This is a genomic window from Streptomyces sp. NPDC056296, assembly GCF_042268605.1.
Classification (GTDB): Bacteria; Actinomycetota; Actinomycetes; order Streptomycetales; family Streptomycetaceae; genus Streptomyces.
Genome location: NZ_JBHJRX010000041.1, coordinates 1 through 56,119 on the forward strand (window position 1 = coordinate 1; position 56,119 = coordinate 56,119).

A 56,119-nucleotide genomic window follows, 5' to 3' on the forward strand; every position below is an offset into this window, starting at 1 on the left:
CGGCGGCGCGGCGGTTCCCTGTCGGACACTTCCGTCACCTGCCGGGAGTCGGGGTCGGGGTGGTGGTCGCCGTCGTCGTGGGGGCCGCGGCTGTGGCGGACGTGGCCGCGGTGCTGGGAGTGGGGGCCGGGTCGGACGGCTCGGTGCCGGTGGCGGACTCGCTGCCCGTGCTGCCCGTGGGTGCGGTCAGTGCCTCGGGGGCGAGGACCAGCGGGGCGGAGGCGGCGGTGGGCGCGGGGCTGGGCGAGCCCTTGACGGTGCCGTCGGGGGCGAGGAAGGCGGGATCGCCGCCGGGCACCATGCCCAGCTCGCGGGCGCGGCGCTGAAGGGCGCGGGGAGCGGAGTAGGCGTCGATGTCCCGCTGGAGCGCCTGCTCCTCGTCGGTGAGCTCCTTCGTCCGCTGTTTCAGGTCGTCCAGCTGGAACGAGCCCTCACTCAGGGCGGAGTTCAGCACCAGGAGCCCGATGAGGCCGCCGCCCAGGAGGACGACCACGAGGAGGACGAAGGGCGCCCGGGCCGCCTGGCCGCGTGGGCCGCCCGGCGGGAGCAGCTGGGCGAGCCGGGCCGCCCTGCCCTTCAGTTCGGGTTTCCTACTCACTCGCCCTCCCCTCGGCCCGGGTGGACCGTCCGCACCCGCGCCTGGCCTGCCTCGCTCGCTTCACCCGATGGACTCCCTGATGCGCTGGGCTCCGCGCAGCCGTGCCGGTGCCGCCCGCCGGTTCTCGGCGATCTCCTCCTCGGTGGGAAGTTCGGCACCGCGCGTGAGCAGCTTGAGCCGTGGCGCGTAGCGTTCGGGGACCACCGGCAGTCCGGGCGGCGCGGTGTTGGCCGCGCCGGCCGCGAACACCTGCTTGACCAGCCGGTCCTCCAGCGAGTGGTACGACAGCACGGCGATCCGGCCGCCCACGGCGAGGGCCTCGACGGCGGCCGGGATCGCCCGCTCCAGGACGGACAGCTCGCCGTTGACCTCGATGCGCAGGGCCTGGAAGGTGCGCTTGGCCGGGTTGCCGCCGGTGCGCTTGGCGGCCTGCGGCAGCGCGGCGCGGATCAGCTCCACGAGCCGGGCGCTGTTGCTGAACGGCTCCTTCTCGCGCTCGCGCACGACCGCGGAGACGATCCGCTTGGCCTGCTTCTCCTCGCCGTAGGCCCGCAGGATGCGGACGAGTTCGCCCGGCGGGTACGTGTTGAGGACCTCGGCGGCGCTCATGCCGGTCGTCTGGTCCATGCGCATGTCGAGCGGGGCGTCCTGGGCGTAGGCGAAGCCGCGGTCCGCCTCGTCGAGCTGCATGGAGGAGACGCCGAGGTCGAACAGCACGCCCTGGACGCGCGGGACGCCGAGCCGGTCGAGTACGTCGGGCAGCTCGTCGTAGACGGCGTGCACCAGGGTGGCGCGCTCGCCGTACGGCGCGAGCCGCTCACCGGACAGGCGCAGGGCCTCCTTGTCCCGGTCGAGGGCGACGAGCCGGGCCTCGGGGAAGCGTTCGAGGAGCGCCTCGCTGTGCCCGCCGAGTCCCAGCGTGCAGTCGACGACCACGGCACCCGGCTCCTCGAGGGCGGGCGCCAGCAGGTCCAGGCACCGCTGGAGCATCACCGGGACGTGTCGACTCTGGCTCAAGTGGGGCGGCCTCTCAGGTCCGGCACGGCGTCACGCACCGCCGGGTCCCCTCCCGCTCGCTCGTGAAGGGGAGGCCTGCCGGCGCCGGAAGCGTCGGCCGGCCAGGAGCGGGAGGAGGCCGAGCCGTACGTACGCGCCGCGCACGTGGGGAGATCTGGCGGGACGTCGCCCAGCTCTCCGGGGATTTCAGTCCAGCAGGGAGAGCCTCGCCTCCCGCTTCGCGTCACTTTAGTCCACCCTGTCGCCCGGTCAATCAACCGGCCTGCGCGTCGCGGAGGCCGGCGGGCACGAATCGGCGCGGGGCGCTACTTCACTCGTGCGGAGGCACCCGTAAGGGTCTGTGGAGTGGCTCACAACAGAATGCGATGGCCATCTTTGTCCCGCTTCACAGCGAGCCCGGCACAAAGGTGGCCAGTAACGTCATGGTTATGACGACTTCTGCATCGATTCCCGCGGACTCCGGGTGCGGCACGACGGGCAACGGCACCACCGTCGACGGGCTCGTCGAGGCGAACGCGCGCTACGCCGCCGAGTTCGCCGACGCCGAACTGGCGGGCCGCCCCGCTCTCCGGACCGCCGTCGTGGCCTGCATGGACGCGCGCCTGGACGTGACCGCCGCGCTCGGCCTGCGCAACGGCGACTGCCACGTCATCCGCAACGCGGGCGGTGCCGTCACCGACGACGTGATCCGCTCCCTCACCATCAGCCAGCGGGCGCTCGGCACCCGCAGCGTGGTCCTCGTCCACCACACGGCGTGCGGCATGGAGACCCTCACCGAGGAGTTCCGGCACGAGCTGGAGCTGGAGGTCGGTCAGCGCCCCGTCTGGGCGGTGGAGTCCTTCCGGGACGTCGACCAGGACGTACGGCAGTCCGTCGAGCGGGTCCGGACCTCGCCCTTCCTGCCGCACACGGACGACGTGCGCGGCTTCGTCTACGACGTGAAGACGGGCCGGCTCCGTGAGGTCGACCCCGTCTGATCCGGCCGCCCGCCCCGATGATCCCGCCCTGGTGATCCCGTCACGCAAGCACCGCAAAGGCCGTAAGGCCCGACATATCGCGGCCAGTTGTCCACAGGCGAGTGACACGAATCGGTAACGGCAGCAAGAATGCGGGAAGTGGTGTCGTGCGGAACTTTTTCCGCACGGTGTCCGTGATTCGGGGTGGGCCGGTCCGCGGTGTGTGGCCGTCCCGGCAAGTTGGGGTACCCCCGCTTCTCAGGGAGCGGGGGAAAGGCCGAGGAGGGCCGGGTGACGACCTATGACGATCAGGCGAGCCATGGGGGCGCCCCCGCGCGAGCGTATTCGAGCGTGGGGGACGATCTGACCGCTGTGGTCGAGCGGGTACGCGGTTCGGTGGAGAGCGTGATCGAGGGGAAACCCGAGGTCGTACGGCTCTCGCTGACCGTGCTGCTCGCCGAGGGCCATCTGCTGATCGAAGACGTCCCGGGGGTCGGCAAGACCATGCTGGCCAAGGCGCTGGCGCGGTCCATCGACTGTTCCGTGCGCCGGATCCAGTTCACGCCGGACCTGCTGCCCTCGGACATCACCGGCGTGTCCATCTGGGACCAGCAGCGCCGGGACTTCGAGTTCAAGCCCGGCGCGATCTTCGCGCAGGTGGTGATCGGCGACGAGATCAACCGCGCCTCTCCGAAGACGCAGTCCGCGCTGCTCGAGTCGATGGAGGAGCGCCAGGTCACCATCGACGGCCAGACCTACGAGCTGCCCAGCCCCTTCATGGTGGTGGCGACGCAGAACCCGGTCGAGATGGAGGGCACCTACCCGCTGCCGGAGGCCCAGCGCGACCGCTTCATGGCGCGGGTCTCCATCGGCTATCCCAGTCCGGACGCCGAGCTGCAGATGCTCGACGTGCACGGCGGGGTGAACCCGCTGGACGACCTGCAGCCGGTGGCGCACGCGCACGAGATCCTGAAGCTGGTCGAGGCGGTCCGGGGCGTCCACGTCGCCGACCCGGTCCGGCGGTACGCCGTGGACCTGGTCGCCGCCACGCGCACCCACCCGGACCTCAGACTCGGCGCCTCGCCGCGCGCCACGCTGCATCTGCTGCGCGCGGCGAAGGCGTCCGCCGCCCTGAGCGGCCGGGAGTACGCGCTGCCGGACGACGTGCAGGCCCTCGCGGTCGCCGTCCTGGCCCACCGCCTGCTGCCCACCGCCCAGGCCCAGCTCAACCGCCGCACCGCCGAGCAGGTCGTCCAGGAGATCCTGCAGCGCACACCGGTGCCCGCGGCGCCCCAGCAGCAGACGGGCTTCGGCGTGAGCCGCGGCGCGCCGGCGTATCCCCAGCAACCGCCCCGGAGGCTGTGATGGACGCCGGGGGGACGGACCGGTCGGACGCCGACCGGGGCGAGGGCGGCGGCTTCCGCACCGCCCTGACCGGTCTGACCACCCGCGGACGGTCCTTCCTGGCCGCCGGCATCGCCGCCGCGGTCTGCGCCTACGTGCTCGGGCAGAGCGACCTGCTCCGCGTCGGACTGCTGCTGAGCGTGCTGCCGCTGGTCTGCGCGACCCTGCTCTACCGCACGCGCTACCGAGTGGCGGGCAGCCGCCGGCTCTCCCCCGGGCGGGTGCCTGCGGGCAGCGAGGCCCGGGTGCACCTGCGCATCGACAACGTCTCACGGCTCCCCACCGGTCTGCTGATGCTCCAGGACCGAGTGCCCTACGTGCTCGGACCGCGCCCCCGCTTCGTCCTCGACCGGGTGGAGCCGGGCGGTCGCCGCGAGGTGTCCTATCGGGTCCGCTCGGACCTGCGCGGCCGCTATCCGCTGGGCCCGCTCCAACTGCGCCTGACCGACCCGTTCGGGCTGTGCGAGCTGACCCGCTCCTTCTCGACGTACGACACCCTGACCGTGATCCCGCGCGTGGAGGCGCTGCCGCCGGTGCGGCTGAGCGGCGAGGCACGAGGGTACGGCGAGGGGCGGCAGCGCTCTCTCGCGCTGGCGGGCGACGACGACGTGATCCCGCGCGGGTACCGCTACGGCGACGACCTGCGGCGCGTGCACTGGCGCTCCACCGCGCGCTACGGCGAGCTGATGGTGCGCCGCGAGGAGCAGCCGCAGCGCGCCCGCTGCACGGTGCTTCTGGACACCCGGGTCGTGGCCTACGAGGGCGCCGGCCCGGACTCGGCCTTCGAGTGGGCGGTGTCGGGCGCCGCGTCCGTGCTGGTGCACATGCTGGAGCGGGGCTTCTCCGTCCGGCTGCTCACCGACAGCGGCGACTCGGTGCCCAGCGAGGGCTCCGACGGCTTCGCGGGCGCGAGCCAGGGCACGGCCGACGCGGCCGGGCTGATGATGGACACCCTCGCGGTGATCGACCACTCCGACGGCACGGGTCTGTCCCGGGCGTACGACGTGTTGCGCGGCGGGAACGAGGGGCTGCTGGTGGCGTTCTTCGGCGACCTGGACGAGGAGCAGGCCACGGTGGCCGCCAAGATGCGGCAGCGCAGCGGCGGTGCCGTCGCCTTCGTCCTGGACAGCGAGACCTGGGCACGGGAACCGGCCGACGTGCCCGGTCCGTTGGACAGGAGCGAGGAACGGCTGCGGATGCTGCGCGAGGCGGGCTGGACCGCCGTGACCGTGCCGCGGGGCACCACCCTGGAGGAGATGTGGCGCCTGACGGACCACGAACGCACCGGCCTCGCGACGGCGACCGGCGGGGAGGGCACGCGATGAGCCGGAAAGCACGGCCGACGCGGGACACAGGGGAGACGGCCATGCCCCGACGACACACGCGACAGGCGGACCACGAACACACCCGCCCCGCGACGGCGACCGGCGGGGAGGGCACGCGATGAGCCGGAAAGCACGGCCGACGCGGGACACAGGGGAGACCGCCATGCCCCGACGACACACGCGACAGGCGGACCACGAACACACCCGCCCCGCGACGGCGACCGGCGGGGAGGGCACGCGATGAACCGGAAAGCACGGCCGGCGCGGGACACAGGGGAGACGGCCATGCCCCGACGACACACGCGACAGGCGGACCACGAACACACCCGCCCCGCGACGGCGAGCGGCGGGGAGGGCACGCGATGAGCCGGAAAGCACGGCCGACGCGGGACACAGGGGGGACGGCCGTGCCCCGACGACACACGCAGCGGGCGGAGCACGGATACACCCGCCCCGCGGCGGCCACGGGCCGGGAGGGCACGCGATGAGCGGGCGGGCGCGGCTGGCGCTGTGTGCGTGGGCGGCGACGCTGATGGCGGCGTGCGCGCTGCTGCCCCTGGTCGACCCGGCCACGTGGATCCTGCAGGCCGCGTTCCTGCTGGCGGTCCAGTCCGCGGTGGGCGCGGCGGCGCGCCGGGTGCCGCTGGCCCGGCCGCTGACCATCGCCGCGCAGGCCCTGGTCACGCTGGCGCTCCTGACCCTGGTCTTCGCCCGGCAGCACGCCCTCGCCGGGCTGATTCCCGGCCCGCAGGCCTTCCAGCACTTCGCCGACCTGCTGCAACAGGGCGGCGACGACATCGCGCGGTACGCGATCCCGGCGCCGCTGGAGTCCGACGGCATCCGGCTGATGCTGGTCGGCGGCGTCCTGGTGATCGGCCTGCTGGTAGACACCCTCGCGGTGACCTTCCGCAGCGCCGCCCCGGCCGGGCTGCCGCTGCTCGCGCTGTACTCGGTGGCCGCCGGCCTGTCCGAGGGCGGCACCGACTGGCTGTGGTTCCTGATCGCGGCGGCCGGCTATCTGATGCTGCTCCTGGCAGAAGGGCGTGACCGGCTCTCGCAGTGGGGCCGGGTCTTCGGCGGCGCGCCACGCACCCCGGGCGGGGAGCAGGCGGGCGTGGTCGCCCCCGTCCGCACGGGGCGGCGCATCGGCGCGTTCGCGCTGGGCATCGCCCTGGTGGTGCCGCTCGCCCTGCCCGCGATGAACGGCGGGCTGCTGGACAGCGCCGGGACGGGCGTCGGCTCCGGGACCGGGGGCGGCGGCACGATCTCCGCGGTGAACCCTCTGGTCTCCCTGCGCGACAGTCTCAACGTCGACGAGAACCGACAGGTCCTCTCCGTCGAGACCGATACCGACGACATCTCCAACCTGTACCTGCGCATCGTGTCCCTGGACGACTTCGACGGCACCACCTGGAAGCCGTCCAAGCGGAACATCACCGCCGTGCCGGACGGCACGTTCCCCACGCCGATCGGCCTCGGCCCCGACACCAGGCGCACGCAGACCCGCACCACCATCACGGCCGCGGACTGGTACGCCCAGGACTGGCTGCCGATGCCGTACCCACCGAGCGGCGTGCGGATCGCCGGCAACTGGCGCTATGAACCCGTCGGCATGACACTGGTCGGCGACCACGGGCAGAACACGCGCGGGCTCACGTACGAGGTGCGGAGCCTGAACGTGCAGCCGACGGCGGACCAGCTCGCCGCCGCACCGCAGCCGTCCACGGCGCTGAAGCGGGAGTACACCGAGCTGCCGGACTCGCTGCCCGATGTCGTCTCCCGGGTCGCCCGCCAGGTGACCGCCGGTGCGGCGAACCCCTACGAGCAGGCGGTCAAGCTCCAGGAGTACTTCGCGATCAACGGCGGTTTCGAGTACGACACCCAGGTCAAGGTGGGCAGCGGCTCGCAGGCGATCGCCCGCTTCCTCGAGGACAAGCAGGGCTTCTGCGTCCACTTCTCCTTCGCCATGGCGGCGATGGCCCGCTCGCTGGGCATACCGGCCAGGGTGGCGGTCGGCTTCGCGCCGGGCTCCCCGCAGGCCGACGGCTCGGTCTCGGTGGGGTTGCGGGACGCGCACGCCTGGCCCGAGGTGTACTTCGAGGGCGTGGGCTGGACCCGCTTCGAGCCGACGCCGACCCGTGGCTCGACCCCGTCGTACACCGTGACGGAGACGCCGGGCAGTTCGGTGCCGGACCCCGCGCTGCCGTCCCGGAACCCGCAGGCGGAGCCGTCGGCGGCGCCCTCGGAGAGCGAGAGCTGCTCGGCCCAGGACAAGAAGCTGGACGCCTGCGCCAGCGAGTCCGCAGCGGCCGTGCCGGTCACCGGCGGAAACGGGCCGAAGTGGTACGCGGTGCTGGGCTGGGCCGCGGGTGGGCTCGCGGTGCTGCTGGTCCCGTTGGCGCCGATGCTGTGGCGGCTGCGTACCCGGACGGTACGGCTGGGGGCGCACGGCCGCAGCGAGGCGGACGCGGGCCCGCACACTCTGGCGGTCTGGCAGGAGCTGACCGATACGGCATGGGACTTCGGGATCACGCCGGAGGAGTCGCAGACCCCGCGCAAGGCGGCGGCCCGGATCGTCCGGCTCGGGCAGCTCGATCCGACGGCCGCTGCGGCGGTGCACCGGGTGGCGGACGCGGTGGAGCAGGTTCTCTACGCACCGCGGCCCCGCCTGACAGCGGGTCTCACGGAGGACGTCCACCGGGCGAGCGCCGGTCTGCGGGCCACCGTCAGCCGCGGCACACGACTGCGCGCACTGTTCGCCCCGCGTTCGACCGTACGGGTGGCCTGGGCGGTGTCGGCCCGGTGGACTGCCCTGAAACAGCGGGCAGCGGCGGCCCGGCCGACGCTGCGGAAGGCGTCGGGGCAGCGAGGCTGAACCGACTGGCTGCGCGGAGACACGGCCTGGGCGGGAGCGCCCTGGTCGGTCCCGGGGGGCCCTGACCGATTCCGGGGATCCCTGGCCGATTCCGGGGCCCCGGGCCGGTCCCAGGGTGATCCCGGGCCGGTCCCGGGGTGATCCGGGCCGATCCCAGGCCGATCCCGGGTCGGTCCCGGGGTGATCCCGGGGTGATCCCGGGGTGATCCCGGGGTGATCCCGGGGTGATCCCGGGGTGATCCCGGGGTGATCCCGGGGTGATCCCGGGGTGATCCGGGCCGATCCCAGGCCGATCCCAGGCCGATCCCCGGCCGACCCCGGGCCCGCCCAGGTCAGGACCCCAGGTGACCTGCTGTGCCCCAGCGACCGATCGGCCTTGCCTCCGGTGCGGGTGGATCAGGCCACGCCCCGGGCGCGGCGTACATGGGTAAGCGTGAGGGGGTGACCACCCGGTCGGTGGTCACCCCCTCACGCAGATGTCCTGGTGAGCGGCGGCTCGGGCGCTACTGGCCGCCCTGCTGCTCATCCCTGCGCCGTTGCCAGCGCTCGTCGATGCGGTCCATCATGGAGCGCTTCTGCCGTTGCTGACGGCGCGCCTGCGGTCCGGCAGCTGCGGCCGGCTGCTCGCCCGGCTTGGGCGCCTTTCGCCAGCCGGTCACGGCGAGGACCGCGCAGCCCAGCATGACGAGGAAGCCCACCACACTGAGCCAGACCTGCTGGGCGACCATACCGGCCATGAGGAGCGCAATACCTACGAGGAAGCCCGCGACCGCCTGGTAGACCCGTCGCCGGGTGTACGTACGCAGCCCGCTTCCCTCGAGCGCTGTCGCGAACTTGGGATCTTCGGCGTACAGCGCTCGCTCCATCTGCTCGAGCATGCGCTGCTCGTGCTCCGAGAGCGGCACGGAGTCCTCCTCATCGTGCAGTCGCCGGGGCGACCCGGGGGGGTCCCTTCAGGATAGGCAGGGAATCGCCCCCGTGAAACCCGCCCCTCTACGCCAATTGGCCAACCGGTCTCCGTCATGGCCGTGCCGGCTCGCTGAAGTTCACATTCCCCAGCGGCCGACCCGTCATGCCGGGCGGTCTCCCTCGATCATACGGCGACTGGCCCCCGTTCGGGGGGCCTGTGGCGTACTCCATCTGCAGTCGCGTCCCTGATCAGGGCCTTACCCCACCAGTTGGCTCAGGCCTCTTGGGCCCCTCGTGTCTCACCGAGCACGTGAAGCTGTGTGGCCACGGAGTGGAACGCGGCGAGTTCGGCCGCCGCGGCCTCCAGCTTCAGCAGCGCGTCCATGGCACCTGGCTCCGTGTCGACCAGCACCCCGGGAACGAGGTCGGCGAAGACCCGCACGCCGTGCACGGCGCCGATCCGGAGCCCCGCGGCCTCGACCAGTCCGGTGAGCTGTTCGGCGGTGAACCGGCGGGGCACGGGGTCACCCGTGCCCCAGCGGCCGTCCGGGTCGTCGAGGGCCTGCCGGGCCTCCGTGAAGTGGCCGGCGAGGGCGCGCGCGAGCACGGCCCCGCCGAGCCCCGCGGCGAGCAGGCTGAGGACGCCCTCGGTGCGCAGGGCGGCCACCACGTTGCGGATGCCCTCCGCGGGGTCGTCCACGTACTCCAGGACGCCGTGGCACAGCACCGCGTCGTAGCCGCCGCGCTCGACCACGTCGAAGAGGCCGTGGGCGTCGCCCTGGACGCCTCGCACCCGGTCGGCGACGTCGGCCTCGGCGGCTCGGCGCTCCAGGGCGAACAGGGCGTTGGGGCTCGGGTCGACGACGGTGACGCGGTGGCCGAGGCGGGCCACGGGCACCGCGAAGTTGCCGCTGCCGCCCCCGGTGTCCAGGACGTCCAGCGCCTGGCGGCCCGTGGCCTTGACCCGGCGGTCCAGGGCGTCCTGGAGGACGTCCCAGACCACGGCGGTACGAAGGGCGGCTCGGGAACGCGAGGGCTCGGAGCGCGGCGACGCCGTTTGCGGGCGGGGTTGGGAGACGGGCGGGCGCATCGGGTCCGACACGGCAGTTGACTCCTCGGCGCGGCACCGCCTCGGGCACGGGCGGAGCGAACGGGCTGCCGCCCCGGCCCGGGTGCGGGAAGGGGCAGGCTTCAGGCGCCTCCCACCCTATTGCCTCCGGTACGCCGACCGGTCACCCCGTGCCACCGGCCCCCGGAGGTGCCCTGCGTGGTCTCCACCCGAAGGCGCCCGTGCGCCTCCGCCCGGAGAGGCACCGCGCACCCCAACCCGGAGGCGCTCCGCGCGGTCTCCGCCCGAAGGCGCCCCGCGCACCCCAGCCCGGAGGCGCTCCGCGCGGTCTCTCCCCCCGGAGACGCACCACGCCCCCGCGCCCAAAGGCGCCCCGCACGGTCACCGCCCGGAGATGTCCGGCGCACTCCCGCCCCCGAGGTGCACCACGCGCCCCGGCTCGGCGGTGCACCGTGAACCCTCGGCCGGAGGTGCCCGGCGGGCCGGGGCCGTCGGAGCGCTCATCCAGCGTCCGGCAGTTCGCGGCCCGCGCGGTCACCGCCCGACCGCTCCCTGCCCGGACGGTCGAAGCCCGGACGGTCGAAGCCAAGGCGCCCGGAATCGGGACGCCCGGAGTCGGAGCGCACGGAGTCGGAGCGACCGGGCGCGTAGTGGCCCGAGTCGGAGCGACCAGGCGCGTAGTGGCCGGAATCGGAGCGGACGGGCGCCGGAGGGCCGGAATCGGAGCGACCAGGCGCGTAGTGGCCGGGGTCGGAGCGGAGGGGCGCCGGGAGGCCGGAATCGGGGCGACCGGGCGCCGGAGGGCCGGAATCGGAGCGGACGGGCGCGTAGTGGCCGGGGTCGGAGCGGACGGGCGCCGGGCCGTCGGGGTCGATGTGGTCCGGGTTCGGGTGGTCCGTGTCGGGGCGGGGCTGGGGCAGGACCGGCTGGAGGACCAGCATCCGCTCCACGAGGCGCAGGAACATCGCCACGTCGCGTATCAGGTCGTCGGCGTCCCGGCGGTTGGCCGCGCCCTCGATGCCCGCCTCGGCCCGTGCCCGGCGCCGGGCACCCGAGGCGAACAGCGCGCTCCAGTCGGAGAGCTCGGGCGCGATCTCCGGGAGCACTTCCCAGGCGCTGCGGATACGGGCCCGGGCCCGCGGGGTAGTCTCGGGGCGGCCTCGCGCGGCGAGCACCGCGGCGGCGGTGCGCAGGGCGGCCAGATGGGCCGTCGCGTAGCGCTCGTTCGGTGTCTCGAGGACGGTGGCCTCCTCCAGTCCGGCCCTGGCCTGGGCGAGCAGGTCGAGGGCGGCGGGCGGGGCGGTTGTCCGGCGGAGCACGGGGTGCACGTCGCTCGCCGGGCCGGTCAGTGAGGGTGCAGGGCCGGCTGCGCGGCGCCGCCGGGCGGCGGCTGCGGACGAGTGGGCCATGACGATCCTCCTGTCGTCTCCGTGACGGCACGCTCTGCTACGAGGTGCCGTATGTGCCCATAGTGAGGTATGCCACTGACAATCCATTCTGACCTGCACTTTTGCTTCGATCGTAGGTTCGGGTCGGACCGGGAGTGGAGCCGCGCACCCTGCGGTGACACCCCCGGGCGGAGTGCTGTGACAATCGGGACATGGAAAGCAGCAGCGCCACCTCGCAGGGCAGCAGCCGCCGCGAAGCCACCCGGCAGAAGCTCTACGAGGCGGCCGTCACCCTCATCGCCGAGCAGGGCTTCTCCGCCACCACCGTGGACGAGATCGCCGAACGCGCCGGGGTCGCGAAGGGCACGGTCTACTACAACTTCGCCAGCAAGTCCGTCCTCTTCGAGGAGCTGCTGCGCCATGGTGTCGGCCTCCTCACCGTGTCGCTGCGGGAGGCGTCGGAGCGGACGGCGCGGGAGGGACGCGGCCGGGTTGACGCCCTGGACGCGATGATCCGCGCGGGGCTCGTCTTCATCGACCGCTACCCGGCCTTCACCCAGCTGTACGTGGCCGAGCTGTGGCGTACCAACCGGGCCTGGCAGTCCACGCTGCTGGTGGTCCGGCAGGAGGCCGTCGCGGTCGTGGAGGGCGTGCTGCGCGAGGGCGTGGCGAGCGGTGAGTTCAGCGACGAGATCGACGTGCCGCTGACCGCCGCCGCACTGGTCGGCATGGTCCTGGTGGCCGCGCTGGACTGGAAGTCGTTCCAGCCGGAACGCTCACTCGACGACGTGCACGCGGCCCTGTCGCGGCTGCTTCAGGGACGCGTGAGCGGCCGCCCCTGAGACGCCGGCCGCACACGGTCCGCCGACCGGGCGCAATCCACCGGTGGGGCACGAAGGGCGCCGGTCCGTGGTGGCCGCGTCCCCCGCGGGCCACCGTCGGACCGGCGCCTTCTCCTGCTCCCCCGTACGTCCCCCCGTTGGAACCCCCGTTCTCGGTCGTTCCCCCGGGCTCCCCCGTGCCTCGCTCCCGCCGACCGCGGCCGGCGGAAGGAGCGGATCGCGGGCCCGGCTCCGTTCCGGCGCCCCGTGTCGCCGGTTCCGGAGCCGTGCCCCTCTCCGTGCCTCCACTCTCTCGTTCACGCAGGCAGGGGCCCATCCGCGCCCGTACTCATCTGGGCGGCTAGGTACGGATACTCAGTGGTGCGCATCCCGGCTCACGGCGGCGCGCTCCCGGCCGGTCACCCGCGCGTCCGTCGCGGTACTCAGGCCGACCCGGTCGCCGACCGTTCCCGCAGGTGTACGGCCCGGCGGCCCCTGGGGCCGGATTGTCGGTGGTGGCGGATAAAGTCCCTGGCATGGCACGGATTGCGGTGATCGGCGCCGGGATGGGCGCGATGGCGGCCGCCGCCCGGCTGGCCGTCGCGGGCCACCGGGTGGCGGTGTACGAGCGGACCCGGACGTACGGCGGAGCCCTGGGCCGCGTCGAGCGGGACGGTTTCTCCTTCGACACCGGGCCCGGTCTGCTGCCGTTGCCCGCGGTCTGGCGCGATCTGTTCGTCAAGACCGGCAAGGAGCCGCTGGAATCCTGTGTCGAGCTGGTCCAGGTCGACCCGTCGTCACGGCACGTGTTCGCGGACGGGACGGAGGTGTCGCTGCCGAACGCCTCGCGGGCGGGCGTCGTCGCCGCCCTGGCCGAGGCACTCGACTCGACCGCCGCGCGGCGCTGGGGCGACTTCCTGGTGCGGGCCCGGGAGACCTGGGACCGGACGCGCCGCCCGCTCCTGGAGGAGCCGCTGTGGCCGAACTGGAAGGTGCTCGCCGAGCGCGAGCCCTATCCCGCGGTCCCGCACAAGCGGCTCCTGCGTACCCGCCGGGCCGGCACGCTCGCCGAGGTCGGCGCCTGGGAGCTGCGGGACGCCCGGCTCGCCGCCCTCCTGGAGAGCCACGCGCTCGCGTACGGCCTTGATCCACGGACCGCCCCGGCGAACACCGCCGTCCTGCCGTACATGGAGTACGCCTTCGGTGTCTGGTACGTGCGCGGCGGCGGTCTGCGGGAGCTGGCGCGGGCGGTGTACGAACGGTGCCTGGCCCGCCGGGTCGAGTTCCACTTCGGCGCCGAGGTCACGGGGCTCGTCGAGAAGGACGGCCGGGTGGCGGGTGTACAGCTGGCCGAAGGGGCGGTGGCCGAGACGGAGTTCGTGGTCGCCGGTGTGGCGCCCGGTGTGCTGGACCGCCTCTGCGGCGGGTCGACGGTGCGGGGCGACGGCGAGGTGCCGCCGCAGCGCGGGTCGGCGAGCCGGCTGACGGTTCTGCTGGCGCTGCGGGGCGGCCGTCCGGAGGGCACCGCGCACCGTACGGTGGTGCACGCGCCGGACCGCGAGGCGGAGCTGGACGCGCTGTTCGGTCCGGCACCCGGCCTGCCCGCCCGACCGACCGTCACGGTCCTGCGTCCCGAGGACCCGGCGCTGGTCCCGGACGCGGACCACGAGGCGGTCACCCTGACCTCGGTGGTGCCCGCGGGCGGCGAAGCGCACGCCGAGGGCCACGCCGAGCGCCTCGTCGAGGCCGCCGAGCGTGCGATACCGGGTCTGCGCGACCGTCTCCTGTGGCGCGAGGTGCGCACCCCGGCCGATGTCGCGGCGGCGACCGGTGTGGAGGGCGGCGCGGTTCCGGTTCCGGCGCTGGCCGGAGCCGACGGACGGCTGCTGCACCCGGCGAACGGCACGCGCGTGGGCGGGCTGTTCACGGTCGGCGGCTGGTCGCACCCAGGCGGGGGGCTGCCGCACGCGGGTATGTCGGGCGCGCTGGTCGCCGGACTGGTCGTGGAAGGACCGGGGTTCCGGGGCTCCCAGTGAGCGGTCAGGGGCCGGGCCGGCCGCCGAGCCCCTGAGACTTCGTCAGAAGCGGTACTGCTCGTCGTAGCCCTGCCCCTGGCCCTGGCCCTGCGTCTGGCCGTTGCCCTGGTAGGGGTACGTCTGCTCCGGCGGGAGTTCGCCGCCGTAGGGGTCGTCGGTGCTGCGCTGCTGTGGCACCCACACCCCGCCGGCCGGGGTCTCGCCGCCGTAGCCGCCGGGCGTGCCGGTGGCGTACTGGTCCTGCCCGTAGCCCTGCTGGCCGTACTGCTGGCCGCCGGTCGTGTCGTAGGAGCCGGTGTCGTACGACGCCCCGCTGTAGTTGTGGGTGCCGATGTACGGGTCGGAGTAGGCGGCGTACTGCTGCTGGCCGCCGTTGTCGTAGCCGTACCCCTGCTGCCCGTAGCCCGAGTAGTCGTAGGCGTAGGACTGGTCGGCGCCCTGCGCGGCGGCGGCCGGTGCCTGCTGGTCGTGGCCGTAGCCGGCGTCGGCGTACACGCCGTACGAGCCGGTGTCGTCCGGCATGGGCTGCGGCTCGTAGACGGCGGTGGTCTCCGCGGCCGTGGGGTCGGCGGGGCGGGCGGGGGTGAAGACGTCGTCGCGGTCGTAGTCGTCGCGGCCGTATTCGTCGCTGCCGTAGGGCAGGCCGTCCTGACCCGGTGCGTGGCCCTGCGCGCGGTCGTCGTAGGCGTCGTGGTCGCCCCGGCCGCCCTCGGCCGCCTCGAGTCCGGACACCTGCAACGTCGGTTCCTGGCGGCCTCGTTCGGGACAGCCGCGCCTGCCGACGAGGCTCGCCGGGGCGTTGACCGCCCACCCGGCCTCGAAGCCGCGGCGGAACGACAGCGTGACGTAGGTCTGGCCGACGGCGAACGCGGCCGCGCCCAGCCCGATGACGATCACGTTCGACATGAGCACACCGGCCACGACGCCGACGAAGCCGCCGAAGGCGAGCAGCCGCCAGCGCAGCCGCGCCTTGTACTGCAGCAGCACCTCACCGAGCAGCCACAGCGCGACGACGCCGAACGCGATGTAGAGGACCGTCCAGCCCATGTACGCCCCTCTCCCAGTGGCCGTTACGCAGTGTGTCGTAAATATGTGCGGCCGGTCTAGGCCCGCGGTGGGTGGTGCAGGCCCAGGTTCTCGTAGATTTCCAGCGTCGCAGTGGAGTTGTTCAGCGTGATGAAGTGCAGTCCGGGGACGCCCTCGGCCAGCAGCCGCGCGCAGAACTCCGTGGCGAACTCGATACCAATGGAGCGTACAGCGGTCGGATCGTCCTTTGCTGTGAGGATCCGCTCTTTCAGCTCGGCCGGGAACGAGGCGTTGCTGAGCTTTGGCAACCTCTCCAGCATCTTCACACTGGTCACCGGCATGACCTCGGGGATGACCGGGGTCTCGCAGCCGGCCGCGGCGACCCTGTCGCGCAGGCGCAGGTAGGACTCGGGCTGGAAGAACATCTGCGTGATCGCGTAGTCGGCGCCGGCCCGGCACTTGTCGACGAAGTGCGTCACGTCGGTGTCCCAGTCGGCGGAGCGCGGGTGCATCTCGGGGAAGGCCGCGACGCCGACGCAGAAGTCGCCCGACTCCTTGATGAGGCGGACCAGTTCGGCGGCGTAGGTCAGGCCCTCGGGGTGCGCGAGCCAGTCGGCCGTCGGGTCGCCGGGCGGGTCGCCGCGCACGGCCAGCATGTTGCGGATCCCGGCGTCGGCGTACTGGCCGATGATGTTGCGCAGCTCGGCGACGGAGTGGTCGACGGCGGTGAGGTGGGCCACGGGGGTCAGTGTCGTGTCGGCGACGATCTGCTGGGTCTCCTTGACCGTCCCCGCGCGCGTGGAACCGCCGGCGCCGTAGGTCACGGAGACGAAGTCGGGGGCGACCGCCTCCACCCGCCGCAGCGCGCTCCACAGGTTCTTCTCGCCCTTGGCCGTCTTCGGCGCGGAGAACTCGAACGAGTACGTCGTCTTGCCGGACGCGAGCATGTCGCGCACGGTGCGTGCGCGATCAGTCCTGGTGGATGCGGTTCCGAGGGCCATACGGGCAGGTTAGCCAGGGGGCGGCGGTCACCCAACCGGATGCGGGATATTTGTCCGCATTGTCGAGTTGTTGTCCACCCCTTGGACACATGCCTCCTGCACTCGCCTACGCCTGCCGCAGTCGCTTCGCGAACTCGGCCGCAGCGGCACCCGGGTCGTCCGCCGCGGTGATCGCCCGGACGACCACGACGCGCCGGGCGCCGACCTCCAGCACCTCGTCGAGGTTGCCGAGGTCGATACCGCCGATGGCGAACCAAGGGCGGTCCGTGCCGAGTGCGGCCGTGTGCCGGACCAGGTCGAGGCCGGGGGCGTGGCGGCCGGGCTTGGTGGGAGTCGGCCAGCACGGGCCGGTGCAGAAGTAGTCGACGCCGTCCTGGACGGCGGCAGCGGCGGCCTCGGACTCGGCGTGCGTGGAGCGGCCGACGAGGACGTCGTCGCCGAGGATCGCGCGGGCGGCGGGCACCGGGAGGTCGCCCTGCCCGAGGTGCAGCACGTCGGCGTGGGCGGCGTGGGCGACATCCGCCCGGTCGTTGACCGCGAGGAGCTTGCCGTGGCGGGCACAGGCATCGGCGAAGACCTGGAGGTGCTCCAGCTCCTCCCCCGCCTCCATGCCCTTGTCGCGCAGCTGCACGATGTCGACGCCTCCCGCCAGTACCGCGTCCAGGAACTCGGGCAGGTCGCCCTGGCCGCGGCGGGCGTCCGTGCACAGGTAGAGACGGGCGTCGGCGAGCCGGGCGCGGGCGGTCGCGGCGGTGTCGGGCATGCGGATGTCCCCCAGGTCGGTGGCGTGAGCCCGCGGTGGACCGCGCGGCCTTGGCTTGTGTCCCGAGGATACGGAGCGTGCCTTGCCACGGTCGCCTCGCGGCCCGCCGGCGCGGGGAGGCCGCCGCTCCCGGCCCCCCGGAACCGGGAGGCCGCCGCTGCCGGAGGCCGCGGGCTCCCCCTCGGCCCCGAGAAACACGGCGGCAGCGGGTCGCGGCCGTGGCGTACGGGACCGCGGACCGTCATGGCCGCTGGGGACCGTGGGCCGCGGCCCGTACGCCGGGCGGTGCCTGTCAGGTCAGACGGCGAGCGCCTGGGCGCGGCGCTTCACCTCCGTGCCGCGGTTCTCGCTCAGCGCCTGGGCGGGGGTGCCGGGCAGGGTCTCGTCGGGTGTGAAGAGCCACTCCAGCATCTCCTCGGCCGAAAAGCCGTCGTCCCGCAGCAGCGTCAGGGTCCCGACCAGGCCCTTGACGACCTTGTCCTCGTCGATGAAGGCCGCGGGGATGTGCAGCGCGCGGTTCTCACCGCGCCGTACGGCGATGAGCTGGCCTTCCTTGATCAGCTGGCGTACGCGGGTCACCTCGACGCCGAGCATCTCGGCGATGTCGGGGACGGTGAGCCAGGCAGGCACGAGAGCATCGATCTTTGCGTCAATCTCGGTCACGTCTCAAGCCTGCCATCTGCCACTGACAGTCGGAAACCAGACCCGTCCGACCCGGGCCGCCGCACCCGGGCGGAGGGGCTACGCCGTCGCCGCCTTGAGCGGCCTCGCCGGGTCGGCCAGCAGCCGCGGGTCCATCGTCGTGCCCGCCTGGATCAGGCGCTTGCCCTGGGCCAGATCCCGGGGGCGGCCCACCGCCAGCAGGGCGACCAGGCGGTCCTCGCGCAGCCAGCAGACCGTCCAGGCGGGTCCCGAGGGGTCGCCGCGCCACAGGGCGGTGTCGGCGGCCGTGTGATGACCGGCGTACTGGACGAAGCGGCCGAACTGCTCGGACCAGAAGTACGGCACCGGGTCGTAGGCCACCGGGGCCTCGCCGGTGGCGTTGCCGATGATGTTGGCGGCGACCGTGCGCGGGCCCTGGAGGGCGTTGTCCCAGTGGTGCACCAGCAGCCGTTCGCCGTAGCGGCCGGAGGGGAAGGACGCGCAGTCGCCGACCGCGTAGACGTCCGGGACGGAGGTGCGCAGGCGGTCGTCGGCCAGGATGTCGCCGTGCGCGCCGAGGTCGATCCCGGAGCCGGCGAGCCAGGTGGTGGCGGGCCGGGCGCCGATGCCGACGACGACCGCGCCGGCGGGCAGCCGCGAGCCGTCGTCGAGCACGACGACGTGGCCGGGCTCGCCGGGCTCGCCGGACTCCCCGGGACCGCCCGTCTCGACGCGATCCACGCGCGCGTGGGTGCGCAGTACGGCGCCCGAGTCGGCGTACCAGTCGGTCATCGGCGCGGCGACCTCGGCGGGCAGCGCGCCGGCCAGGGGCCGGTCGGCGGCCTCCACGACGGTCACGGCGCAGCCCGCCTCGCGCGCGGCGGTGGCGAACTCGGCGCCGATCCAGCCCGCGCCGACGACCACGATGTCGTGCTGCCGGGCGAGCACCGGCCGCAGCCGTTCGGCGTCGTCCAGGGTGCGCAGCAGGTGCACGCCGGGCACCCCCTCCGTGCCGGGCAGCCGGATCGGTTCGGCGCCGGTCGCGAGGACGAGGACGTCGTACGGCACGGGTCCGGCGGAGGTGTCCAGGACGTGTGCGTCGGGGCGGACGCCCAGGGCCTCGCAGCCGAGCCGCAGGGTGATGCCGAGTGCCTCGAAGTCGACGTCGAAGGCCGAGCCCTCGGCCGTGCCGAGCAGGATCGCCTTGGACAGCGGGGGACGGTCGTACGGCTGGTGCGGCTCCGCGCCGATCAGGGTCACGGTGCCGGTGAAGCCCTGTTCCCGCAGCGCGACGGCGGTCTGCACCCCAGCCATCCCCGCGCCCACCACGACCACGCGGCGCTCCGCGTCCGCTCCCCGTTCCCGGGTCTGCTCCTGCGTCTGCTCGCTCACCTGATCACCTTAGACACCGACGTTGTGTCAGTCAGTGCTCGTGCGCGGTGACCTGCTCCACAACGCTCGTCCCGCTGCCCCGCTGCGACTCCCACTCCCAGGTCTCGTCCAGGCGCACCCGCCCGTCCGGCAGCTCGGCGACGGTCGACACGCAGTGCCCCGACGACGTACTTCCGTCGGTCTTGAGCTGCACGTACCGGAAGTCGAGGCGGTCGCCCTCTCTGGTGCCCACCAGACGGCCGCGGACGACGTCACCGCCCGCGTACTCGGCCCATACGGCGCCGTCCTGCTCGTGGTAGGTGAACCGGGTCCGCGTACCCACCTGGCCGGGCGCCTGGTCGGCGACGGGGGCGAGAACGAGACCGTCGAGTGAACGCGCCACGGGCGGAGGCTCCCTTACAAGTGCGATGCGCTGCGGGCTAGGGTGGCCAACGTAAAGCACTCGCGGGAGCCCGGACGCACCGGGCTGAGAGGGAGGCTGGCGGCCTCCGACCGTACGAACCTGATCCGGGTCATGCCGGCGAAGGGAGGGGCTGGACGCCCATGTCGTCACCGCCGACTTCTGCTTCCGTGTCCAGATCTGCCGCGACGAACGCGACCGCCGCGGCGATCGCGACAGCCGCGCCGTCGCGTACGCCGGACGTCCTCGTCGTCGGGGGCGGGATCATCGGCCTGGTCACCGCCTGGCGGTCCGCGCAGCGCGGGCTCGCCACGGCCCTCGTCGACCCCGAGCCGGGCGGCGGGGCCGCCCAGGTGGCCGCCGGGATGCTGGCCGCCGTCACGGAGCTGCACTACGGCGAGCAGACGCTGCTCGCGCTGAACCTCGCCTCGGCCCGCCGCTACCCGGAGTTCGCGGCCGAGCTGGCCGACCTCACGGGGCACGACCTCGGTTACCGCCGGTGCGGCACACTCGCCGTCGCGCTGGACGCCGACGACCGGGCCCATCTGCGGGAACTGCACGCGCTTCAGCAGCGGTCGGGCCTGGAGTCCGAGTGGCTGTCGGGGCGCGAGTGCCGACGCCTGGAGCCGATGCTCGCGCCGGGTGTGCGCGGAGGGCTCCGGGTGGACGGCGACCATCAGATCGACCCTCGGCGCCTCGCCGCCGCGCTCGTGGCCGCCTGCGCACGCGCGGGCGTCGTCTTCCACCGGGCGTGGGCCGACCGGCTCACCGTCGTGCGCGGCGGCGAGCGGGCCACGGGTGTCGTCACGGCCGACGGCACCGCGCTGGAGGCCGGGCAGGTGGTGCTGGCCGGGGGCAGCCTGAGCGGACGGCTCACGGGCGTCCCGGACGAGGTCCTGCCGCCGGTGCGGCCCGTGAAGGGGCAGGTGCTGCGGCTGACGATGCCGCGGACGCACGGACCGCTGCTGAACCGGACGGTGCGTGCCGTGGTGCGCGGCAACCCCCTCTACCTGGTGCCCCGGGAGAACGGCGAGCTGGTCGTCGGCGCCACCAGCGAGGAGCTGGGCTGGGACACGACGGTGACCGCGGGCGGCGTCTACGAGCTGCTGCGCGACGCCCACGAGCTGGTCCCCGGCATCACCGAGCTGCCCCTGCGGGAGACCCGCGCGGGTCTGCGCCCCGGCTCCCCGGACAACGCCCCGCTGCTCGGTCCGACCGGGCTGGAGGGCCTGCAGCTGGCCACCGGGCACTTCCGCAACGGCGTCCTGCTCACCCCGGTCACCGGCGACGCCATGGCGCACGCCCTGACCACCGGGGAGCTGCCGGCCGAGGCCCGCCCCTTCACCCCCCGGCGCTTCGGCGCCGCCCCCGCACTACCGGAACTCTCGGAGCAGCCCGCATGAACATCTCCGTCAACGGCGAGCCGCGCCAGGTGGCTCCGGGCACGGCCCTGGACGCCCTGGTGGGCACGCTCACCGCGGCGCCGTCCGGTGTGGCCGCCGCCCTGAACGAAACCGTCGTCCCGCGCGCGCGGTGGTCCGCCACCGCGCTGGCCGACGGCGACCGCGTCGAAGTCCTCACCGCCGTCCAAGGAGGCTGACCATGGCCGACGATCCCTTTGTCCTCGGCGGTACGTCCTACGGGTCCCGCCTGATCATGGGCACCGGCGGGGCGCCCAGCCTCGACGTGCTGGAGCGCGCGCTCGTGTCCTCCGGGACCGAGCTGACGACCGTCGCGATGCGGCGCGTGAACGCCTCGGTGCACGGGTCGGTGCTGTCGGTGCTGGAGAAGCTCGGCATCCGGGTGCTGCCGAACACGGCGGGCTGCTTCACCGCCGGGGAGGCGGTCCTCACCGCCCGGCTCGCGCGCGAGGCCCTCGGCACCGATCTGGTCAAGCTGGAGGTCATCGCCGACGAGCGCACCCTGCTGCCGGACCCGATCGAGACGCTGGACGCGGCCGAGACGCTGGTCGACGACGGGTTCACGGTGCTGCCGTACACCAACGACGACCCGGTCCTGGCGCGGAAGCTGGAGGACGTCGGATGCGCGGCGATCATGCCGCTCGGCTCGCCGATCGGGTCGGGGCTGGGCATCCGCAACCCGCACAACTTCGAGCTGATCGTGGAGCACGCGCGCGTGCCGGTGATTCTGGACGCGGGGGCCGGTACGGCGTCGGACGTGGCGCTCGCGATGGAGCTGGGGTGTGCGGGTGTGATGCTCGCCTCGGCGGTGACGCGGGCGCAGGAGCCGGTGCTGATGGCTGCCGCGATGCGCTCCGCGGTGGAGGCGGGGCGGTTGGCCCGGCGGGCGGGGCGGATTCCGCGGCGGCATTTCGCCGAGGCGTCGTCTCCTGCGGAGGGCTTGGCGGTTCTTGATCCGGAGCGGCCCGCTTTTCGGTGAGCCCGGGCTGTCCTGCCGTCTTCTTCTCCCACCCACGCACCACCCGTTTCCAGTCGGACAAGAGGTGGGCCTCGCCCGTGGGGGTGCATCGCCGTCGGCGGCCGGCCGGGCGTGCGTTGGGGTAAGAAGCGTCACAGGTCCGCTGCAGTACCGCGCCCGTTCGTCGGTGGCGGCGCCGGGTGTCCGTGGTGGCTCGTAGACTCACCTGCGTGGACACGACCCTTCAGGACCCTCTCGTCGGGCAGGTGCTCGACGGCCGGTACCGCGTCGAGGCGCGGATCGCGGTCGGCGGGATGGCCACGGTCTACCGGGCCGTGGACACCCGCCTGGACCGCGTGCTCGCGCTGAAGGTGATGCACCCGACGCTCGCGACCGACGCCACCTTCGTGGAGCGGTTCATCCGCGAGGCGAAGTCGGTGGCCCGGCTCGACCACCCCAACGTCGTACAGGTGTTCGACCAAGGGGCCGAGGGCGCGTACGTCTACCTGGCCATGGAGTACATCGCCGGCTGCACCCTGCGCGACGTGCTGCGCGAGCGCGGGGCGCTCCGGCCGCGGGCGGCGCTGGACATCCTGGAGCCGGTGCTGGCCGCGCTCGGCGCCGCGCACCGGGCCGGGTTCGTGCACCGGGACATGAAGCCGGAGAACGTCCTGATAGGCGACGACGGCCGGGTCAAGGTCGCCGACTTCGGCCTGGTCCGGGCCGTGGACACGGTCACCAGCACCACCGGATCCGTCCTCGGCACCGTCTCCTACCTGGCGCCCGAGCAGATCGAGCACGGCACCGCCGACCCGAGGGTCGACGTGTACGCCTGCGGCGTCGTCCTGTACGAGATGCTGACCGGCGGCAAGCCGCACGACGGGGACTCCCCCGCCCAGGTGCTCTACAAGCACCTGCACGAGGACGTGCCGCCGCCGTCGGCCGCCGTGCCGGGGATGGCGTACGAGCTGGACGAGCTGGTCGCCTCGGCGACCGCGCGCAACCCGGAGATCCGGCCGCACGACGCCGTGGCGCTGCTCGCGCAGGCCCGCCAGGCGCGCGGGGCGCTGAGCGCGGACCAGCTGGACGCGGTCCCGCCGCAGGCGCTCGCCGCGGAGCACGACAACGCCGAGGACCGGACGAGCGTGATCCCCCGCGCGCTGACCTCCCCCACGCTCGGCTCCGCTCGCGCGGGGGGACCCCCATCCCGGCCGCTCCCCGTCAACGAGGACGAGAACGACGGCACGGCGGACGGGATCGCCTCGAACGGGTTCCCCGCGGACGGAATCAACCGCACCAGTCGGCTGGCCGCTCCCCCGCCTGCGCCGCCCCGGCGCCGCCGGCCGGAGCTGCGGCGCGGCCCGCTGGCGATCGTCGTGGCCGTACTGCTGGTACTCGGCGTCGGCACGGGCGTCTGGTACATCAACTCCGGCCAGTTCACCAAGGTGCCGCCGCTGCTGTCCAAGACCGAGGCACAGGCCCGGGACCGGCTGGCGGACTCCGGGCTGGACGCCGGCAAGGTCCGGCACGCCTACAGCGACACCGTGGAGCGTGGCAAGGTCATCAGCACCGACCCCGGGGTGGGCACCCGCATCCGCAAGAACGACTCCGTGTCGTTCACGATCTCCGACGGCCCCGACACGGTGAAGCTGCCGGACGTCCAGGGCTACAAGCTGGACCGGGCGCGGACCCTGCTGAAGGACGAGGGGCTGGAGCCGGGCATGGTGACCCGGGCGTTCAGCGGCGAGGTCCCCAAGGGCTTCGTGATCTCCACGAAGCCGAGGACGGGCACCACGGTGCGCGCGGGCTCGGCGGTCGCCCTGGTCGTCAGCAAGGGCAGCCCGATCGACCTCCCGGACGTCACCGGCGACGACCTGGCCGACGCGCGGGCCGAGCTGACGGAGGCGGGCCTGAAGGTGAAGGTCGCCGAGGAGCAGGTGAACTCCGGGTACGACCGGGGCCAGGTCGCCCGGCAGACGCCGGACGCGGGCACCCGCGCCGCCGAGGGCGACACGGTGACGCTCACGGTGTCCAAGGGCCCCGAGATGATCGAGGTCCCGGACGTGGTCGGCGACAGCGTGGACGACGCCAAGCGGACGCTGAAGGACGCCGGCTTCCAGGTGGACGAGGACCGTGGTCTGCTCGGACTGTTCGGCGACACCGTGAAGGACCAGTCGGTGGACGGCGGGGACACGGCTCCCAAGGGCTCCACCATCAAGATCACCATCAGGTGACGGTCCTCACGGTCCGGACGCGTGACCTGGCATGACACCCTGAACGGGTGAACAGTCAGCAGTCCGCCCCCTCTCGCACCTCCGCACTCCCCCGCACCCCCGCGCTCTCCGGCACCCCCGCGCTCCCCCGCAATCCCGTCGGCGGTCACGTCCCCGTGGCCGGCGGCCTGCACTCCGTGGGTCTGTCCTACGCCCGTGAGCTGAAGGCGGAGGCCGTGCAGGTCTTCGTCGCCAATCCGCGCGGCTGGGCCACCCCGGCCGGCGACCCGAAGCAGGACGAGGCGTTCCGGGAGGCCTGCGCGGCCGGGTCGCTCCCCGCCTACGTGCACGCGCCGTACCTGATCAACTTCGGCTCGCACACCGAGGCGACGGTGGAGCGGTCGGTGGACTCGCTGCGGCACTCGCTGCGGCGCGGGCGGGCGATCGGGGCGCTCGGCGTGGTCGTGCACACGGGCAGCGCGACCGGCGGCCGGGAGCGGTCGGTGGCGCTGAAGCAGGTACGGGAGTACCTGCTGCCGCTGCTCGACGAGCTCACGCACGACGACGACCCGTATCTGCTGCTGGAGTCGACCGCCGGCCAGGGCGCGTCCCTGTGCTCGCGGGCCTGGGACTTCGGGCCCTACTTCGAGGCGCTGGACGCCCACCCGAAGCTGGGCGTGTGCCTGGACACCTGTCACATCTTCGCGGCGGGGCACGACCTGACCGGACCGTCGGGCATGCACCAGACCCTGGACCTGCTGGTGGACACGGTCGGCGAGGGCCGGCTGAAGCTGATCCACGCCAATGACTCCAAGGACGTGGCCGGGGCCCACAAGGACCGGCACGAGAACATCGGCGCCGGTCACATCGGCGAGGACCCGTTCCGGGCGCTGATGACCCACCCGGCGACCGAGGGCGTGCCGCTGGTCATCGAGACGCCGGGCGGCAAGGAGGGGCACGCGGCGGACGTGGAGCGGCTGAAGAAGCTGCGCGACGGCTGACCCGCGGGGGCCGTACGCGAGGTCAGAGTTCGGGGCCGTCCCCGGGCTCCTCCTGGTAGGAGTAGCGCTGCTCCTGCCACGGGTCGCCGATGTTGTGGTAGCCGCGCTCCTCCCAGAAGCCGCGGCGGTCGGCGGTCATGTACTCGATGCCGCGGACCCACTTCGGGCCCTTCCAGGCGTACAGATGCGGGACAACGAGCCGGAGCGGGAAGCCGTGCTCGGCGGTGAGCAGCTCGCCGTCCTTGTGGGTGGCGAAGAGGGTGCGTTCGGCGGCGAAGTCGGACAGCCGGAGGTTCGAGCTGAATCCGTACTCCGCCCACACCATCACATGGGTGACGGCGGGCTCGGGCGGGGCGAGGTCCAGGATCGTGGCGGCCGGAACGCCGCCCCACTCGGAGCCGAGCATGCTGAACTTCGTGACGCAGTGCAGGTCGGCGACGACCGTGGCGTACGGCAGGGCGGTGAACTCGTCGTGGGTCCATCCGTGCTTCTCGCCGTCGGCGGTGGTGCCGAAGACCCGGAACTCCCAGCGCTCGGGGCGGAACTTGGGGACCGGCCCGTAGTGCGTGACCGGCCAGCCGCGCTGCAGTCGCTGTCCCGGTGGGAGCTCGAACCGCGACGCTCCTTCCGAACCGCCTTCTCCCGATTCGTGTCCCACCGGCTGACCCATGCCTCCATCCTGACAGACCCGGACCGATGCCCCTGACCCGCCCCACTTACATTCGGGCAAACACGTACAAGCGCTACCAAGCACGACTAAGCCTGCACTTACTTACTAAGTAGAGACTTACTGGACGATCTTCGATGCCGGTGCAATCATGCGGCGCAACACGCCAGTTCCCGTTCGAAGGAGCGTCAAGCGATGCAGGGCGACCCCGAGGTCATCGAGTTCCTCAATGAGCAGCTGACCGCCGAGCTCACGGCGATCAACCAGTACTTCCTGCACGCGAAGCTGCAGGACCACAAGGGCTGGACCAAGCTCGCGAAGTACACGCGCGCGGAGTCCTTCGACGAGATGCGCCACGCGGAGGTGCTCACCGACCGCATCCTGCTCCTGGACGGCTTGCCGAACTACCAGCGGCTCTTCCACGTGCGGGTCGGCCAGAGCGTGACCGAGATGCTCCAGGCCGACCGGGAGGTCGAGGTCGAGGCGATCGACCGGCTGCGCCGCGGCATCGAGGTGATGCGGGCCAAGAACGACATCACGTCGGCCAACGTCTTCGAGGCGATCCTCGCCGACGAGGAGCACCACATCGACTATCTGGAGACGCAGCTCGACCTGATCGAGAAGCTGGGCGAGTCGCTCTACCTGTCGACGGTCATCGAGCAGGTCCAGCCGGACCCGTCCGGCCCCGGCTCGTTGTAGTCGAACCGCTCGCCGCAGTCGGACCGCTCGCCGCAGCCGGACCGCTCACCGCGGCTAGGCCGCTTCCGGGAACTCCGCGAGGACCGGTTCACCCTGGTCGGCCAGTTGCCGGCGGGGGCAAGAGCCGCGGCCGAGCAGCGCCTGGATGCGCCGTACGCAGCCGCCGCAGTCGGTGCCGGCCTTGCAGGCGGAGGCGATCTGCCGGGGCGTGCAGGCGCCGGCTTCCGCGTGGCCCTTCACCTGTTCCTCGGTGACACCGAAGCAGCTGCAGACGAACACGCGGTTCACCTCCCGAGCGGGGTACAAGGTCGTGCCGTACCGACGGCGAACGGAAGGCCCGACTGATCGGTGAGGCAAACCTAACCTTACCCATCACGCAAGGTCGGCAAAAGTGGAGGGGGCGCGGATCGTGTGTGACCCGCGCCCCATTCACCGACCCCAGCGGGGGCCGACCGTCACTGGTCCCGGTACATCTCCGCCACCAGGAACGCCAGGTCGAGCGACTGGCTGCGGTTGAGCCGCGGGTCGCAGGCCGTCTCGTAGCGCTGGTGCAGGTCGTCGACGAAGATCTCGTCGCCGCCGCCCACACACTCGGTGACGTCGTCGCCGGTCAGCTCCACGTGGATGCCGCCCGGGTGGGTCCCCAGCGACTTGTGGACCTCGAAGAAGCCCTTGACCTCGTCGAGCACGTCGTCGAAGCGGCGGGTCTTGTGGCCGGAGGCCGCCTCGTAGGTGTTGCCGTGCATCGGATCGGTGATCCAGGCGACGGTCGCGCCGGACGCGGTGACCTTCTCCACCAGCTCGGGGAGCTTGTCGCGGATCTTGTCCGCGCCCATGCGGACGATGAAGGTCAGCCGGCCGGGCTCACGCTCCGGGTCCAGGCGCTCGATGTACTGCAGCGCCTCCTCGGCCGTCGTCGTCGGGCCGAGCTTGATGCCGATCGGGTTGCGGATCCGCGAGGCGAACTCGATGTGCGCGTGGTCCAGCTGCCGGGTGCGCTCACCGATCCACACCATGTGCCCAGAGACGTCGTACAGCTGCCCGGTGCGCGAGTCGACGCGGGTGAGCGCCGACTCGTAGTCGAGCAGCAGCGCCTCGTGCGAGGAGAAGAACTCGACGGTCTTGAACTCCTCCGGGTCCGTGCCGCAGGCGTGCATGAAGTTCAGCGCCTGGTCGATCTCCCGGGCGAGCTGCTCGTAGCGCTGGCCGGAGGGCGAGGACTTCACGAAGTCCTGGTTCCAGGCGTGCACCTGGCGCAGGTCGGCGTAGCCGCCGGTGGTGAAGGCGCGCACCAGGTTCAGCGTGGACGCCGACGCGTGGTACATGCGCTTGAGCCGCTCGGGGTCCGGGATCCGGGCCGCTTCGGTGAAGTCGAAGCCGTTGACGGAGTCGCCGCGGTAGGTCGGCAGCGTCACGCCGTCGCGGGTCTCGGTCGGCTTGGAGCGCGGCTTGGAGTACTGGCCGGCGATCCGGCCGACCTTCACCACGGGCACGGAGGCGGCGTACGTGAGGACGGCGCCCATCTGGAGGAGGGTCTTGAGCTTCGCCTTGATGTGCTCGGCGGATACCGCGTCGAACGACTCGGCGCAGTCGCCGCCCTGGAGGACGAACGCCTCTCCCCGGGCGACCGCGGCCATGCGAGCACGCAGCTGGTCGCACTCTCCGGCGAACACGAGGGGCGGATACGATTCGAGCTCGGCGATCACATCGCGCAGAGCCTCGGCATCCGGGTACTCGGGCTGCTGCGCCGCGGGCAGGCTTCGCCAAGTCGCCTGAGCGGCGACGCTTCGGGAATCAGCGTTCACGGTCACGCGCTCAACAGTACGCGGTCGGTCATGGCGTCCATGACCACGCCCAGTCCGTGAGACGGGCGTACCCCGTCGGCGGGGTACGCCCGTCAGCCCCGCGGGTGCGGGGAGCAAGGGGAGCAAACAGCGCCCATCTGCAGCAGCGTCGGGCCATCCCCGCTCATGCGGGGAGCACTACGGGAACAACGACGAAGTGGCGCTCCGGGACACGGCCCGATGGTGTAGCGTCCGTGCCATGTTCGCGCACTCGACCCAGACCTGGTGGTGGACCGCTCATCCGGCGGCCCACTGACTGCGCGTAACGAAAGACTTCGCGAAGGCCGCCCGAGGGGCGGCCTTCGGTGTTTTCGCGACCGGGCCGTTCCCTCCCACCGAGAGTCTCGACGAGAGACCGAGAGGGACACGGACCCATGACACCGATCGCCCCCATGACACCGCTCGACGGCCTCCTGGCCGGCCCCCGCCCGTTCGCCCTGCTCCGCCGCCGCACTCCGGGCCGTGACCACGACACCGTGGAACTGCTGCTCGGCCCGGTGACGGAGCACGACAGACTCGCCGACCTGCCCGACGAAGGGCTGGCGCTCGTCCCCTTCCGGCAGATCCGCGAGCGCGGCTTCGACGTCCGCGACGACGGCACGCCGCTGCTGGTGCTGACCCCCGAGGAGCGGTACGACATCCCGCTCGCCGAGGCCCTCGCAGCCCTCCCCGCGCACGACGTCCGCGTCGAGGGCGGCGGCTTCGACGTGGACGACGAGAAGTACGCGGAGATCGTCGGGCGTGTGCTGGACGAGGAGATCGGGGGCGGCGAGGGCGCCAACTTCGTGATCCGGCGGACGTACGAGGGGCGGGTCCCGGGGTTCGGGAGGGCCGACGCGCTGGCGCTGTTCCGGCGGCTGCTGGAGGGCGAGCGGGGCGCGTACTGGACGTTCGTGGTGCACAGCGGGGACCGCACCCTGGTCGGGGCCAGCCCCGAGGTGCACGTGCGGATGTTCGGCGGGACGGTCGTCATGAACCCGATCAGCGGGACGTACCGCTACCCCGCCGAGGGACCGACCCCCGAGCACCTGCTCCGCTTCCTGGCCGACGGCAAGGAGATCGAGGAGTTGTCGATGGTGGTCGACGAGGAACTCAAGATGATGTGCACCGTCGGCGACATGGGCGGCGTGGTCGTCGGGCCGCGGCTGAAGGAGATGGCGCACCTCGCGCACACCGAGTACGAACTGCGCGGCCGCTCCTCACTGGACGTGCGTGAGGTGCTGAAGGAGACGATGTTCGCGGCGACGGTCACCGGCTCGCCGGTGCAGAACGCCTGCCGGGTCATCGAGAGGCACGAGGTCGGCGGGCGCGGGTACTACGCGGGGGCGCTGGCGCTGCTGGGCCGGGATTCGGGCGGTGCCCAGACCCTCGACTCCCCCATCCTCATCCGCACCGCCGACATCGACGCCGCCGGGCGGCTGCGGGTGCCGGTCGGCGCCACGCTGGTGCGGGGCTCGGACCCGGCGGGCGAGGTCGCGGAGACCCACGCCAAGGCGGCCGGGGTGCTGGCGGCGCTGGGCGTACGTCCGTCCCGGCCGCGTGCGGAGGCCGGTCGGCCGAACCTGGCCGACGATCCGCGCGTGCGGGCGGCGCTGGACGGGCGCCGGGCCTCGCTGGCGCCGTTCTGGCTGCGGATGCAGGAGCCGTCGGACGCGTTGGAGGGCCACGCCCTGGTCGTCGACGCGGAGGACACCTTCACGGCGATGCTCGCGCACGTGCTGCGCTCGTCGGGGCTCACCGTGAGTGTGCGGCGGTACGACGAGCCGGGGCTGCGCGAGGCGGTGCTCGGGCACGAGGGCCCGGTGGTGCTGGGGCCCGGCCCCGGCGACCCCTGCGACCCGGCGGATCCCAAGATGCGCTTCCTGCGCGCCCTGACCGCCGAAGTGATCCGGGAGAACCGGCACGGCGTCCTCGGCGTCTGCCTCGGGCACGAGCTGATCGCGGCGGAGCTGGGGCTGGACATCGTCCGCAAGGAGGTGCCGTACCAGGGGGCACAGACCGAGATCGACCTGTTCGGGCGGCGCGAGACCGTCGGTTTCTACAACAGCTTCACCGCGCGCTGCGACGACGGGACCGCCGCGGAGCTGGCCGCGCACGGGGTGGAGGTCAGCCGCGCCGACAGCGGCGAGGTGCACGCGCTGCGCGCCGCAAGGTTTGCGTCGGTGCAGTTCCATCCCGAGTCGGTATTGACGTTGAACGGTCAGGCAATCATCGCGACGCTGATGGCCGAACCACTGATCCGACGGCCGTGACCTTTGCCCGCATGCCGTTGTTGTCATGACGGATTGCTCCCCGGCTTCCGGGGATGGACCTTGCACACCCGCCAAGCCGGGCCCACGCAGTGCTTGCTCCCCGCACTCGCGGGGATAAATCCGTCAGCTGCGCGGCACGAGCACGTTCTCCGAGCGGCGGCCCTCCCGGTAGTCGAGGACGTTGCGCGCCGTGGCGTCGACGATCTGGCCGACGGCGTCCTCGGTGTAGTACGCCTGGTGCGAGGTCACCAGGACGTTCGGGAAGGTGACGAGGCGGGCCAGGGTGTCGTCGGTGATGGCCTCCAGGGACTTGTCGAGGAAGAACAGGCCCGCCTCCGCCTCGTGCACGTCCAGGCCGACGCCGCTGAAGCGCCCGGCGCGCAGCTCGCCGACGAGGGCGGCGCTGTCGATCAGGCCGCCGCGGCTGGAGTTGACCAGGATGGCGTCGTCCCGCATCGACTTCAGAGCGGCCGCGTCGATCAGGTGCCGGGTCTCGGCCACCAGCGGAAGGTGCAGGGTGACCAGGTCGGAGTGGGCGAGCAGCTCGTCCTTGGGGACGTAGCGCATGCCCAGCTCCATGCAGGCGGGGTTCTCGGCGACGTCCCAGCCGAGCAGCCGCATGCCGAAGCCGTGGGCGATCCGGGCGAAGGCCTCGCCGATCTTGCCGGTGCCGAGTACGCCCACGGTGCGGCCGTGCAGGTCCCGGCCCATCAGGCCGTGCAGGCGGAAGTCGAAGTCCCGGGTGCGGGTGGAGGCGCGCACGATCCGCCGGTTGACGGCCATCGCGAGGGCCCAGGCGAACTCGGCGACCGAGTACGGGGAGTAGTACGACACCCGGGCGACGGTCATGCCGAGCCGCCCCGCTGTGTCGAGGTCGATGTTGTTGAAGCCGGTGGAGCGCTGGGCCACCATCCGGGTGCCGCCGGCCGCGAGGATCTCCAGGACGCCCGCGCCGAGGTCGGCGTTGACGGAGGTGGAGACGATCTCGTGGCCGGCCGCGATGGGGGCGGTGTCCTCGTTGAGGAAGACGTCGAGGCAGCGGACCTCGTCCTGGCCGAGGAAGGCCCGCTCGATCAGGGGCTTCTCGTCGGCCTGGACGCCGAAGGCCAGGATCTCCATGACCGCTCCCGTTCTGCTGGGCTCCGGGCTCCCGCTGGGCTCCCGGGCCGAATATACGGCGCCGCGCCCGGAGCCGCCGGTCAGCGGTCAGCGGTCAGCGGTCAGCGGTCAGCGGTCAGCCGAAGAAGACCCCGACCTCCTCGTACAGTTCCGGGTCGACCGTCTTCAGCCGGGCCGTGGCGTCCGCGATCGGGACGCGGACGATGTCCGTGCCGCGCAGGGCGACCATCTTGCCGAAGTCGCCGTCGCGGACGCAGTCGACGGCGTGCAGACCGAACCGGGTGGCGAGCCAGCGGTCGAAGGCGCTGGGGGTGCCGCCGCGCTGGACGTGGCCGAGGACGGTGGTCCGGGCCTCCTTGCCGGTGCGTTTCTCGATCTCCTTCGCCAGCCACTCGCCCACCCCGGACAGCCGGACGTGCCCGTAGGAGTCCAGCGACTGGTCCTTGAGCACCATGTCGCCGTCGCGCGGCATCGCCCCCTCGGCGACGACGACGATCGGGGCGTACGAGGCCCGGAACCGCGAGGTCACCCAGGCGCAGACCTGCTCGGTGTCGAAGCGCTGCTCGGGGATGAGGATGACGTTGGCGCCGCCGGCCAGGCCGGAGTGCAGCGCGATCCAGCCCGCGTGCCGGCCCATGACCTCGACGACCAGCACGCGCATGTGGGACTCGGCGGTGGTGTGCAGCCGGTCGATGGCCTCGGTGGCGATGCCGACGGCCGTGTCGAAGCCGAAGGTGTAGTCGGTGGCGGACAGGTCGTTGTCGATCGTCTTGGGCACGCCGACGCACGGCACGCCGTACTCGTCCGCGAGGCGGGTGGCGACACCCAGGGTGTCCTCGCCGCCGATGGTGATGAGCGCCTCGACGTCGAGCTTCGCGAGGTTCTCCTTGATGCGCCGGATGCCGTGCTCGTGCTGGAGCGGATTGGTGCGCGAGGAGCCGAGGATGGTGCCGCCGCGGGGCAGGATGCCGCGGACGGCCGGGATGTCGAGGCGGACGGTGTCGCCCTCCAGCGGACCGCGCCAGCCGTCCCGGAAGCCGGTGAACTCGTAGCCGTACTCCTGTACGCCCTTGCGGACGACGGCCCGGATGACGGCGTTGAGCCCGGGGCAGTCGCCGCCTCCGGTCAGTACTCCGACCTTCATCACGTAACCCCTTTGCCACGGTGGGTGGTTGGGGCCACTGTCCCGCGAGGGGTCAGGCGTCGTCCAGACCGCGTTCTATCGCGTACCGCACCAGCTCCACCCGGTTGTGCAGCTGGAGCTTGCCCAGGGTGTTCTGGACGTGGTTCTGCACGGTGCGGTGGGAGATGACGAGGCGTTCGGCGATCTGCTTGTAACTCAGCCCCTTGGCGACCAGGCGCAGCACCTCGGTCTCCCGGTCGGTGAGCCGGGGCGCCCCGGGCTCGCCGGTCTCCGCGGCCGGGGCCGGTTCGGAGGCGAGGCGGCGGTACTCGCCGAGGACCAGGCCGGCCAGTCCCGGGGTGAAGACCGGGTCGCCGAGTGCCGTGCGGCGCACCGCGTCCTGCAACTCCTCGGTGGAGGCCGATTTCAGCAGGTATCCGGTCGCGCCGGACTTCACCGCCTCCAGCACGTCGGCGTGCTCGCCGCTCGCGGAGAGCACGAGGACGCGCAGCTTCGGGTCGGCGCCGACGACCTCCTTGCAGACCTGGACGCCGGGCTTGCCGGGCAGGTTGAGGTCGAGCACGAGGACGTCGGGCGCGGCGGCCCGGGCCCGGCGCACGGCCTGGTCGCCGTCGCCTGCGGTGGCGACCACGTCGAAGCCGGACTCGGCCAGGTCCCGGGCGACGGCGTCGCGCCACATGGGGTGGTCGTCGACCACCATGACCTTGATCGGTTCCTGTCGCTCGGTCATCGGTCTGCCGCCTTCCCCCGCGCGGTGGTGCTGGTTTCCTGAGCTGCCTTGAGTGTCTTGGGTGCCTTCAGTTCGACCTCGGTGCCCTGACCGGGCACCGAGACCAGCTCGGCCGTGCCGCCGAGCTCGCGCAGCCGGCCCCGGATCGACAGGGCCACGCCGAGGCGCCCCTCGCCCTCGGCCTCGGCGAGCCGCCCCTCCGGGATGCCGGGGCCCTCGTCGCGGACGGTGACGATCACCTCGTCCGGCTCGTCCTCGACCAGGATCCACGCGCGCGCCTGCTCACCGACGTGCTTGCGGACGTTGTCCAGGGCGGCACCCACGGCGGCCGCGATCTCCCGGGCCGCGAGGGGGGCCAGCAGGACCGGCGCGCCGGGCTCGGCGAGGTTGACGAGGGAGCCGGCGTACGGGGCGAGCAGGGCGCGCAGATCGACGGGACCGTCGGGATCGTCCCGCTCCGGTTCCTCCACCGCGCGTACGAGGGCGCCCTCGGCGGCGTCCTCCGACACCCGGGAGACGGGCACCAGGCCGCCGGAGACCAACGTGCGCAGCGCCACCTCCTGCTCACCGGCCATCCGGCCCAGCTCGGCCGCCTCGCCGCCGATGACGGCGCCGCGCCGCTGCACCATCGCCAGCACCTGGAGCACGCTGTCGTGGATGTCCCGGGCGAGCCGTTCCCGCTCCCTGGTCGCCGCCTCGATCTCCAGGGCGCGGGCGAGGGTGCGCTCGGAGGCGCGGGCGACCTCGACGACGTAGCCGATGGCGATGGAGGCGACCCAGACGAGGATGACGTTGTGGACGGTGTCGCGGGCGGGGCTGCCGCGTTCGACCAGGTTGGCGACGGCGACGAGGGTGGAGGCGACGGCCGCCCAGCGCCAGCCGCCCTTGATGGCGAAGGCCAGGACGGACCCGGCGGTCCATATCGACGGCAGGGTCGGGCCGCCGTCCATGACCCGTTCGTGGGCGTCGGCGAACGGCGTGAGCAGGATGCCGGTCAGCGCGATGGTGAGGTCGGCGGTGAGGAACCGCTTGGTGCAGCTGGCCGCGCCCGCGACCTTGGGCAGGGTCGCCAGGGTCCAGACGAAGAGAACGGCGTAGTAGGCGACGGCGAGCCAGGGGCGGGCGAAGCCGGAGTAGGCGGTCGTGAAGAACCCGATCGCGTACAGCATGGTGAGCACGCGGTAGCCGGCGAGCGCGCGCCACAGCGGCTGCTCGACCGACATCCTCATGACTTTCTCGCGCCTGGCCATGTCCCCCCGTCCCCGGCCCGTACGGCCCTCCGCCTGTCCCCCGGCCGCTACCGGTCGTCGGCGGTCCGGTCCTGCTCGGCCGCCGCCTTCTCCTTGGCGGTCTGTTCCTTCTCCGCCTGGGCGAGCGCGGCCTTCGCGGCCTTGCCCGCCTCCTTCTCGGCCTTCGCCGCCTCCGCGAGCTGCCGCTTCATGGCGGTCGCGTACATGTCGACGTACTCCTGGCCGGAGAGCTTCATGATCTCGTACATGACCTCGTCGGTCACCGCGCGGAGTACGAAGCGGTCGTGCTCCATGCCCTGGTAGCGGGTGAAGTCCAGGGGCTTGCCGATGCGGATGCCGGGCCGCATCAGCTTCGGCATCACCTGGCCGGGCGGCTGGATCTTCTCGGTGTCGATCATGGCGACCGGGACGACGGGCGCGCCGGTGGCGAGCGCCACGCGCGCGAGGCCGCCCGGCTTGCCCCGGTAGAGCCGGCCGTCCGGGGAGCGCGTGCCCTCGGGGTAGATGCCGAACAGCTCGCCCCGCTCCAGTACCTCTATGCCGCTCTTGATGGCGGCCTCGCCCGCGCCGCGTGCCCCGGAGCGGTCCACGGGCAGCTGGCCGACCCCCTTGAAGAAGGCGGCGGTCAGCCTGCCCTTGACTCCGGGGGTGTTGAAGTACTCGGCCTTGGCGATGAAGGTCACCTTGCGGTCGAGGACGGCCGGCAGGAAGAACGAGTCGGAGAACGACAGGTGGTTGCTCGCCAGAATGGCGGGGCCGTCGGCCGGGATGTGCTCCAGACCTTCCACCCAGGGCCGGAAGGCGAGCTTCAGCGACCCTCCGATGGTGAGCTTCATCGTGCCGTACAACACCCCAGTGCCTCCCGTGTCCGTGGGTCCGACCTTATCCCGGGGCACCGTCAATGGCCCCGACGGCCCTGGTCGGTGTCAGTGCGGTCGCGTACGGTGAAGTACCCGCAAGTACCGCACACGCGTCTATCGCACCCGACGGTCCGGCTGTGCCGGCCCCCTGACGACAGGAGACCGAGACGTGCCGGTCCTGCCCGGAGCCGAGCCGTTCCGCCAAGAGGGCGGTGAGGTCGGCGTCCTCCTCTGCCACGGCTTCACCGGTTCCCCGCAGTCGCTGCGCCCCTGGGCCCAGTACCTCGCCGCGCGCGATCTGACCGTGGCGCTGCCGCTGCTGCCCGGGCACGGCACGCGCTGGCAGGACATGCAGATCACCGGCTGGCAGGACTGGTACGCGGAGGTGGACCGCGAGCTGCGTGCGCTGCGGGAGCGTTGCGCGCGCGTCTTCGTGGCCGGCCTGTCCATGGGCGGCGCGCTGGCCCTGCGGCTCGCCGCCAAGCACGGGGACGCGGTGTCGGGCGTCATGGTCGTCAACCCGGCGAACCGGATGCACGGCGTGGCCCAGCACGCCCTTCCCGTGGTGCGCCATCTGCTGCCCGCGACGAAGGGCATCGCCAGCGACATCGCCAAGCCGCTCGGTTCGGAGCTGGGGTACGACAAGGTGCCGCTGCACGCGGCGCACTCGCTGCGTACGTTCTTCCGTCTCGCCGACGGCGATCTGCCGCAGGTGACCCAGCCGCTGCTGTTGCTGCGCAGTCCGCAGGACCATGTGGTGCCGCCGGCCGACTCGGCGCGCATCCTCGGCCGGGTGTCGTCGACGGACGTCACGGAGATCCTGCTGGAACAGAGCTACCACGTGGCGACGTTGGACCACGATGCGGACCGGATCTTCGCGGAGAGCGTCGCGTTCATCGGCCGGCTCGCGCCCGGTTCCGTCGGGGAGCCGGAGCCCGGTCTCGGCAAGGAAGGGACGGCCGCAGGTGGCTGAGCACGACTCCGACCGCGAGGACCGCGAGGAGCGCGAGGAGCGGGACCTGGAACGGGAGCGGGAGCACCGCGAGGGACCCGAGCGCGCGGCGGACCGCGCGCCCGAGGAGCAGGGCGTGCCCATCGACGAGGACGCCGCCTGGGCCGCGATCGTCGCCGGGTACGGGGACGAGCCGCCGGACCCGCCGGGCGCGAAGCCGTTCAAGTCGGTGGAGGACCTGGCGCTCCTGGAGCCGGAGACCAACGACGACAAACCCGAGGCGGACCGCCCCGCGGCGGACCGGCCGGCCTCGGCCCGGCCCCTGGGCGGCTCCGTGGCGTTCGCCCCGGGTGTCGGCCCGCGCGACCACACCCTGGCCGAGCCCTCGGACGAAGAGCTCGGCGAGGACGGTGACATCGGCGAGGACGACGAGGGCCACTTCGTACCGCCCGAGCCGCCCCCGCTTCCCGAGGGCGACACCACCGCGAAGTTCGCCTGGCTGGGCGTGCTCGGCGGCCCCGTGCTGCTCCTGCTGGCGGTGGTGCTCGGCTGGGACATGACCTGGTGGCTGCAGACCCTCAGCATCGGCGGCTTCCTCGGCGGCTTCGCCACCCTGGTCATGCGGATGCGGACGGACGACGAGGACGACGACGATCCGGGGCGGGGCGCGGTGGTCTAAGGATATCGACCGGCGGGGTCGTGCACGCGGCTTGTCAGCTCGCGGACGCGGCGGGTACGCGGAGGGCGGTCAGGACCGGGAGGTGGTCCGTGGCCGCCCTCAGGTCGTCCTCGGCCACCCCGGGGAGCCCGAGCGGCACCCCGCAGCCCAGGACCTCGATGCCCTCCGTGACGAAGACCGCGTCGATACGGCGGTCGGGGCCGGTGGCGGAGAAGGTGTACTCGCTGCCCCAGGGCTCGGCGGTCCAGCAGTCCCGCAGACCGTCGCCGAGCCGCCGGAAGGTGCGGCCGCCGGGGCGCTCGTTCAGGTCGCCGCCCGCCACGGCGTGCGGCACGCCCAGGCCGGCGAGCCGGTCGAGGAGCAGGCCGGCCTGCTCGTACCGCTCCTCCGCCTCCAGTGACAGGTGGCAGCTCAGGACGCCGAGGCGGGCCCCGCCGATCCGGACCACGGCGGTGGCGAGGCCGCGGCGGTGCCGGCCGGGGGTGAGCGGGAGCAGCACGTCCTCGGTGCGCTCCACGGTGGCGCGCAGCGAGCACAGCAGCGCGGGCCCGGCGGCGGTGCCGCCCCCGGAGAGGAGGACCAGCCCGGACGCGTCGGCGAGGCGGGTGAGCTTCTTGCGCCAGCGGAAGAACCGGGGAGCCTCCTGGAGGAGGACGAGGTCGGGGGCGCAGGCCGTGATCACGCGGGCGAGGGCGTCGGTGTCGTCGCGCATCGAGCGGATGTTGTAGCTGAGGACCCGGATGACGGCGGAACCGTCGGGTTCGGTGCGGGAGTTGGGGAGCGGCTGGAGGGACGTTGCCATGCGGTCAATTTACGGGACCTGGTGGTCGGACGCCCAACAGCTCGGGGCGCGAGGTTCGTGGGCGACTGCCGGTAGTGCGTGGCTTGTCGCGCCCGCGGGGCGGAGCCCCAAATGGACTCCGCCTCGCGCCCCTTCAGGGACGTGCGAGCGCCGTACGCCTACATGATCGGGTCGGGTTCCCTTGCCAGGTCCGCGGCGCCTACCAGGCCGGCCTTGTTGCCGAGCTGGGCGGCGACCACGTCGGCGACCGGGCGCCAGTTGCCGCCGACCAGCCACCGCTTGTACGACTTGCGGATCGGGTCGAGGACCAGGTCGCCCTCGTCGGAGAGGCCGCCGCCGACGATGAAGGCGGACGGGTCGAAGAGGGAGGCCAGGTCGGCGAGGCCGGCGCCGGCCCAGCGGGCCAGCTCGCGGTAGGAGTCGACGGCGACCGGGCAGCCCTGGCGGGCGGCGACCGAGATGTGCTTGCCCTCGATGCCGTCGGGGGTGCCGTCGCCGAGCGCGAGCAGCACCTCGGCGCGCTCGGGGGTGGCGTTGGCGCGCTGCTTGGCGTAGCGCACGAGGGCGCGGCCGGAGGCGTACTGCTCCCAGCAGCCCTGCGAGCCGCAGCCGCACAGCAGACCGTCCGGCACCATGCGGATGTGGCCGAACTCGGCGGCCACGCCGAAGTGGCCGCGGCGCAGCTTGTTGCCGATGATGATGCCGCCGCCGAGGCCGGTGCCGAGGGTGATGCAGATGACGTTGCGGTGGCCCTTGCCGCCACCGAACTTGTACTCGCCCCAGGCCGCGGCGTTGGCGTCGTTCTCCACGACGACCGGGAGGCCGACGCGGGCCTCGACCTTTTCCTTGAGCGGCTCCTGGCGCCAGTCGATGTTGGGCGCGAAGTAGACCGTGGAGCGCTGCCGGTTGACGTATCCGGCGGCGCCGATGCCGACGCCGACGATCTCGTGTCCCACGCGTGCGCCTTCCACCGCGGAGGCGATGGCGTCCACGATGGCCTCGGGCGTGGTGGGGGTCGGCACCTTGTGGGTCGAGAGGATGTTGCCTTCCTCGTCGACCACACCGGCCGCGATCTTCGTGCCGCCGATGTCGACGCCGATGGTGAGTCCCATGAATCCCTCAGTTCGGTCGAGCCCCGCTATGGCCAACCGTACCCGAGGGCGGTGTCAGTCCAAGTCGATGCGCTGGCCCGGGCCGGTGCCCTCGTCGCCGTCGTCGCGTCCGGTGTCGCTCGCGTCGTCACGCGGTTCGTCCAGGTCGCGGGGGTCTCGGGGGTCGTCCCCCGAGGTTCCGGCGGTCCAGCGGCGCTCCTGGTTCTGGACGGCGGAGCGGTAGGCGGCGAGGAGTTCGCCGCCGGCGGCCGCGAGGTGGTCGAAGAGGTCCGGATTGCGCTCGATGACCGGTTCGACGGCGGCCTTGGCCTGCTGGACGACCTGCCGGACCACCTGCTGGGCGGCCGGTCCGGCGACCTGGCCGAGCAGCGGGGACTGGAGGCCGGACAGCTTGTCCGCGACGGTGTCGACGAGCCGGCGCAGCTCCTCGGCGGCCGAGCCGGGCGGCGGCCCGTACTCGGCCCGGCGGCGGGCCTTCTCCGCCTCCAGGTCCTCGGCGCACGCCGTCGCCCAGGCGTCGGCGTCGGCCGGTCGTGTTTCGCCGACCCCGTCGACCGCGTCGGCCTCGTCGCGGCGGGGGGCCTCGGACGGGGGGAGCTCTTCGCTCATGACGGACTCCTGACTACGGTTCGTCCTTACGACGTTACCCGAACGGATGCGGCGCGTTCAGCGGCTCCGCGGCCACAGCCTCGGGTCCGGCGCGAACCGGACGGCGAGCGTGCCCTCCCGCAGGGCGGCCCCGTCGACCGTGCAGCGGCGCAGCGCGGACGGCAGCGGCACGATCCGGCGGAACGGCCCGGCGGTGACGACCAGTTCGTCACCGCGGCGGACCAGGTCGAGTTCGTCGCGTGCGGCGCCGGGCAGCGGGATGTTCCAGACCAGCACGCCGTCCTCGGCCAGCCGGTCGGTGACGGGCCACTCGACCGGGGGGACGTCCCCGTTGACGCCCGGCGCGTCGAGCGCCGCCAGGTCGTCCCCGCCGCGCGGGTCCCGTCCGAGGTGGGCGACGGTGCGGACGTCGTACGCACCCTGCCACTCCTCCAGCGCCTTGCGCTGCTGGGTGAGGGGGCCGGTGAGCCAGCTGTCCGCCGGGGTGTCCTCGGGCAGGACGCGGTTGGCGACCAACAGGTCGGTGCGCAGGCCCCGCAGGGCGAGGCCGAGGGTGGCGGAGCGGACGGCGTCCACGCCGGCCGGGCCCGGCTCGGCAACCAGCCGGACGATGGTGTTCCGGTCGGCGACGACGGCCTCGGCGGCGGCGAGCTCCAGGTCCCAGCGGGCGGCGGCCTCGTAGAGAGCCTCGGCGGGCATGGGGACGCCGGCGAGCCGGCCGAGGACGGGGCGCAGGGCACGGGCCGCCTGCCGCTCGGGCGGGAGGAGACGGCGCAGGTAGCGGCGTAGTTCCTCGGGCAGGGCGAGCAGCGCGAGGGCGCGCGGCGCGGGCGGGAGGTCGACGACGAGGAGTTCGTGGTGGTCAGGGCCCTCGGCGAGGGCGGCGTCGCGCAGGGCACGCAGCAGGGCGAGTTCGTCGGCGCCGGGCAGGGGGGTGAGTTCCTCGGGGTCGAGGCGGCCGGCGCCGAGGAGGTCGAGCGCGGAGGCGGCGCGGTCCTGGAGGGCGGCGAGGCCGTCCCGGAACCCCTTCGCGGCGTCGGGCCGCCAGGCGGTGAGGCGGGGTTCGACGGTGATCGGTGCGGGTCCGCCGGTGGGCATCCCGAGCACGGCGCCGAGGGTGTCGTCGCGGTCGGCGCCGAGGAGGAGGGTGCGGGTGCCCTGCCGGGCGGCGGCGAGCGCGGTGGCGGCGGCGACGGTGGTACGGCCGCTGCCGCCGGGGCCCGTGATCAGGATGGTGCGCATGGGGGTGAACGGTACCGGTGCCTCGGCGGCGCCGGGTGCGGGTGCCGGGGGGTGTGCGGCCCGGCGTTGCGGGTGCCCGGGGCGCGGGGCACCGTACGGCACGGCGCGGCCCGGCGCTGCGGGGTGCCTCCCCCACTCTCGGCTTCGCTCGAGCGGGAGGTGCCCCCAACCGCCCACCCGTGCCGCCCCAAGCGGCACGACTGCCCGCAGCTGCGCGGGCGGCTACTTCGGTCCCGACTCCACGCGCTTCTTCAGGCCTGCCAAGGCTCGGTCGATGATGACCTTTTCCGCCTTGCGCTTGATCATGCCGAGCATCGGGATCTTGACGTCGACCGTGAGCCGGTAGGTGACCTCCGTGCCCGTGCCGGCCGGGCGGAGCAGGTAGGAGCCGTCCAGGGAGCGCAGCATCTGGGACTTCACCAGCGTCCAGGACACCTCGTGCTCGCCGGTCCAGGTGTATCCCAGCGTCTGGTCGTCCTTGATCGCCCCGGCGTCCATGACGAGTCGGACCTGCTCGGCACGCCCCTGCGCGTCGGTCGCGAGGACCTCCGCCTCCTTCACCTCACCGGTCCAGTCCGGGTAGCGGGCGAAGTCGGCGATCACCGCCATGACGTCGGCCGGTGCCGCCTCGATCGTGATGCTCGAGCTGGTGTGTTCCGCCATCGCTGTGGCTCCTCCAGATGCGGGCCGGTACTGAGGGTCGTCGTGCGCCGGGTCGTCGTGTGCCCGTGGCGCGCACGTGTGTGCCGCGTGAAGGCTATCGCGCACGGGCAGCGCGAATGTCACCACCTACCTGCGCAAGTCCGGCCACCGCGACGCCCCCGGCTCACCACTCCAGCGCCCACGGCCGCCCCGTCGACGCGAAGTGCCCGACGTTCACGCACTCGGTGGCCCCGATCCGCATCCGGCGCGCCAGCGGCTGGTGCACGTGCCCGAACAGGGCGTACCGGGGACGGGTGCGGCGGATGGCGTCCAGCAGCGCGCGGCTGCCCCGCTCGAAGCGCCGCGCCACCGTGTCGTAGACCAGCTCCGGCACCTGGGGCGGGATGTGCGTGCAGAGCACGTCCACCTCGCCGACGGCCTCGATCTTCGCGGCGTACTCCTCGTCGCCGATCTCGTACGGCGTGCGCATCGGGGTGCGCAGGCCGCCGCCGACGAAGCCGAAGACCCGGCCGCCGATCTCCACCCGCTCGCCGTCGAGCACGGTGGTGCCGGGGCCGGCGTACTCGCGCCACAGAGGCGGCATGTCGACGTTGCCGTAGGTGGCGTACGTCGGGGTGGGGAAGGCGGCGAACAGCTCGGCGTACTGCTTGCGCACCGCCCCCTCGATCAGCTCGCGCCGGTCCCCGCCGACGCCGGCCCACAGCCGCGCCCCGAACTCGTGCGCCTCGGCGAAGCGGCGGGCGGTGCGCAGCTCGACGATGCGGTCGGCGTTCGCGGCGCCGAACAGGTCGGGGAAGATGCCGCGCGTGTGGTCGGCGTAGTCGAGGAAGAGGACCAGGTCACCGAGGCAGATCAGGGCGTCGGCGCCGTCGCCGGCCCTGGCCAGGTCGCGGGCGTTGCCATGGACGTCGCTGACCACATGGACGCGCGTCCTTCTGTTACCGGGCGGTGTGGGTGCCATGACGATCAAGCGTAAGCAGCGCGTGCCTCTTGTGAACAGTGGCGGTGGGACCTGCGGTTACTGGCTGGTCGGTTGATCCGTCGACTACTGTGCGCAAAGGAAACCCCATCCGTGTGACGCAGCGAACATCTCGCGGGGACCCCCTGTCGGAGAAGGCATACCGGCGGGTAACGTCCGGGCAGTCCAGTCGTGCTCTGGTTTTCAACATGTGAATCGACATGTGAATCGACATGTGATCCAACATGTGATCAGCATTGATCAGCATGTGATCTCCCGAGCACTTGCCCGAGCCTTGGACCGCACCGTCGCATCGCACAACGTCGTGGCGCCGGCGCCTTATGAGGAGCAGCAGTCTTGCGCGAGTTCAGCCTTCCGGCTTTGTACGAGGTCCCTGCGGACGGAAATCTGACCGACATCGTCCGCAGAAACGCCGCGCAGCACCCGGACGTCGCCGTCATCTCCCGCAAGGTGGCCGGCGCGTGGCAGGACGTGACCGCCCGCGACTTCCTCGCCGAGGTGCAGGCCGCCGCCAAGGGCATCATCGCCTCCGGTGTCCAGCCGGGCGACCGGGTCGGCCTGATGTCCCGTACGCGCTACGAGTGGACCCTGCTGGACTTCGCGATCTGGTGCGCGGGCGCGATCACCGTGCCGGTGTACGAGACCAGCTCGCCCGAGCAGGTGCAGTGGATCCTCAGCGACTCGGGCGCCACGGCGTGCGTGGTGGAGTCGGCCGGGCACGCCGCCGCCGTCGAGTCGGTGCGCGAGCAACTGCCCGCCCTCAAGCACGTCTGGCAGATCGACGCCGGCGCCGTGGAGGAGCTGGGGCGCCTGGGCCAGGACGTCACGGACCAGGCCGTCGAGGAGCGCGGCTCGATCGCGAAGGCCGACGACCCGGCGACCATCGTCTACACCTCCGGCACCACCGGCCGCCCCAAGGGCTGCGTGCTCACCCACCGCAGCTTCTTCGCCGAGTGCGGGAACGTGGTGGAGCGGCTGCGGCCGCTCTTCCGCACCGGTGAGTGCTCGGTCCTCCTCTTCCTCCCGCTCGCCCACGTCTTCGGCCGCCTGGTCCAGGTCGCGCCGATGATCGCGCCGATCAAGCTGGGCTGCGTCCCCGACATCAAGAACCTCACCGACGAGCTGGCCGCGTTCCGGCCCACGCTGATCCTCGGTGTGCCGCGCGTCTTCGAGAAGGTCTACAACTCGGCGCGCGCCAAGGCGCAGGCCGACGGCAAGGGCAAGATCTTCGACAAGGCCGCGGACACGGCGATCGCGTACAGCAAGGCGCTGGACACGGCGTCCGGTCCGTCCCTCGGTCTGAAGATCAAGCACAAGGTCTTCGACAAGCTCGTCTACAGCAAGCTCCGTACGGTCCTCGGCGGACGCGGCGAGTACGCCATCTCCGGCGGCGCCCCGCTCGGCGAACGCCTCGGTCACTTCTTCCGCGGCATCGGCTTCACGGTCCTGGAGGGCTACGGCCTGACCGAGTCCTGCGCGGCCACCGCCTTCAACCCCTGGGACCGGCAGAAGATCGGCACGGTCGGCCAGCCGCTGCCCGGCTCCGTGGTGCGCATCGCGGACGACGGGGAAGTGCTGCTGCACGGCGAGCACCTGTTCAAGGAGTACTGGAACAACCCGGGCGCCACCGCCGAGGCGCTGGCCGACGGCTGGTTCCACACCGGCGACATCGGCACCCTCGACGAGGACGGCTATCTGCGGATCACCGGCCGAAAGAAGGAGATCATCGTCACCGCCGGCGGCAAGAACGTCGCCCCGGCCGTCATAGAGGACCGCATCCGCGCGCACGCGCTGGTCGCGGAGTGCATGGTGGTCGGCGACGGGCGGCCGTTCGTGGGCGCGCTGGTCACCATCGACGAGGAGTTCCTCGGCCGCTGGTGCGCGGACCACGGCAAGCCGGCCGGTTCGACGGCGATCTCGCTGCGGGACGACGCGGATCTGCTCGCCGCGATCCAGGATGCGATCGACGACGGCAACGCTGCCGTCTCCAAGGCGGAGTCGGTGCGGAAGTTCCGGGTGTTGGGGGCTCAGTTCACGGAGGACTCAGGGCACTTGACGCCGTCGCTGAAGCTGAAGCGGAGTGTCGTGGCGAAGGACTACGTGGACGAGATCGAGGCGATCTACTCCAAGTAGGGGCGCCTATGGGGGTGCCCCCTTGTCGCCGTGGGCGGGTGCGGGTGCATCGTGGTTCCTCGCGCAGTTCCCCGCGCCCCTGACGGCGCTGCCCTAAAGGAGTGTTTTCAAGTTCTCCGCCAGCAGGTCCCAGCGCCACTTCTCCTCGACCCAGGCGCGGCCGCGCTCGCCCATGCGGTGGCGTAGTTCCGGGTCGGCGAGGAGGGTGACGATGCGGTCGGCGGCCTGTTCCTCGTCGCCGCCGCGCACCACCCAGCCGGTCTCCCCGTCGAGTACGGCGTCGGGAGCCCCGCCGGAGTCGCCCGCGACCACGGGCAGGCCGGTCGCGGAGGCCTCCAGGTAGACGATGCCGAGACCCTCGACGTCCAGGCCGTTACGGCGGGTCCGGCACGGCATGGCGAAGACGTCGCCGGCGCCGTAGTGCGCGGGCAGCTCGGACCAGGGGACGGCGCCGGTGAAGTGGACGGAAGCGGCGACGCCGGTGTCGGCGGCGAGGCGGCGCAGGTCCTTCTCGTAGGGGCCGCCGCCGACGATCAGCAGTACGGCGTCGGGCTCGGCGGCGAGGATGCGGGGCATCGCCCGGATCAGGGTGTCCTGGCCCTTGCGGGGGACCAGCCGCGATACGCACACCACGACCGGCCGCTCGGTCAGCCCGAGCCGGGCCCGCACCTCCTCGCCGCCGCTGCCCGGATGGAACGTCTTCTCGTCGACGCCGGGCGGCAGCTGCACCATCCGCGCGGCGGCGTCCGGGGTGAGCGCGCCCGCGATCCGGGAGCGCGTGTACTCGCCGAGGTAGGTGATCGTGTCCGTCGACTCCCCGATCCGGCGCAGCAGTTGCCGGGCGGCGGGCAGCTGGGCCCACCCGGCCTCGTGGCCGTGGGTGGTGGCGACGAGCCGCTCGGCCCCCGCCTTCCGCAGCGCCGGCGCCATCAGCCCGAGGGGCGCCGCCGCCCCGAACCACACCGACGTGCACCCGTGCTCGCGCAGCAGCCCGACGGCCCGCCGGGTCGCGCCCGGCGTCGGCAGCAGCATCGTCGTACGGTCCCGTACGACGGTGAAGGGCTGCTCGGCGTCGAAGGCGGCGGTGGCCTCGGTGCCCTCCCGGCCGCGCTTCCAGGTGGAGGCGTAGACGACGAGCCGCTCGGGGTCCAGCCGCAGCGCCATGTTGTGCAGGAAGGCCTGGATGCCGCCCGGGCGGGGCGGGAAGTCGTTCGTCACGATCAAGGTCTTGCGCATCGCCGCCGACCCTACCGAACCCGCAGCGCGGCGCGGGGCCCGGCGCCTCCGGTGGCACACGCACAGGTGTCCGGGTCATCATGGCCGCGAAACACGGCACGCGGACGGGCAGGGAGCACGTGGAGACGACGGACGCGAGGCGGCCCGCGGCGTGGCTGCTGACGGCCTGGGGCGCCACGCGGCTGGTGCTGCTGCTGTTGGTGCTGAAGGTGCTGGTCTTCCCCGGTCCGGACGTCACCAGCGACGTGTCCGTCATCTATCGGGACTGGTACGAGGTCCTGCGCACCGGAACGTTTCCGCTGGACGACGTCACCTGGCAGTACCCGCCCGCGGCGGCCTTCGCGATCCTCTCCCCCGCGCTGCTGCCCTTCCTGGAGTACGCGACGGCCTTCTTCGTCCTGGCCTGCGCCGTGGACCTGGCCGTCCTCGCCCTGCTGTGGCACGCGAGCCGGGGCTCCGGGCGCTCGTCGCGCGGTGCGTGGGTGTGGGTGGCGGGCGTTCCGCTGCTCGGTCCGACGGTGTACGCCCGCTACGACGTGATGGTCACCGCCGTCGCGGTGGCGGCGCTGCTCGCCGCCGGCCGGCATCCACGCGTGGCGGGGGCCCTGGCGGCGCTCGGGGCGCTGCTGAAGGTGTGGCCGGCGCTGGTGCTCCTCGGGATGCGCGGGCGGGCGTCGTGGGCCGCCGCGGCGCTGAGCGGGGCGGGGCTTGCGGCGCTGTTCGCCGCGACGATGCCCGGGGCGTTCGCGTTCCTGACGTTCCAGCGCGACCGGGGCACCGAGGTCGAGTCACTGGGCTCGCTGGTCTTCCACGTCGCCCGGCACTTCGGCTGGGACGGCGAGGTGCTGCTCAACTACGGCTCGGTCGAGTTCCTCGGCCCGTACGTGGGCGCGGTGAGCACGGTCGCCCTCGCACTGACCGCGCTGGCGTTCGGCTGGCTGCTGCTGTGGCGGCTGGCTGCCACGCGCTTCGCGGCGCACACGGCGGCGGACGCGGCCTTCGTGGCGGTGCTGATGTTCACGGTCACGAGCCGGGTGATCAGTCCGCAGTACATGGTGTGGCTGATCGGCCTCGCCGCGGTCTGCCGGTGCTTCCGGGCGAGCCGCATGCGGGTACCGGTCGCCCTGGTGCTGGCGGCGAGCCTGGTGACGGTGCTGGAGTTCCCGGTCTACTTCGCGTACGTCGTCGCCAGCGATCCGCTCGGCATCGCGCTCCTGGCCGTCCGCAACGGCCTGCTGGTGGCCGCCGCCCTCGTCGCGGCCCGCGCCCTGTGGCGCGACACGCTGCCACGCGGCAGATTCGCCCCGACGCCGTCCTCCCCGGCCGCCCGCACCAGCGAGGCACCGGCCTCGCCGTGATCCGCGCTGCGTCGCCGGAGCAACCTCGCCACCACTGCGCGTCGCCTCGGCCGGGCCGGCGCTGGGGGTGCCGTTCGGATCAGGTCGGCTCCGAGGGAGGGCGCCCTGCAGCGCCCGCGACCCCGGCAAGAGCCGAACCGACGCCCGTCAGGCCCGCGCCCGGCAGTCGAGCGCACCCGGGCGGCGCCCAGGCGGCCGCACTCCGCCGTCGGCAGCGGACGGCAACGGACGGCATCCGGCGACACGGGTGAGACCGCGGGTGACCACCACGCCCGCTGCACTCCAGATCGACCGGTACCGGCGCCTCCGCCCCACCACCGCCCGCGCCCAGTGCTCGCCGACCGTCCAGTGCCCGCCGACCGGCGGCACCCCCTCTCCCCGCCCCGGCCCCCGGCCCCCAGCCCCCAGCCCCCGCAAGGAACAACCCCAGACTCAGTCGAACGCCGCCCGCAGATACTCCCGCCACCGTGCCGTGAACTCCTCCGGCGTCACCGCGAGCACCTCGTTCATCGCGTCCTCGACCGCCCCCGCGCGCTTCTCGTGCGCGCCCACCGCGCGGTAGAAGGCGTCCAGGCGGTCCTCGCCCCACTGGTCGGCGATCATGCGGCAGGCCAGCCAGCCGCCCTCGTAGGCGCGGGCCAGTTCGTCCGCGTCGGCGGTGAAGCCGAAGTCCTCGTCGGTCGGGAGACTCGCGGGCACGCGGCCCTCGGCGACCGCGCCGGCCATCTCGGGGGCGGCATCGGCGGGGGCGCGGTCGCCGTCGCGGTAGCCGACCCAGTCCGCGTAACCCTCGGACAACCACAGCGGGGTGGCGGCGGTGGTGTCGGCGCGGGTGGCGACGTGGGTGGTCTCGTGGGTGAGTACGACCTGCTTGCCGAGGGTGCCGAGCAGCCCGTACGCGTCGGGATTGACGATGATCCGGTCCGCCGGCGCCTGCTCCCGGCCGCCCGTCTCGCCGGTGGTGACCGCCGCGATGCCCCGGTAGGAGGAGGCGGGCGAGCCGAGCAGGCCCGCCATCCCCTCCAGCGACTTCGGCACCAGTACGACGACCCGGCGGGCCCAGTCGCCTTCCCAGGCGTCCGACACGGCCGGCACCGCCCGGTCGGCGAGGTCCGCGTAGCCGCGCAGCGCCCCGGTGGACTGCCCGACGCCGAGCACGAGGCTGTGCGTCCCCCGGACGACCTCGACCGCGCCCTGGTCCCACGGCTGCTGGCCGGACTGCTTCGCGGGCCGGTCGGAGTCGACGGACCACCGCCCGTCCGCACCGTCCCGGCTCAGCCGCACGGTGCGGCCGGTGGTGACGGGGCCCCGGTCGTGGCCCTCGATGCGGTAGCGCAGCTCGACGTCGGCGGTGGCGGTGTCGCCGGTGCGGTCCACGCCGGTCACGCGGTACGACCAGGCGGCCAGCGGTACCTCGCCCAGGTTGTCGAAGCCGGCCCCGGTGCCCGTGCGCGTGTAGGCGGCCCGGTCGTGGTCGAGGACGGCTTCCGCACGCCGGTCCAGTACCCGCTGCACCTCGGCCGGGACGGGGTCGGCGGCGGCCCGGCCGCCGCAGGACACGAGGGAGACGAGCAGCAGGCACAGCGCCACCACCGAGGAACCCGACACCCGCCTTCGACCAGCCACCTCCCGATCGTACGGGCGGCCGGCCGAAGGAGGCAGCGGGCGGCGGCACCGAAGGGCCGCGAGGCTCAGCCCCGGGTGACCGAAAGGCTCAGACCCGGGTGACCGAGGAGACCGGCATCATGCCGACCGGGTCGTAGCGCACGGGGGCGCCGGGGTAGGGCGCGTGGATCACCTGGCCGTTGCCGACGTACATGCCGATGTGGCTGGCGTCGTCCCGGTAGGCGACCAGGTCGCCGGGCCGGGCCTGGGCCAGGGACACCCGCTGCCCGGCGCCGGACTGCGCCTGCGAGGTGCGCGGCAGGCCGACCCCGGCCTGCGCGTACGACCACTGGGTCAGGCCCGAGCAGTCGAAGCCGGTGGGCCCGTTGGCGCCCCAGACGTAGGGCTTGCCGAGGGCGGAGCGGGCGGCGGCGACGGCGGCCGCCGCGCGGCCGGAGACGGGGCCGGCGTCGCCGGGGGCGGGCAGGTCGGCACGGCCGGAGCGGGAGCCGCGGTCGTAGGCGGCGCGTTCGTCGTCCGGGAGGGAGTTGAGCAGCTCGCGGGCCTTGGCGAGCTTTCGCTCCACGGTCTTCTTGTGGGCGGCGACGGCCTTGCGGCCCTTCTCCAGCTCGGTGAGTTTCCGGCCGGCCTCGGCGCGGTCCTGGGCGAGGTCGCGCATGGCGCCCTGGAGTTCCCTCAGTTCACCGGCCTGGTGGGTGGTGATCCGGTCGAGCACGGAGGCCTTGTCCAGGTAGTCGTCCGGGTCGGTCGCGAGCAGCAGCTCCAGCGACGGGTCGATGCCGCCGGAGCGGTACTGGGCGCCGGCCAGCGAACCGAGCGCGTCCCGCATGGTGTTGATCCGCTCCTGCTGCCGGGCGATCGAGTCCTGCGCGGTGCTGACCTCCTCGCGCAGGGCGTCGGTGCGCGCGTCGGCCTTGTTGTAGGCCTCGGTCGCCTGCTCCGCCTCCGTGTGGAGCCGGTCCACCTCCGCCCGCCGGTCCTCGTGCGGGGTGGCCGTGGCCGGTACGGCGCCCAGGACCGCGGCGGCGACGGACAGCAGGCCGACGGCGGCGGTGGCGCCGCGGTCGAGCCCGGTTGGTGCAAGGCGGCGATGGAACCCCACGGGAAGCCGCACTCCTTCCGCTGGCGGACAGGGAAACGCGGCAGACAGTAACCCCGTGGCGGGGCACCGGCCAACGACCTCGGGGGCGCGCGCAGCACGACGCCCCGCCGCTGACGCAGGTCACCGGCGGGGCGGGGGTCCAAAGGCCGTACCGTGATTCGCCCGAACGGGCGGCATGGCGAGGGCGACTGAAGGGTTCGGGAGGGGCGTCGGGTCAGACGCGCACGCCGAACATGAACGGACCGCCGATGGTGTTCATCGACTCGTAGCGGACGACCGTGCCGCTGCGCGGCGCGTGCAGGACCTGGCCGTTGCCGGCGTAGAGGCCGACGTGGTGCAGGTCGTTGAAGAAGAAGACCAGGTCGCCGACCTGGAGGTCGCTCATCGAGGAGATGCGCGTACCCGCGCCGGTCTGTGCCTCGGAGGTGCGCGGGATGCCGACGCCGGCCTGCGCGTAGGCCCAGGAGGTCAGGCCCGAGCAGTCGAAGGAGGAGGGGCCGGTGGCGCCGTAGACGTACGGCGTTCCTATCTTGCTCTGGGCGGCGGCGAAGGCGGCGGCGGCCCGGCCGGAGGCGGGCTTGCCGGTGCCGCCGGAGAGGACCTCGCGCTCGCTGCTGCGGGTGGCGCGCTGTTCCTCGGCGGCGAGGGCGGCCTTCTCCTTGGCGGTGAGCGTGTTGAGCAGCTTCTGCGCGGAGGAGAGCTTGCCCTGGACTTCCTTCTTCTTCTTGCCCAGTTCGGTGCGGGTGGAGGCGAGGTCCTTGAGCTTCTCGGTGGCCTCGGAGCGCTGCTGGGCGAGGTCGCGCTGCTTGTCCTGGATCTTCTTCAGCGCCTCGACCTGCTGACCGCTCAGCTGGTCGAGCGTGGAGGCCTTGTCCAGGTAGTCGTCCGGGTCGGCCGAGAGGAAGAGCTGGAGGGAGGGGTCGATGCCGCCGGAGCGGTACTGGGCGCTGGCCATCGAACCGAGGCCGTCGCGCAGGTCGTTGAGCTCCTCCTGGCCGCGGGCGACGTTGTCCTGGATCGTGGAGATCTCCTTCTGGAGCTTCTCCTGCTTCTCCTTGGCGCCGTTGTACTTCTCGGTGGCCTGCTCCGCCTCTTCGTAGAGCTTGTCGACCTTGGCCTTGACCTCGTCCTTGCTCGGCTTCTCGCTCGGGGCGGCGTTGGCGGCCTGTGAGCTGAGAGCGACAGCGGCGGCGGCAGCGGTGGTCAGCACGGTCACGCGCGTGCGGCTCGGCTGCTTGGGACGACGGTGGGACGCCACGGAGACGAGCTCCTTCTTGAGAGGGATCACCCGTGCGAGGGTTCGAGGGCTGACCCTAGTGACCCACTCGTGATCAGTTCAAATCCTCCGCCGAAAAATCCCGGTTACGCACCGCATTCTTTGCCACAACTCACGTGCGGTAATCCCTACTTGACACTACGTTGCGTGACGGTTCCGTCAATTCAGGCATAGAGCGCCTACGTTGCGGTTGCCACGAAAGTGAAGCAAGGGGTCGGCGAGGGGCTAGGAAAGCCGCTTGAGCAGCACCGCGGACGCCACCGGGCGTGCGCCGGCGCGCGCCACGCCGTCGGCGACCTCGCGGTCGGTGGAGACGACGATGACCGGCCGTCCCGGCGGCTCGGCCCGCACCAGCTGGCGGATCAGCTCGTCGGCGGTGACGCCGGGCTTGGAGAACAGCACCCGCACTCCGCGCGGCGGCGCGAGCAGCACCGGCGCCACCAGTTCGGCGCCGTCGAAGACGCAGGTCATCTCGGCGCCGGTCTGTGCGGCGAGCTGGGAGAGCTGGCCGAGCAGCCGGAGCCGCTGCTTCTCCAGCGGCATCTGCGGATAGCCGGTCTTGGTGACGTTGTAGCCGTCGACGACCAGGTGCGCCTGGGGCAGCGCGAGCAACTGGTCGAGGATGGCGGGGTCGTTCTCGGACAGGGCGCGGGCGGCGATGTCCTTGGGCGTCATCCGGCCGGGCTCGACCGCGTCCACCGTCTCGGCGGGCCGCACCGACACCGGGGGCAGCGCGAGCTCCCGGCGCAACCCCTGCGTCGCGTCCAGCAGGGTGTCCAGCAGCAGCCGCACCCGCATGTCCTCGACGCTGCGCCCCTCACGGGCCGCCTTGCGGGTGGCCTCCAGGGCGGCCTCCGCCTCCCCGAGCCGGGTCTTGAGCCGCCGGGTCTCGCTCTCGGCGGCGGAGACCTGGGCGTGCCCCTCGGCGCGGACGGCGTCGATCTCGGCCCGGATCTTGCGCAGCGCCGCCTCGCCGCGCTTGACGTCGCTGAGGGCCGAGCGCAGCTTGCGGTGCAGCGACTCGCCCTCCTTCTTCGCCGCGTCCAGCTCGGCGCGCAGCCGCTCGGTCTCGGTCCTGGTGTGCTCCCGGGCCCGGGCCAGCTCCTCGTGCAGCCGCTCCAGCTCCGCGCGGCTCTCCTCGTCGGCGCGCTCGGCGTCCGCGCGCTGCGCCTCCTCGCCGGCGGCGGTCACCAGTTTCACCCAGCCGTGCGGTCGCAGCACGTAGGCCGCGGCCGCCACGTCGAGCGGGTCCGCGGCCGGCGGCGGGGAGGCGGCGTCCAGGGCCCCGGCCAGTTCCGGCTGGGCCTCCCTGAGCTTCTCGCCGATGCGCTGGCGGAACAGGGGATCGGTCTCCACGGCGGCGGCCATGGCGTTGCCGGCGAACTTGGCCCTGCGGTTCGGGGCGAACCGGGCGTACTGTCTCAGCTGCGCCGGCAGCTCGCCGACCGTGAGTCCGCCGAAGCCGTCGGACACGATCTGCACGACCTTGCGGCGCACGCCGTCGGGCAGCGGCCGGTCGAGCACCTCGGCGGCGCCGTCGCCCGGCTCCCCGCCTTGTGTCTCCACCATCCGTCACCCCATATGTCTCAGGGCGGCCCCACTGCGGGATCGCCTTGTGCGGGGCCGCTCCGCTCAGGAGGCGGCACCCGGCCTGTCCACGAGTTCCACCTGGTCCACGGCGTTGCACCAGCGGCACCGCACCGACTCGATGGTCTCACTGAGCACCTCGCGCTCCTCGACGTTCGGCTCACCGGCCAGATCGAGGTGCACGTACTCGACGACCTTCGAGGCCCGGGTCACGTCGAAGCGGGTGAGGTTGCCGCAGAGGGTGCAGCGCCACCGCGTCGTGTCGGTCGGCAGGGGAACCGTCATCGTGGCTGTTCGCTCTCTTCCGGTGTCGGTGCCGCGCCGGGCTCCCCCGGTGCGTGTGGCTCGTAACCCTACGGCCTGGCGGGTACCCGACGCCCGCGTGTCCACGGCGGCGAGGCGGCCCGGTCGGTTGCGTCCCGTTACGTCATGCTCTGTGTCCATGATCCGCAACTGGAGCACGGCGGCCCTCAGGACGGTGAGGACGGTCCGGACACCCGGCAGGACCCGCACGACCCGGGGCCGGTCGGCACCGGTGACGTACGGGCTGATCACCCTGTGTTGTCTGCTGTTCCTGGTCAGCCCGGCGGCGGGCCTGAATCCGGTGTACGGCACCGGCGACGAACTGCTCGCCGCACAGCGCGCCTACTTCCGGCGCTGGGGCGTGATCCCCGCAGAACTGTTCGAGGACTCCCCCGGATCGGCCCTCACCCCCGCCACGGCGCTGTTCGTCCACGGCAGCTGGGTGCACCTGCTGGGCAACATGCTCTTCCTCTACGTCTTCGGCGCGATGACCGAGGAACGGATGGGCAGGCTCCAGTTTGCCCTGTTCTACCTCGGCTGCGGCTACCTGGCCCTGCTCGGTTACGCGGGGGCCAACGCCCACTCCCAGCAGTCCCTGGTCGGCGCCTCGGGGGCCATCTCGGCGATCCTCGGCGCGTTCCTCTTCCTCTTCCCGCGCGCCCGGGTGACCAGCCTCCTGCCCTTCCTCTTCTTCCTGCCGCTGCGCTTCCCGGCCTGGGTCGTGCTGCCCTTCTGGGCCGGCCTCCAGTGGATGGCGGCGGGACGGGCCGGCGACGGGCCGGGGGTGGCGTACCTCGCGCACCTGGTCGGCTTCGGGCTGGGCTTCGTCTTCGCCTGGGTGCGGTTCGGGCGTACGACTAGAGTGCAGAGTGTTCCAGTGACGGCCCCCGAGGGAGAGAAACAGCCGTGATCAGCGCGATCGTCCTCATCAAGACCAGCGTGGACCGGATCCCCGAGATCGCGGAGCAGATCGCCGCGCTGGAGAACGTCAGCGAGGTCTTCTCCGTCACCGGCACCTACGACCTGATCGCCATGGTGCGGGTGAACGAGCACGAGGACCTGGCGGAGGTCATCCCCGGCCGGATCAGCAAGATCCCGGGCGTGGAGGGCACGGACACGCACGTGGCGTTCCGGACGTACTCGCAGCACGACCTGGAGGCGGCGTTCGCCATCGGGCTCGACAACTAGCGTCCGGCGAGGACGCGGATGAAGAGTTCTTCATCCCGGACTCATCCGGGACGCGGGGTGTCGGGCGCAGGATCAGGGACATGGTCTTCTCACGCCGGATGGCGGCCCTGGCGGCCGTCGTCCTGATCCCGCTCGGCATCGCGGCGACCAGTTTCGCCCTCACCGACAGTCCGCAGGAACCCAAGGTCCCGGCCAAGGTGGAGCTGGAGAGCGGCTCCCCCACCCCGACCCCCACCTCCTCCTCACCCACTTCCTCCTCGCCCGAGCCGACGCCCAGCGACCAGGTGGTGACCCGGCCACCGGTGACCGACAGCGCTCCGGATGACGACGATGACGACGACCGAGGCAACGACGCCGGAGACGACCGGGGCGCCGACGACGGAGCCGGCGACGACGGCTGACCGCGAGCGCCGCCGGATCTCGGCCCGGGTCCGCATCCTGCTCTGGCTGCTGCTCGTGATGGCGGTCGCCCTCGCCTCGGTGGCCGCGACCACCCGCTCGATCCTGCTGCGCGACACCGACCAGCGGATCAACGGCCTGCTCGCCCAGGAGGCCGGCGAGTTCGCCAACTTCGAGGAGCAGGGCTTCGACCCGGAGACCGGCCTCCCGTTCACCGAACCGGAGCGGCTGCTCAAGGTCTTCCTGGAGAGGCAGTACGCCGACCTGGACGAGGAGCTGATCGGCCTGGTGGGCGAGGTGGGCAGCAGGCCCACGCAGATCATCCAGCAGCGCGAGATCCCGGTCGGCCTGCCCCTGCACAAGGACGCCGACGCCAGGCGCCGCATCTACGCCTCGCCCGACTCCACCGGCACTCTGGAGCGGCCGGAGGGGGACATCCGCTGGGCCAAGGTCACCGTGGCCCGCTACGGCGGCGAACCGGCGGCCGCCTTCGTGGTCGCCTTCCATCCCGGGCGGGAACAGGCGCGCGCGGACGAGGTTTTCCGCGTCCTGCTCGCCATCTCCGGCGTCGCCCTGCTGATGACGACCGGCATCGCCTGGGTGGTCGCGGGCCGGATCCTGAAACCGGTCCGGCTGGTGCGCACCACGGCCGCACAGCTCACCGAGCAGGACCTGACCCGGCGCATCCCGGTGCACGGCCACGACGACGTGGCCGCGCTCGCCGAGACCTTCAACGCCATGCTCGACCGGCTGGAACGCGCCTTCGGCACCCAGCGCCGGTTCGTCGACGACGCGAGCCACGAGCTGCGCACCCCGATCACCATCGTGCGCGGCCACCTGGAACTGATGGGCGACGACCCGGCCGAACGCGAGGAGACCGTCCGCCTCGTCACCGACGAACTGGACCGGATGAGCCGCATCGTCGAGGACCTGCTGCTCCTCGCCAAGGCCGAACGCCCCGACTTCGTCACCCCCGAGCCGGTCCAGCTCGCCGAACTCACCGCCGACGTCTACGTCAAGGCCCGCACCCTCGGCGACCGGGACTGGGTGCTGGACGGGGTCGCCGACCGCGAGGCCCAGCTGGACCCCCAGC

General features: G+C 72.8%; 52 protein-coding genes, 1 pseudogene and 1 riboswitch (1 of these 54 cut by a window edge). Of the genes and pseudogenes, 22 read left to right on the top strand and 31 right to left on the bottom strand.

All coding sequences use genetic code 11. From position 1 onward, the window contains the following. Positions 1–34: 34 nt before the first annotated feature. Together ACFCZF_RS27235 and rsmH are read right to left on the bottom strand one after the other, a co-directional pair. The gene (locus ACFCZF_RS27235; RefSeq protein ID WP_376673871.1) at positions 35–598 is read right to left on the bottom strand and encodes a septum formation initiator family protein; all 564 of its coding nucleotides are present in this window, start codon (positions 596–598) and stop codon (positions 35–37) included. Between the two features lie 60 nt (positions 599–658). Beyond that, on the bottom strand, positions 659–1,615 hold the full coding sequence (rsmH, locus tag ACFCZF_RS27240) for a 16S rRNA (cytosine(1402)-N(4))-methyltransferase RsmH (RefSeq protein WP_375916517.1): 957 nt from the start codon (positions 1,613–1,615) through the stop codon (positions 659–661). Positions 1,616–2,043: 428 nt separating this feature from the next. Here rsmH and ACFCZF_RS27245 point away from each other — a divergent pair, with 428 nt between their 5' ends. The 4 genes from ACFCZF_RS27245 (at position 2,044) to ACFCZF_RS27260 (ending at position 8,175) form a co-directional block, all read left to right on the top strand. Then, positions 2,044–2,592 carry a beta-class carbonic anhydrase gene (locus ACFCZF_RS27245; protein ID WP_376673872.1) on the top strand — a complete coding sequence of 183 codons (549 nt, stop codon included), beginning with the start codon at positions 2,044–2,046 and terminating at the stop codon, positions 2,590–2,592. A 270-nt stretch (positions 2,593–2,862) separates the two neighbouring features. Further along, on the top strand, positions 2,863–3,936 hold the full coding sequence (locus ACFCZF_RS27250; RefSeq protein WP_376673873.1) for an AAA family ATPase: 1,074 nt from the start codon (positions 2,863–2,865) through the stop codon (positions 3,934–3,936). Further along, complete coding sequence (locus tag ACFCZF_RS27255) at positions 3,936–5,300, top strand: DUF58 domain-containing protein (RefSeq protein ID WP_376673874.1); 1,365 nt, start codon at positions 3,936–3,938, stop codon at positions 5,298–5,300. Before ACFCZF_RS27250 ends, ACFCZF_RS27255 begins: the two co-directional genes overlap by 1 nt. Positions 5,301–5,784: 484 nt before the next feature. Further along, positions 5,785–8,175: a DUF3488 and DUF4129 domain-containing transglutaminase family protein gene (locus ACFCZF_RS27260; RefSeq protein WP_375916528.1), complete on the top strand. Its 2,391-nt coding sequence runs from the start codon at positions 5,785–5,787 to the stop codon at positions 8,173–8,175. Between the two features lie 503 nt (positions 8,176–8,678). On the opposite strand, the gene ACFCZF_RS27265 is transcribed toward ACFCZF_RS27260, so the two are convergent. The 3 genes and pseudogenes from ACFCZF_RS27265 to ACFCZF_RS27275 all read right to left on the bottom strand — a co-directional run. After that, positions 8,679–9,080: a spore wall synthesis complex protein gene (locus tag ACFCZF_RS27265; protein WP_375916531.1), complete on the bottom strand. Its 402-nt coding sequence runs from the start codon at positions 9,078–9,080 to the stop codon at positions 8,679–8,681. Positions 9,081–9,358: 278 nt separating this feature from the next. Beyond that, positions 9,359–10,186, bottom strand: a complete 828-nt coding sequence (locus ACFCZF_RS27270; protein ID WP_375916534.1) for a methyltransferase — start codon at positions 10,184–10,186, stop codon at positions 9,359–9,361. An 854-nt stretch (positions 10,187–11,040) separates the two neighbouring features. Further along, positions 11,041–11,562: pseudogene (locus tag ACFCZF_RS27275) on the bottom strand (SAV_6107 family HEPN domain-containing protein); the annotation flags it as partial. Between the two features lie 191 nt (positions 11,563–11,753). On the opposite strand from ACFCZF_RS27275, the gene ACFCZF_RS27280 reads away from it, so the two are divergent. Continuing rightward, a complete protein-coding gene (locus tag ACFCZF_RS27280; RefSeq protein ID WP_375916537.1) occupies positions 11,754–12,383 on the top strand; it encodes a TetR/AcrR family transcriptional regulator in 630 nt (209 codons plus the stop codon). A gap of 515 nt (positions 12,384–12,898) precedes the next feature. Further along, positions 12,899–14,398: a phytoene desaturase family protein gene (locus ACFCZF_RS27285; RefSeq protein WP_376673875.1), complete on the top strand. Its 1,500-nt coding sequence runs from the start codon at positions 12,899–12,901 to the stop codon at positions 14,396–14,398. Positions 14,399–14,440: 42 nt separating this feature from the next. On the opposite strand, the gene ACFCZF_RS27290 is transcribed toward ACFCZF_RS27285, so the two are convergent. The 6 genes from ACFCZF_RS27290 to ACFCZF_RS27315 all read right to left on the bottom strand — a co-directional run bounded on the left by ACFCZF_RS27290 (position 14,441) and on the right by ACFCZF_RS27315 (position 19,604). Further along, positions 14,441–15,445, bottom strand: a complete 1,005-nt coding sequence (locus ACFCZF_RS27290; protein ID WP_376673876.1) for a hypothetical protein — start codon at positions 15,443–15,445, stop codon at positions 14,441–14,443. Positions 15,446–15,501: 56 nt separating this feature from the next. After that, positions 15,502–16,425, bottom strand: coding sequence for a methylenetetrahydrofolate reductase [NAD(P)H] (metF, locus tag ACFCZF_RS27295; protein ID WP_376673877.1), 924 nt, complete (start codon positions 16,423–16,425; stop codon positions 15,502–15,504). Between the two features lie 106 nt (positions 16,426–16,531). Continuing rightward, positions 16,532–17,188 (bottom strand): thiamine phosphate synthase, encoded by a 657-nt coding sequence (thiE, locus tag ACFCZF_RS27300; RefSeq protein WP_375916548.1) that lies wholly within the window; start codon positions 17,186–17,188, stop codon positions 16,532–16,534. 297 nt (positions 17,189–17,485) lie between these two features. Beyond that, a complete protein-coding gene (locus ACFCZF_RS27305; protein ID WP_375916551.1) occupies positions 17,486–17,851 on the bottom strand; it encodes an Rv2175c family DNA-binding protein in 366 nt (121 codons plus the stop codon). Positions 17,852–17,929: 78 nt separating this feature from the next. After that, the gene (locus tag ACFCZF_RS27310) at positions 17,930–19,222 is read right to left on the bottom strand and encodes an NAD(P)/FAD-dependent oxidoreductase (RefSeq protein ID WP_376673878.1); all 1,293 of its coding nucleotides are present in this window, start codon (positions 19,220–19,222) and stop codon (positions 17,930–17,932) included. Between the two features lie 31 nt (positions 19,223–19,253). After that, positions 19,254–19,604, bottom strand: coding sequence for a hypothetical protein (locus tag ACFCZF_RS27315; RefSeq protein WP_375916557.1), 351 nt, complete (start codon positions 19,602–19,604; stop codon positions 19,254–19,256). Between the two features lie 52 nt (positions 19,605–19,656). Beyond that, positions 19,657–19,768: riboswitch (TPP riboswitch) on the top strand. A 63-nt stretch (positions 19,769–19,831) separates the two neighbouring features. On the opposite strand from ACFCZF_RS27315, the gene thiO reads away from it, so the two are divergent. From thiO to ACFCZF_RS27340, 5 genes are all read left to right on the top strand, one after another. Then, entirely contained in the window at positions 19,832–21,025 is a 1,194-nt protein-coding gene (gene thiO / locus ACFCZF_RS27320; protein ID WP_376673912.1) for a glycine oxidase ThiO, read from the top strand. After that, positions 21,022–21,222 (top strand): sulfur carrier protein ThiS, encoded by a 201-nt coding sequence (thiS, locus tag ACFCZF_RS27325; protein WP_375916563.1) that lies wholly within the window; start codon positions 21,022–21,024, stop codon positions 21,220–21,222. The genes thiO and thiS overlap by 4 nt, the downstream gene beginning before the upstream one ends. Before the next feature lie 2 nt (positions 21,223–21,224). Next, positions 21,225–22,022 carry a thiazole synthase gene (locus tag ACFCZF_RS27330; RefSeq protein ID WP_375916566.1) on the top strand — a complete coding sequence of 266 codons (798 nt, stop codon included), beginning with the start codon at positions 21,225–21,227 and terminating at the stop codon, positions 22,020–22,022. Positions 22,023–22,231: 209 nt separating this feature from the next. Beyond that, on the top strand, positions 22,232–24,235 hold the full coding sequence (gene pknB / locus ACFCZF_RS27335; protein WP_376673879.1) for a Stk1 family PASTA domain-containing Ser/Thr kinase: 2,004 nt from the start codon (positions 22,232–22,234) through the stop codon (positions 24,233–24,235). A 47-nt stretch (positions 24,236–24,282) separates the two neighbouring features. Further along, on the top strand, positions 24,283–25,215 hold the full coding sequence (locus tag ACFCZF_RS27340) for a deoxyribonuclease IV (RefSeq protein WP_376673880.1): 933 nt from the start codon (positions 24,283–24,285) through the stop codon (positions 25,213–25,215). Positions 25,216–25,237: 22 nt separating this feature from the next. Here ACFCZF_RS27340 and ACFCZF_RS27345 read toward each other — a convergent pair whose 3' ends face one another. After that, entirely contained in the window at positions 25,238–25,885 is a 648-nt protein-coding gene (locus ACFCZF_RS27345) for a sulfite oxidase-like oxidoreductase (protein WP_376673881.1), read from the bottom strand. A 192-nt stretch (positions 25,886–26,077) separates the two neighbouring features. On the opposite strand from ACFCZF_RS27345, the gene bfr reads away from it, so the two are divergent. After that, positions 26,078–26,581 carry a bacterioferritin gene (bfr, locus tag ACFCZF_RS27350; protein WP_375916578.1) on the top strand — a complete coding sequence of 168 codons (504 nt, stop codon included), beginning with the start codon at positions 26,078–26,080 and terminating at the stop codon, positions 26,579–26,581. Positions 26,582–26,635: 54 nt separating this feature from the next. Here bfr and ACFCZF_RS27355 read toward each other — a convergent pair whose 3' ends face one another. Together ACFCZF_RS27355 and ACFCZF_RS27360 are read right to left on the bottom strand one after the other, a co-directional pair. After that, a complete protein-coding gene (locus ACFCZF_RS27355) occupies positions 26,636–26,869 on the bottom strand; it encodes a bacterioferritin-associated ferredoxin (protein ID WP_376673882.1) in 234 nt (77 codons plus the stop codon). A gap of 167 nt (positions 26,870–27,036) precedes the next feature. Next, positions 27,037–28,392, bottom strand: a complete 1,356-nt coding sequence (locus tag ACFCZF_RS27360; protein ID WP_376673883.1) for a class II 3-deoxy-7-phosphoheptulonate synthase — start codon at positions 28,390–28,392, stop codon at positions 27,037–27,039. Positions 28,393–28,624: 232 nt separating this feature from the next. Between ACFCZF_RS27360 and ACFCZF_RS27365 the strand changes: the two genes are divergently transcribed. After that, positions 28,625–28,681, top strand: a complete 57-nt coding sequence (locus ACFCZF_RS27365) for a trp operon leader peptide (protein ID WP_073723848.1) — start codon at positions 28,625–28,627, stop codon at positions 28,679–28,681. Between the two features lie 136 nt (positions 28,682–28,817). Continuing rightward, positions 28,818–30,677 carry an anthranilate synthase family protein gene (locus tag ACFCZF_RS27370; protein WP_376673913.1) on the top strand — a complete coding sequence of 620 codons (1,860 nt, stop codon included), beginning with the start codon at positions 28,818–28,820 and terminating at the stop codon, positions 30,675–30,677. Positions 30,678–30,800: 123 nt separating this feature from the next. On the opposite strand, the gene ACFCZF_RS27375 is transcribed toward ACFCZF_RS27370, so the two are convergent. From ACFCZF_RS27375 to ACFCZF_RS27395, 5 genes are all read right to left on the bottom strand, one after another. Further along, on the bottom strand, positions 30,801–31,796 hold the full coding sequence (locus tag ACFCZF_RS27375) for a 2-hydroxyacid dehydrogenase (protein ID WP_376673884.1): 996 nt from the start codon (positions 31,794–31,796) through the stop codon (positions 30,801–30,803). Between the two features lie 115 nt (positions 31,797–31,911). Beyond that, entirely contained in the window at positions 31,912–32,940 is a 1,029-nt protein-coding gene (locus ACFCZF_RS27380; protein WP_376673885.1) for a 6-phosphofructokinase, read from the bottom strand. A gap of 52 nt (positions 32,941–32,992) precedes the next feature. Next, positions 32,993–33,670 carry a response regulator transcription factor gene (locus ACFCZF_RS27385; RefSeq protein ID WP_210958937.1) on the bottom strand — a complete coding sequence of 226 codons (678 nt, stop codon included), beginning with the start codon at positions 33,668–33,670 and terminating at the stop codon, positions 32,993–32,995. Next, positions 33,667–34,920, bottom strand: a complete 1,254-nt coding sequence (macS, locus tag ACFCZF_RS27390; protein ID WP_375916592.1) for a MacS family sensor histidine kinase — start codon at positions 34,918–34,920, stop codon at positions 33,667–33,669. The genes ACFCZF_RS27385 and macS overlap by 4 nt, the downstream gene beginning before the upstream one ends. Before the next feature lie 47 nt (positions 34,921–34,967). Continuing rightward, entirely contained in the window at positions 34,968–35,756 is a 789-nt protein-coding gene (locus ACFCZF_RS27395; RefSeq protein ID WP_375916594.1) for a lysophospholipid acyltransferase family protein, read from the bottom strand. A gap of 193 nt (positions 35,757–35,949) precedes the next feature. On the opposite strand from ACFCZF_RS27395, the gene ACFCZF_RS27400 reads away from it, so the two are divergent. Next, on the top strand, positions 35,950–36,753 hold the full coding sequence (locus tag ACFCZF_RS27400; protein WP_376673886.1) for an alpha/beta hydrolase: 804 nt from the start codon (positions 35,950–35,952) through the stop codon (positions 36,751–36,753). After that, complete coding sequence (locus ACFCZF_RS27405) at positions 36,746–37,411, top strand: hypothetical protein (RefSeq protein WP_375916600.1); 666 nt, start codon at positions 36,746–36,748, stop codon at positions 37,409–37,411. Before ACFCZF_RS27400 ends, ACFCZF_RS27405 begins: the two co-directional genes overlap by 8 nt. A 34-nt stretch (positions 37,412–37,445) precedes the next feature. Here ACFCZF_RS27405 and ACFCZF_RS27410 read toward each other — a convergent pair whose 3' ends face one another. From ACFCZF_RS27410 to ACFCZF_RS27435, 6 genes are all read right to left on the bottom strand, one after another. After that, entirely contained in the window at positions 37,446–38,213 is a 768-nt protein-coding gene (locus ACFCZF_RS27410) for an endonuclease/exonuclease/phosphatase family protein (protein WP_376673887.1), read from the bottom strand. 158 nt (positions 38,214–38,371) lie between these two features. After that, positions 38,372–39,325: an ROK family glucokinase gene (locus ACFCZF_RS27415; RefSeq protein WP_031035803.1), complete on the bottom strand. Its 954-nt coding sequence runs from the start codon at positions 39,323–39,325 to the stop codon at positions 38,372–38,374. 54 nt (positions 39,326–39,379) lie between these two features. Beyond that, positions 39,380–39,934: a DUF5304 domain-containing protein gene (locus tag ACFCZF_RS27420; protein ID WP_376673888.1), complete on the bottom strand. Its 555-nt coding sequence runs from the start codon at positions 39,932–39,934 to the stop codon at positions 39,380–39,382. Positions 39,935–39,991: 57 nt separating this feature from the next. Next, a complete protein-coding gene (locus ACFCZF_RS27425; RefSeq protein ID WP_376673889.1) occupies positions 39,992–41,176 on the bottom strand; it encodes an ArsA family ATPase in 1,185 nt (394 codons plus the stop codon). A gap of 222 nt (positions 41,177–41,398) precedes the next feature. Beyond that, on the bottom strand, positions 41,399–41,839 hold the full coding sequence (locus tag ACFCZF_RS27430) for an SRPBCC family protein (RefSeq protein ID WP_165287446.1): 441 nt from the start codon (positions 41,837–41,839) through the stop codon (positions 41,399–41,401). Between the two features lie 163 nt (positions 41,840–42,002). Further along, positions 42,003–42,800: a metallophosphoesterase gene (locus ACFCZF_RS27435; RefSeq protein ID WP_376673890.1), complete on the bottom strand. Its 798-nt coding sequence runs from the start codon at positions 42,798–42,800 to the stop codon at positions 42,003–42,005. Positions 42,801–43,154: 354 nt separating this feature from the next. Here ACFCZF_RS27435 and ACFCZF_RS27440 point away from each other — a divergent pair, with 354 nt between their 5' ends. Beyond that, positions 43,155–44,951: an AMP-dependent synthetase/ligase gene (locus tag ACFCZF_RS27440; RefSeq protein ID WP_376673891.1), complete on the top strand. Its 1,797-nt coding sequence runs from the start codon at positions 43,155–43,157 to the stop codon at positions 44,949–44,951. Between the two features lie 93 nt (positions 44,952–45,044). Here ACFCZF_RS27440 and ACFCZF_RS27445 read toward each other — a convergent pair whose 3' ends face one another. Beyond that, the gene (locus tag ACFCZF_RS27445; RefSeq protein ID WP_376673892.1) at positions 45,045–46,187 is read right to left on the bottom strand and encodes a glycosyltransferase family 4 protein; all 1,143 of its coding nucleotides are present in this window, start codon (positions 46,185–46,187) and stop codon (positions 45,045–45,047) included. Positions 46,188–46,306: 119 nt separating this feature from the next. Here ACFCZF_RS27445 and ACFCZF_RS27450 point away from each other — a divergent pair, with 119 nt between their 5' ends. Next, positions 46,307–47,545 (top strand): glycosyltransferase 87 family protein, encoded by a 1,239-nt coding sequence (locus ACFCZF_RS27450; protein WP_376673914.1) that lies wholly within the window; start codon positions 46,307–46,309, stop codon positions 47,543–47,545. A 432-nt stretch (positions 47,546–47,977) separates the two neighbouring features. On the opposite strand, the gene ACFCZF_RS27455 is transcribed toward ACFCZF_RS27450, so the two are convergent. The 5 genes from ACFCZF_RS27455 to ACFCZF_RS27475 all read right to left on the bottom strand — a co-directional run bounded on the left by ACFCZF_RS27455 (position 47,978) and on the right by ACFCZF_RS27475 (position 53,421). Then, on the bottom strand, positions 47,978–49,171 hold the full coding sequence (locus ACFCZF_RS27455) for a hypothetical protein (RefSeq protein WP_376673893.1): 1,194 nt from the start codon (positions 49,169–49,171) through the stop codon (positions 47,978–47,980). 88 nt (positions 49,172–49,259) lie between these two features. Then, positions 49,260–50,273, bottom strand: a complete 1,014-nt coding sequence (locus ACFCZF_RS27460; protein WP_376673894.1) for an NlpC/P60 family protein — start codon at positions 50,271–50,273, stop codon at positions 49,260–49,262. Positions 50,274–50,487: 214 nt separating this feature from the next. Continuing rightward, complete coding sequence (locus ACFCZF_RS27465) at positions 50,488–51,531, bottom strand: NlpC/P60 family protein (RefSeq protein ID WP_375919858.1); 1,044 nt, start codon at positions 51,529–51,531, stop codon at positions 50,488–50,490. Between the two features lie 243 nt (positions 51,532–51,774). Further along, positions 51,775–53,118, bottom strand: a complete 1,344-nt coding sequence (locus ACFCZF_RS27470; RefSeq protein WP_376673895.1) for an NYN domain-containing protein — start codon at positions 53,116–53,118, stop codon at positions 51,775–51,777. 63 nt (positions 53,119–53,181) lie between these two features. Continuing rightward, positions 53,182–53,421 carry a hypothetical protein gene (locus ACFCZF_RS27475; RefSeq protein WP_055416529.1) on the bottom strand — a complete coding sequence of 80 codons (240 nt, stop codon included), beginning with the start codon at positions 53,419–53,421 and terminating at the stop codon, positions 53,182–53,184. A 157-nt stretch (positions 53,422–53,578) separates the two neighbouring features. On the opposite strand from ACFCZF_RS27475, the gene ACFCZF_RS27480 reads away from it, so the two are divergent. The 4 genes from ACFCZF_RS27480 to ACFCZF_RS27495 all read left to right on the top strand — a co-directional run. After that, entirely contained in the window at positions 53,579–54,349 is a 771-nt protein-coding gene (locus tag ACFCZF_RS27480) for a rhomboid family intramembrane serine protease (protein WP_375919822.1), read from the top strand. Beyond that, positions 54,346–54,627 (top strand): Lrp/AsnC family transcriptional regulator, encoded by a 282-nt coding sequence (locus ACFCZF_RS27485; protein WP_055416531.1) that lies wholly within the window; start codon positions 54,346–54,348, stop codon positions 54,625–54,627. The genes ACFCZF_RS27480 and ACFCZF_RS27485 overlap by 4 nt, the downstream gene beginning before the upstream one ends. 80 nt (positions 54,628–54,707) lie before the next feature. Continuing rightward, complete coding sequence (locus ACFCZF_RS27490; protein WP_375919818.1) at positions 54,708–55,028, top strand: small secreted hydrophilic protein; 321 nt, start codon at positions 54,708–54,710, stop codon at positions 55,026–55,028. After that, positions 54,958–56,119, top strand: the 5' portion of a protein-coding gene (locus ACFCZF_RS27495; RefSeq protein WP_376673896.1) for an ATP-binding protein. Its footprint extends 332 nt past the window's final position; only the first 1,162 of its 1,494 coding nucleotides appear in the window; it begins with the start codon at positions 54,958–54,960; its stop codon lies off the right edge, out of view. The genes ACFCZF_RS27490 and ACFCZF_RS27495 overlap by 71 nt, the downstream gene beginning before the upstream one ends.

Excerpts from the sequence above, each read along its gene's own strand:
- ACFCZF_RS27245 (WP_376673872.1), top strand. The coding sequence starts at position 2,044 with ATGACGACTTCTGCATCGATTCCCGCGGACTCCGGGTGCGGCACGACG.
- ACFCZF_RS27255 (WP_376673874.1), top strand. The coding sequence starts at position 3,936 with ATGGACGCCGGGGGGACGGACCGGTCGGACGCCGACCGGGGCGAGGGC.
- ACFCZF_RS27260 (WP_375916528.1), top strand. The coding sequence starts at position 5,785 with ATGAGCGGGCGGGCGCGGCTGGCGCTGTGTGCGTGGGCGGCGACGCTG.
- ACFCZF_RS27280 (WP_375916537.1), top strand. The coding sequence starts at position 11,754 with ATGGAAAGCAGCAGCGCCACCTCGCAGGGCAGCAGCCGCCGCGAAGCC.
- ACFCZF_RS27285 (WP_376673875.1), top strand. The coding sequence starts at position 12,899 with ATGGCACGGATTGCGGTGATCGGCGCCGGGATGGGCGCGATGGCGGCC.
- ACFCZF_RS27290 (WP_376673876.1), bottom strand. The coding sequence starts at position 15,445 with ATGGGCTGGACGGTCCTCTACATCGCGTTCGGCGTCGTCGCGCTGTGG.
- metF (WP_376673877.1), bottom strand. The coding sequence starts at position 16,425 with ATGGCCCTCGGAACCGCATCCACCAGGACTGATCGCGCACGCACCGTG.
- thiE (WP_375916548.1), bottom strand. The coding sequence starts at position 17,188 with ATGCCCGACACCGCCGCGACCGCCCGCGCCCGGCTCGCCGACGCCCGT.
- thiS (WP_375916563.1), top strand. The coding sequence starts at position 21,022 with ATGAACATCTCCGTCAACGGCGAGCCGCGCCAGGTGGCTCCGGGCACG.
- ACFCZF_RS27330 (WP_375916566.1), top strand. The coding sequence starts at position 21,225 with ATGGCCGACGATCCCTTTGTCCTCGGCGGTACGTCCTACGGGTCCCGC.
- ACFCZF_RS27345 (WP_376673881.1), bottom strand. The coding sequence starts at position 25,885 with ATGGGTCAGCCGGTGGGACACGAATCGGGAGAAGGCGGTTCGGAAGGA.
- bfr (WP_375916578.1), top strand. The coding sequence starts at position 26,078 with ATGCAGGGCGACCCCGAGGTCATCGAGTTCCTCAATGAGCAGCTGACC.
- ACFCZF_RS27370 (WP_376673913.1), top strand. The coding sequence starts at position 28,818 with ATGACACCGCTCGACGGCCTCCTGGCCGGCCCCCGCCCGTTCGCCCTG.
- ACFCZF_RS27375 (WP_376673884.1), bottom strand. The coding sequence starts at position 31,796 with ATGGAGATCCTGGCCTTCGGCGTCCAGGCCGACGAGAAGCCCCTGATC.
- ACFCZF_RS27380 (WP_376673885.1), bottom strand. The coding sequence starts at position 32,940 with ATGAAGGTCGGAGTACTGACCGGAGGCGGCGACTGCCCCGGGCTCAAC.
- ACFCZF_RS27385 (WP_210958937.1), bottom strand. The coding sequence starts at position 33,670 with ATGACCGAGCGACAGGAACCGATCAAGGTCATGGTGGTCGACGACCAC.
- macS (WP_375916592.1), bottom strand. The coding sequence starts at position 34,920 with ATGGCCAGGCGCGAGAAAGTCATGAGGATGTCGGTCGAGCAGCCGCTG.
- ACFCZF_RS27395 (WP_375916594.1), bottom strand. The coding sequence starts at position 35,756 with ATGAAGCTCACCATCGGAGGGTCGCTGAAGCTCGCCTTCCGGCCCTGG.
- ACFCZF_RS27410 (WP_376673887.1), bottom strand. The coding sequence starts at position 38,213 with ATGGCAACGTCCCTCCAGCCGCTCCCCAACTCCCGCACCGAACCCGAC.
- ACFCZF_RS27415 (WP_031035803.1), bottom strand. The coding sequence starts at position 39,325 with ATGGGACTCACCATCGGCGTCGACATCGGCGGCACGAAGATCGCGGCC.
- ACFCZF_RS27420 (WP_376673888.1), bottom strand. The coding sequence starts at position 39,934 with ATGAGCGAAGAGCTCCCCCCGTCCGAGGCCCCCCGCCGCGACGAGGCC.
- ACFCZF_RS27425 (WP_376673889.1), bottom strand. The coding sequence starts at position 41,176 with ATGCGCACCATCCTGATCACGGGCCCCGGCGGCAGCGGCCGTACCACC.
- ACFCZF_RS27430 (WP_165287446.1), bottom strand. The coding sequence starts at position 41,839 with ATGGCGGAACACACCAGCTCGAGCATCACGATCGAGGCGGCACCGGCC.
- ACFCZF_RS27435 (WP_376673890.1), bottom strand. The coding sequence starts at position 42,800 with ATGGCACCCACACCGCCCGGTAACAGAAGGACGCGCGTCCATGTGGTC.
- ACFCZF_RS27445 (WP_376673892.1), bottom strand. The coding sequence starts at position 46,187 with ATGCGCAAGACCTTGATCGTGACGAACGACTTCCCGCCCCGCCCGGGC.
- ACFCZF_RS27470 (WP_376673895.1), bottom strand. The coding sequence starts at position 53,118 with ATGGTGGAGACACAAGGCGGGGAGCCGGGCGACGGCGCCGCCGAGGTG.
- ACFCZF_RS27475 (WP_055416529.1), bottom strand. The coding sequence starts at position 53,421 with ATGACGGTTCCCCTGCCGACCGACACGACGCGGTGGCGCTGCACCCTC.
- ACFCZF_RS27480 (WP_375919822.1), top strand. The coding sequence starts at position 53,579 with ATGATCCGCAACTGGAGCACGGCGGCCCTCAGGACGGTGAGGACGGTC.
- ACFCZF_RS27490 (WP_375919818.1), top strand. The coding sequence starts at position 54,708 with ATGGTCTTCTCACGCCGGATGGCGGCCCTGGCGGCCGTCGTCCTGATC.